Annotated in this window: 41 protein-coding genes and 1 pseudogene; 26 read left to right on the top strand and 16 right to left on the bottom strand. The window is 54.4% G+C overall.

The window, feature by feature from the left end:
• Positions 1-139: 139 nt before the first annotated feature.
• Entirely contained in the window at positions 140-2,212 is a 2,073-nt protein-coding gene (locus ABWP81_RS06075) for a fused MFS/spermidine synthase (RefSeq protein ID WP_353140293.1), read from the bottom strand.
• A gap of 111 nt (positions 2,213-2,323) precedes the next feature.
• Positions 2,324-4,240 (bottom strand): secretin GspD/PilQ domain-containing protein, encoded by a 1,917-nt coding sequence (locus tag ABWP81_RS06070; protein ID WP_353140291.1) that lies wholly within the window; start codon positions 4,238-4,240, stop codon positions 2,324-2,326.
• Positions 4,241-4,500: 260 nt separating this feature from the next.
• Here ABWP81_RS06070 and ABWP81_RS06065 point away from each other — a divergent pair, with 260 nt between their 5' ends.
• Positions 4,501-5,166, top strand: coding sequence for a superantigen-like protein SSL4 (locus tag ABWP81_RS06065; RefSeq protein WP_353140289.1), 666 nt, complete (start codon positions 4,501-4,503; stop codon positions 5,164-5,166).
• Here ABWP81_RS06065 and ABWP81_RS06060 read toward each other — a convergent pair.
• Positions 5,144-5,440: a hypothetical protein gene (locus ABWP81_RS06060; protein ID WP_353131768.1), complete on the bottom strand. Its 297-nt coding sequence runs from the start codon at positions 5,438-5,440 to the stop codon at positions 5,144-5,146. The genes ABWP81_RS06065 and ABWP81_RS06060 overlap by 23 nt on opposite strands.
• Positions 5,441-5,459: 19 nt before the next feature.
• Positions 5,460-6,113, bottom strand: coding sequence for a DsbA family oxidoreductase (locus tag ABWP81_RS06055; RefSeq protein ID WP_353140287.1), 654 nt, complete (start codon positions 6,111-6,113; stop codon positions 5,460-5,462).
• Between the two features lie 69 nt (positions 6,114-6,182).
• Between ABWP81_RS06055 and trxA the strand changes: the two genes are divergently transcribed.
• Positions 6,183-6,515 carry a thioredoxin TrxA gene (trxA, locus tag ABWP81_RS06050; RefSeq protein ID WP_353131772.1) on the top strand — a complete coding sequence of 111 codons (333 nt, stop codon included), beginning with the start codon at positions 6,183-6,185 and terminating at the stop codon, positions 6,513-6,515.
• 233 nt (positions 6,516-6,748) lie between these two features.
• Positions 6,749-8,011, top strand: coding sequence for a transcription termination factor Rho (rho, locus tag ABWP81_RS06045; RefSeq protein WP_310614712.1), 1,263 nt, complete (start codon positions 6,749-6,751; stop codon positions 8,009-8,011).
• A gap of 7 nt (positions 8,012-8,018) precedes the next feature.
• Here the strand turns inward: rho and ABWP81_RS06040 are convergent, their stop codons facing one another.
• Positions 8,019-10,439 (bottom strand): DNA internalization-related competence protein ComEC/Rec2, encoded by a 2,421-nt coding sequence (locus ABWP81_RS06040; RefSeq protein WP_353140285.1) that lies wholly within the window; start codon positions 10,437-10,439, stop codon positions 8,019-8,021.
• Between the two features lie 112 nt (positions 10,440-10,551).
• Positions 10,552-10,980 (bottom strand): surface-adhesin E family protein, encoded by a 429-nt coding sequence (locus tag ABWP81_RS06035; protein ID WP_353140283.1) that lies wholly within the window; start codon positions 10,978-10,980, stop codon positions 10,552-10,554.
• 148 nt (positions 10,981-11,128) lie between these two features.
• Here ABWP81_RS06035 and ABWP81_RS06030 point away from each other — a divergent pair, with 148 nt between their 5' ends.
• On the top strand, positions 11,129-11,584 hold the full coding sequence (locus ABWP81_RS06030; RefSeq protein ID WP_353140281.1) for a RidA family protein: 456 nt from the start codon (positions 11,129-11,131) through the stop codon (positions 11,582-11,584).
• Positions 11,585-11,595: 11 nt separating this feature from the next.
• Here ABWP81_RS06030 and ABWP81_RS06025 read toward each other — a convergent pair whose 3' ends face one another.
• From ABWP81_RS06025 to ABWP81_RS06000, 6 genes are all read right to left on the bottom strand, one after another.
• Positions 11,596-12,231, bottom strand: a complete 636-nt coding sequence (locus tag ABWP81_RS06025; protein WP_353140279.1) for a hypothetical protein — start codon at positions 12,229-12,231, stop codon at positions 11,596-11,598.
• The gene (locus ABWP81_RS06020; RefSeq protein ID WP_353131782.1) at positions 12,231-13,277 is read right to left on the bottom strand and encodes a rod shape-determining protein; all 1,047 of its coding nucleotides are present in this window, start codon (positions 13,275-13,277) and stop codon (positions 12,231-12,233) included. Before ABWP81_RS06020 ends, ABWP81_RS06025 begins: the two co-directional genes overlap by 1 nt.
• A gap of 166 nt (positions 13,278-13,443) precedes the next feature.
• A complete protein-coding gene (locus ABWP81_RS06015) occupies positions 13,444-13,635 on the bottom strand; it encodes a hypothetical protein (RefSeq protein ID WP_353131784.1) in 192 nt (63 codons plus the stop codon).
• A 170-nt stretch (positions 13,636-13,805) separates the two neighbouring features.
• Complete coding sequence (locus ABWP81_RS06010; RefSeq protein ID WP_353140277.1) at positions 13,806-14,948, bottom strand: branched-chain amino acid ABC transporter substrate-binding protein; 1,143 nt, start codon at positions 14,946-14,948, stop codon at positions 13,806-13,808.
• Between the two features lie 65 nt (positions 14,949-15,013).
• On the bottom strand, positions 15,014-15,451 hold the full coding sequence (locus ABWP81_RS06005; RefSeq protein ID WP_353140275.1) for a DNA polymerase III subunit chi: 438 nt from the start codon (positions 15,449-15,451) through the stop codon (positions 15,014-15,016).
• A gap of 8 nt (positions 15,452-15,459) precedes the next feature.
• Entirely contained in the window at positions 15,460-16,983 is a 1,524-nt protein-coding gene (locus ABWP81_RS06000; protein WP_353140273.1) for a leucyl aminopeptidase, read from the bottom strand.
• Between the two features lie 24 nt (positions 16,984-17,007).
• Between ABWP81_RS06000 and lptF the strand changes: the two genes are divergently transcribed.
• Genes lptF through ABWP81_RS05935 form a run of 13 tightly spaced genes read left to right on the top strand, consistent with a single transcriptional unit; the run spans position 17,008 to position 30,634 of the window.
• Positions 17,008-18,096 carry an LPS export ABC transporter permease LptF gene (gene lptF / locus ABWP81_RS05995; protein ID WP_353140271.1) on the top strand — a complete coding sequence of 363 codons (1,089 nt, stop codon included), beginning with the start codon at positions 17,008-17,010 and terminating at the stop codon, positions 18,094-18,096.
• A gap of 13 nt (positions 18,097-18,109) precedes the next feature.
• Complete coding sequence (lptG, locus tag ABWP81_RS05990) at positions 18,110-19,210, top strand: LPS export ABC transporter permease LptG (protein ID WP_353140269.1); 1,101 nt, start codon at positions 18,110-18,112, stop codon at positions 19,208-19,210.
• Positions 19,211-19,217: 7 nt separating this feature from the next.
• Positions 19,218-19,574, top strand: coding sequence for a sirohydrochlorin chelatase (locus tag ABWP81_RS05985; protein ID WP_353140267.1), 357 nt, complete (start codon positions 19,218-19,220; stop codon positions 19,572-19,574).
• A gap of 60 nt (positions 19,575-19,634) precedes the next feature.
• Entirely contained in the window at positions 19,635-20,801 is a 1,167-nt protein-coding gene (locus ABWP81_RS05980) for a nucleotide sugar dehydrogenase (RefSeq protein WP_353131798.1), read from the top strand.
• 26 nt (positions 20,802-20,827) lie between these two features.
• Entirely contained in the window at positions 20,828-21,631 is an 804-nt protein-coding gene (locus tag ABWP81_RS05975) for a phosphatase PAP2 family protein (protein ID WP_353140265.1), read from the top strand.
• Positions 21,628-22,557 carry a lysylphosphatidylglycerol synthase domain-containing protein gene (locus ABWP81_RS05970; protein WP_353131802.1) on the top strand — a complete coding sequence of 310 codons (930 nt, stop codon included), beginning with the start codon at positions 21,628-21,630 and terminating at the stop codon, positions 22,555-22,557. Before ABWP81_RS05975 ends, ABWP81_RS05970 begins: the two co-directional genes overlap by 4 nt.
• A gap of 12 nt (positions 22,558-22,569) precedes the next feature.
• Entirely contained in the window at positions 22,570-23,583 is a 1,014-nt protein-coding gene (locus ABWP81_RS05965) for a glycosyltransferase family 2 protein (protein ID WP_353131804.1), read from the top strand.
• Positions 23,580-25,142 (top strand): ArnT family glycosyltransferase, encoded by a 1,563-nt coding sequence (locus tag ABWP81_RS05960; protein ID WP_353140263.1) that lies wholly within the window; start codon positions 23,580-23,582, stop codon positions 25,140-25,142. Before ABWP81_RS05965 ends, ABWP81_RS05960 begins: the two co-directional genes overlap by 4 nt.
• Positions 25,143-25,164: 22 nt before the next feature.
• Positions 25,165-26,739, top strand: coding sequence for an ArnT family glycosyltransferase (locus ABWP81_RS05955; RefSeq protein ID WP_353140261.1), 1,575 nt, complete (start codon positions 25,165-25,167; stop codon positions 26,737-26,739).
• Positions 26,736-27,422, top strand: a complete 687-nt coding sequence (locus tag ABWP81_RS05950; RefSeq protein ID WP_353140259.1) for a phosphatase PAP2 family protein — start codon at positions 26,736-26,738, stop codon at positions 27,420-27,422. The genes ABWP81_RS05955 and ABWP81_RS05950 overlap by 4 nt, the downstream gene beginning before the upstream one ends.
• Before the next feature lie 32 nt (positions 27,423-27,454).
• Entirely contained in the window at positions 27,455-28,462 is a 1,008-nt protein-coding gene (locus ABWP81_RS05945) for an NAD-dependent epimerase (protein WP_353140257.1), read from the top strand.
• A 58-nt stretch (positions 28,463-28,520) separates the two neighbouring features.
• A complete protein-coding gene (locus tag ABWP81_RS05940; protein ID WP_353140255.1) occupies positions 28,521-29,462 on the top strand; it encodes a CysB family HTH-type transcriptional regulator in 942 nt (313 codons plus the stop codon).
• Positions 29,463-29,470: 8 nt separating this feature from the next.
• Complete coding sequence (locus tag ABWP81_RS05935; RefSeq protein WP_353140253.1) at positions 29,471-30,634, top strand: pyridoxal phosphate-dependent aminotransferase; 1,164 nt, start codon at positions 29,471-29,473, stop codon at positions 30,632-30,634.
• Between the two features lie 10 nt (positions 30,635-30,644).
• Here the strand turns inward: ABWP81_RS05935 and hrpA are convergent, their stop codons facing one another.
• Positions 30,645-34,643 (bottom strand): ATP-dependent RNA helicase HrpA, encoded by a 3,999-nt coding sequence (gene hrpA, locus ABWP81_RS05930; protein ID WP_353140299.1) that lies wholly within the window; start codon positions 34,641-34,643, stop codon positions 30,645-30,647.
• Positions 34,644-34,719: 76 nt separating this feature from the next.
• Here hrpA and argA point away from each other — a divergent pair, with 76 nt between their 5' ends.
• Positions 34,720-36,066, top strand: a complete 1,347-nt coding sequence (gene argA / locus ABWP81_RS05925) for an amino-acid N-acetyltransferase (protein WP_353135158.1) — start codon at positions 34,720-34,722, stop codon at positions 36,064-36,066.
• Here the strand turns inward: argA and ABWP81_RS05920 are convergent.
• Positions 36,063-36,596, bottom strand: coding sequence for a disulfide bond formation protein B (locus tag ABWP81_RS05920; RefSeq protein ID WP_353135155.1), 534 nt, complete (start codon positions 36,594-36,596; stop codon positions 36,063-36,065). The genes argA and ABWP81_RS05920 overlap by 4 nt on opposite strands.
• Positions 36,597-36,681: 85 nt before the next feature.
• On the opposite strand from ABWP81_RS05920, the pseudogene ABWP81_RS05915 reads away from it, so the two are divergent.
• From ABWP81_RS05915 to ABWP81_RS05885, 7 genes and pseudogenes are all read left to right on the top strand, one after another.
• Positions 36,682-37,185 (top strand): annotated as a pseudogene (locus ABWP81_RS05915) (cysteine dioxygenase family protein); the annotation flags it as partial.
• 72 nt (positions 37,186-37,257) lie between these two features.
• Positions 37,258-38,895 (top strand): rhodanese-like domain-containing protein, encoded by a 1,638-nt coding sequence (locus ABWP81_RS05910; RefSeq protein WP_353140297.1) that lies wholly within the window; start codon positions 37,258-37,260, stop codon positions 38,893-38,895.
• 56 nt (positions 38,896-38,951) lie between these two features.
• The gene (locus ABWP81_RS05905; protein ID WP_310614420.1) at positions 38,952-39,224 is read left to right on the top strand and encodes an oxidative damage protection protein; all 273 of its coding nucleotides are present in this window, start codon (positions 38,952-38,954) and stop codon (positions 39,222-39,224) included.
• Between the two features lie 5 nt (positions 39,225-39,229).
• Complete coding sequence (mnmC1, locus tag ABWP81_RS05900; RefSeq protein ID WP_353140251.1) at positions 39,230-40,822, top strand: FAD-dependent 5-carboxymethylaminomethyl-2-thiouridine(34) oxidoreductase MnmC1; 1,593 nt, start codon at positions 39,230-39,232, stop codon at positions 40,820-40,822.
• A gap of 30 nt (positions 40,823-40,852) precedes the next feature.
• Positions 40,853-42,229 (top strand): chromate efflux transporter, encoded by a 1,377-nt coding sequence (gene chrA, locus ABWP81_RS05895; RefSeq protein ID WP_502905515.1) that lies wholly within the window; start codon positions 40,853-40,855, stop codon positions 42,227-42,229.
• Between the two features lie 71 nt (positions 42,230-42,300).
• On the top strand, positions 42,301-43,803 hold the full coding sequence (gene ppx / locus ABWP81_RS05890) for an exopolyphosphatase (RefSeq protein WP_353140249.1): 1,503 nt from the start codon (positions 42,301-42,303) through the stop codon (positions 43,801-43,803).
• A 76-nt stretch (positions 43,804-43,879) separates the two neighbouring features.
• Positions 43,880-44,359: a hypothetical protein gene (locus ABWP81_RS05885; protein ID WP_353140247.1), complete on the top strand. Its 480-nt coding sequence runs from the start codon at positions 43,880-43,882 to the stop codon at positions 44,357-44,359.
• On the opposite strand, the gene ABWP81_RS05880 is transcribed toward ABWP81_RS05885, so the two are convergent.
• Both ABWP81_RS05880 and ppk1 read right to left on the bottom strand, forming a co-directional pair.
• Positions 44,328-44,828, bottom strand: a complete 501-nt coding sequence (locus tag ABWP81_RS05880) for a SixA phosphatase family protein (RefSeq protein WP_353135142.1) — start codon at positions 44,826-44,828, stop codon at positions 44,328-44,330. The genes ABWP81_RS05885 and ABWP81_RS05880 overlap by 32 nt on opposite strands.
• A gap of 20 nt (positions 44,829-44,848) precedes the next feature.
• The gene (gene ppk1 / locus ABWP81_RS05875) at positions 44,849-46,978 is read right to left on the bottom strand and encodes a polyphosphate kinase 1 (protein WP_353140245.1); all 2,130 of its coding nucleotides are present in this window, start codon (positions 46,976-46,978) and stop codon (positions 44,849-44,851) included.
• 111 nt (positions 46,979-47,089) lie between these two features.
• Here ppk1 and ABWP81_RS05870 point away from each other — a divergent pair, with 111 nt between their 5' ends.
• On the top strand, positions 47,090-48,322 hold the full coding sequence (locus ABWP81_RS05870; protein WP_353140243.1) for an MgtC/SapB family protein: 1,233 nt from the start codon (positions 47,090-47,092) through the stop codon (positions 48,320-48,322).
• Positions 48,323-48,404 lie beyond the last annotated feature (82 nt).

Genomic DNA, 48,404 nt, shown 5'->3' with positions numbered 1-48,404 from the left:
GGGAACCAAGCAGCCCTAACTGTGGAGCCAGTGCTGGGGGTCGGGCCCGTCACCTATTTAAAACAATCTGAGTGCTCATAGGCCTTCCTAAAATTTGGAGCCATTGAGAAACTCATTTTGTAGAGCCATAACAAGCTTATCAACGCAAAACATCAAAAAGATTGTTGTAGTTATCAGTCCAAACCTTGAGCTTTGGCAAGGTTTCAATCGGCTTGTAGTCTTGGCCCTTTTTCAATTCAGCGATTAATTTTTTGTTTTGGGTAACCACTACAAAATCCGTGCGGTAAAGGTCTGGCTCTGAAGGCCTATTGGCAATTAAAACGGCTTCCATGCCTTCCTGTTCTGCAATCAACTTGACCATGGGGGCTAGATTGATTAAGCGGTTAGTGACGTTATAAACAATCGCACCGTCATCTCTGATTTGTTTTTTGTAGCTTTGCAAAGCTTCAACTGTCATGAGGTGCATCGGAATCGAGTCTGAAGAAAATGCATCCACACTGAGCATATGAAACTGATTGGATGGTTCTCTTTCCAAACTCAAACGCCCATCACCTACCAAATAATCAATTTTTGATTTAGAAGAGGTTAAATACCAAAAATACTTTTTAGCAATATCAATCACCGCGGGGACCAACTCGTAAATACGGAAACTATCCGCCTCTCGACCATAGGCGGTCAAAATGCCGATCCCCAATCCCAGAATACCAATGCGAATAGAGGGCTCGTCTTTCTGGTAAAAAGTAATTGTTTTAGCGATACCGGTGTCTGGACCAAAATAACTGACAGGCTTAGAGCGCAGTGGCTCATATGTGTGTTCCCAGCCATGGCTGATGACGCCGTGATACAGATCACGCACAGATTCAGGCGTCATGTTTTTGTCAGATTCTGCAACCCGTAAAGTTCCATAGAAATCTCTGTGCTGCAACAGCGTTCCTTCTGACGTTTTGGACTCTTGCCACAACAACCAGCTCATGGAACAAGTTAGAGCAACGGCGCAGCCCATGAAAGCCGTGTTGGCCTTAGCCGTAATGCCAAGCGAAGGCGCTTTCCACATCACAAAGATGGCCAAAAGTCCGCAAGAAATAAGCGCCAATGGAAGTTCAGCAAATGTATTGAACACCAAAGGGGCTAACAGTCCCACCATCAAACCACCCGCAGCGCCGCCAATCGACAAGCAGAGATAAAACTGGGTGATGAACTGGGAATCAGGACGAAGCGCAGCCAACTCACCGTGACAAAACATACAAGCCACAAAGAGCAAAATGCAAAACAATGGCAATGCAAGATAGATATTCATGGTGGAGGCATAACCGTCGTAAATGCCGTACGTGGTGATGACCAGCAAAGCAAATAACAAGGGTATAAAAACTGACCGTGAATACCAACCACTTTTACCCCGAGAACTGCCCACATCAAATACCAAAATAAACGTGACCAAATACAGCACCAGAGGCACGATCCATAAAAACGGAACAGAAGCAATGTTTTGTGTAATGTGATTGGTAAAAGACAGAAGCAAGACTGAGCCCAAGGTCGCTAGCAAAAGCCAAAGCGTGTAATCTTGTTTGGTAGGCGCTTTGACACCTATGCCTGATGGTGTGGCAGATGAATAAGATGGTCCGCCCACAACTTGGTGGCGATTAGAGTGCCATGCAGACACAATGATGAGCAAGGCATAAACAACATAAACACTACTCCACAGCCACGCCTGGCTATGTAAATCAATGTGCGGCTCAATCAAAGGCGGATAGGCTAATAAAGAGAGAAGTGAAGCAAAGTTAGACAGGGCAAACAGCCTATACACCTTGGCTTTCGGATAACAACGCGCAAACCAAGCTTGCACCAATGGCCCCGTGGTCGACAGCAGCAAATAAGGCAAACCTACAGTGACCAAAAGCAGCAACAAAATTCTTGTAGATGGCTCTGTATCAGCGGTAGGTTTCCAAACATCACTTGCAATGATGGGAAGACAAATTAAAGAAATGACGACGATCACCGAATGAAAAATGGCTTGTGTTCGGTTGGACAGTTTGCGCACTACAAAATCTGCATACCAGTAACCCAACAGCAAAATCATCTGGAAGAAAACCATGCAGGTGGTCCAAACAGCGGACGAACCACCAAACCAAGGAAGAATTTGTTTAGCAATGATGGGCTGCACCATAAACAAAAGAAAGGCACTCGTGAAGATGGTGACTGAAAAATAAATCATCAGGTAGATTTTTTAAAAGAGAGGGAGATTTCAACTCAAAAAAAGACCCCAGCAATTTGCCAGGGTCTTTTACTTCATTGAGTCTTATTTAACAAGAATTATGAATAGACATTAAAAATAAGCAAGTTCTTTAAGGTCCATCAAAATTCGTTGGATCACCGATTGGGAGCTGTAGCTCTCTTGAATGACATCACGGTTGCGAAGACGCATATACAAGGTGTTGTCTTTTCTCAGTCCAGTCAACACTTCATCCATCACGGTTTGGTTTGATTGAAGATCCATAAATTCCTGCACTTGAGCCGCCAGTTTATGGCCGTTGATTGTGCCCGATGGATTTTTTGCAAGATAGGCGGAGTCACTGTCATCAACCAACCGGCGAACCGTCACCAGGGTCAAAATTTGACGATTAAAGTCAATCTTCACACTCTTTGAAAACAAATTTTGAATAATAGGAATATCCATCAAAAGTGGCACGCCAGAGTTGACGTTGTCTTTTTCACGTTCAATCATCCCATTCAAAACATAAGTTTGACCAAACTTCACTCTGGCGCTGGCATTGACTGCATTCCTTGATTGAACAAGAGCGATTTTGGCGTCTTCGCTAGGTTCAATGAATGAACGACTGGACCTGATGGATAACAAAACATTTTCATCATCAACGAAAGTAGGCGTGATGGATAAACTGGTACCCACTGACTTGTCTGACAATGTAAAACCAGTATTCACTGTACCGCTTGCAATTGATACAGTACGGCCGCTGAAAAATACAGAAGGCAAGCGGTCAACAGCCGAAAGGCTTGGACGTGCAATCACTTCATTTTTAGCAAACAGGGAATTTGCGATGTTTAATGAGTAGACCAGTGATGCTGCGCTAGTGGCTATAACATCGTCGTTGCCAATGACTCTTCCTCTATCAGCGTACAGAAATGTGTCTTTGATCATTTTCAAACCATCCAACAAATTGATGCCTTGATTTCGGGTCATTGATTCTTCGGTCCGAATCATTGTCACTTCGATCATGGCCATTGGTGGCTTCTCACCCGCACAAGGTTTAGGCAAGGTCAATGTGGTGGCGTTTTCTTCTGTGGTTGGCAATTGAAGTTGTGGCAACCCGTCCTTTTGCAAAGTCAAACCAGGATTAGGATCGCAACGCCACCACAATTGATGCTCCGCGGTTTTAGCCGCTTCAGGAGCCGCTTCTTTAGGCACTTCTTTTGTTTTATTACCCGTATCCGCTTGCGCTAATAAAACGCCGTTCAAATCTGAAGAACCAAAACTTGTTTTCATAGTCAGCAGTTTGTCAACACGAGAATTGACATAGTCTGCATCTTCTTTAAGGCCCTGACCCTTTGCTGCCAGCTCATACTGTCTAGCGAACTCCTTGGCTGCTTGTGGGCTTTGTGCCAATGCTGCTTGTATGGCCTTGAGCCTCAAAAATTCAGGGCTCTTAAAATTCATGGCGTCCAATTGAACCGTTGCCCAATAACCAGATTTCATGTCGCCAGCTAAGATTGATGCTTGCGCCAACCCCATTAATGCTGGCGTTGAATTTGAATTCCTTTGGTAAGCTTCAGAAAAAGCCTGTTGAGCTAGTACATATTTTTTGCCAACAAGATTAAGTTTTCCCAACTGGAGAAGCGCCGGCTCTAAATTTCTATCCAGTGAAAGTGCCGTGTTGTAACCAGCTACAGCCAAGTCATAGCTTGCTTCATCACCCGCTTCATACATCATCTGGTAGGTCAACCCATTGAGAAAATGAAGCCCCGCGTTATTGATGTCAAGTTTTAAAGCGACACTAAACACGCCGTGAGCTTTTTGCAAATCACCTTGTTGCAAGTATTCGGTACCACTTCGCAACAACATTTGAGCATTGGTAGGGTCAGCTTTTTTAGCAAAAGTGGGTTTGACGTAATCGGCGGGCTTCAGGGGCGCAGAGTTAAAAGCACTTTTTGGGTTGTCCATCGTTGAGCAGGCGCTCATTGCCAAGACAATCAACGTAACTGGAAGCAAGCGGAAAGGAACTTTCATGGAAACCTTAATGAAGTTTAAAAAAATCTCCACCCAATGTAGCCGTCTTAGACAAAATAATAGTGACGAAATAAATTACAAAAAGGTCATTTTTTTATACGCCTGATTTATAAATACTAATTAATATTTTTTTAAATTTAGAGTATCTTTTTTTATTAAAAAAAATTCAAACTTAAATAACCCTCAATTTTTTGCGTGTTAGCACATAGGCCTTGGGGACAAATACAACTGCAAAGAGATCGAAGAACTTTCCGATAAAGATGGGGATCGAGCACATCACCTTTAAATTTTCGTGGCGGACTCAAGAAACGCTCAATTCACGCCGATACCGTTTGATGGCCGAAGAAAACCTAAAAGTAACACCAGACCCAACGAGCACCACCGAAGTGCCCGAAGGTTCGGTTCCGCCCGACGAAGCCACGCTTGCTAGCGAAGCACAAGCTGCTCCTGCGGATGCAGAACCAACAGATCCCGCCCCAATAGGCACGTTGCCCGAAACGCCGCTCAGCCAAGACGCTCAAGACACCCAAAACACCTCAACCCCACTCAGCGCGTCAGAAGCTCCCCAAGAACCAGATGCTATTCAGCCCTTTATCGACAAAGCGTTTGAAACCATCCAGCATGAGGTTGAGGACGAAGAGCTAGGCAAGTTTTTGCGTGCCCACATCAAAACATTCCGCGAAGAATGGGATGCGTTGTCAGACAACGCCAAAGACGCTTACGTCCACATGATGACCTCGCAGCTGCTGCAACGCAAAGGCGCAGCAACGCGCATCAAAAATTACGAAGAATACACATTGCCCGTGCCGTCGGCGCAAGCCACTTTGTTCGAGTCGATCAAGCAATCACAGATCAAACCGAAAAAGCGCCAGCCTGTGTTGCTGATGCCGCCTAACTTACGGCCTACTTATTCTTTGAAGAAGTAGTTTTGGCTTTTAAGTAATCGGCCAATCCCGCGTTATTCAGTCGCACACCATCGCTGCTGTCTTTGGCCACCGCGCCACGAATTTGCTTAATCAACAGGCCCTTCACATCGCCTTGCAACGCAAGCGTGCGCAGCGCCACGTAGCGCACTTGCGCTTTGGCGGTGTCCATCTTGGCTTCTGACATGGCTTGCAGCCACAAGCCATCGTCACGCTTGCCTGCTTCTAGCTCGCGCAACACCAAAGCGCGAACCATGTTGGAGGATGAATCAGACATCGGCGTGCTCCGAAAAAAATTAATTCTCAGTGGTGGCGTTCATCGCCTCCACCATGCCTTGCAACAAAGTTTCGCCATCATGTGCGCCAGACAGCCCCACTTGACGGTTAAAGATGAAAAATGGCACACCCGTGATGCCCATTTCACGCGCGGCCTTATCGCTGTCGATGGTTTCGCTGTGCAGGTCTGAATTCTGCAAATGTGCTTGCGCCTCTGCGCGGTCCATACCAGCAGACACAGCAATTTCAATCAGCACAGAAGCTTCGGTCAGATCGCGGCCCTCTAAAAAATACGCTTTGAACAAGGCCTCGACCACGGCGTCTTGCGCCATGCCGGGCTCAGACATGGCAATCAGGCTGTGCGCCACCACGGTGTTGGGTTGTCGGGTGATTTTGTCAAAGGCAAACGAAATGCCCATGTCCTTGCCCACCGAAGCAATGTGTTCGTATTTGGCAATGCCGCCAGCACCAAATTTGTTAAAAACATAGTCAGCGCGTGGCATGCCCTCGGGCGGTATGTCGGGGTTGAGTTGGAAGGTGTGCCACTTTACTTCCGGGTCCACATCGGGGTACTGAACTGCCAAAAGTGCTAAAGCGCGTTCTAAACGTCGTTTACCGATGTAGCACCAAGGACAGACGACATCTGACACAACATCGATGGTGAGAGTTTTCATGGGGTTACTTGCTTTCTGCCACAATGCCTAACTGTAGCTCTATCGCCAACTAAAAGAGGAACAAAAACCATGGCCAGCGATTTGATCAAACACATCACCGACAGCAGCTTTGAAGCAGACGTTCTGCAGGCTGACACACCTGTTTTGGTGGACTATTGGGCCGAATGGTGTGGCCCTTGCAAAATGATTGCCCCTATCTTGGACGAGGTGGCCACTGCCTACGAAGGCAAACTACAAATCGCCAAGATGAACGTGGACGAAAACCGCGACATCCCTGGCAAGCTAGGTATCCGCGGCATCCCTACCTTGATGGTGTTCAAAGGCGGCCAATTGGCTGCTACCAAAGTAGGCGCCATGAGCAAAGCCCAATTGACTGCCTTTATTGACCAACAGTTGGCTTGATCCACTGAGCTAACTTAGTGGTCTGATGTAACAGCCCAAAAGAGTACCCTGAAAGCCTGCAGATTCTTTAATCTGCAGGCTTTTTTCCTGCCATAATCACTTTTGAATTCACCTTGCAGCCTATCCGGCCACTCGGTTCCCCATCAGGGCTTGAATTCCGGTCTAGAGGTGTTTCTCTCCTCGCTACGACCTCCCCCCTATTTTTTTAACGAACTCCCTACTGGAGTCCCAAGATGCATCTGAACGAACTCAAGGCACTGCACGTGTCCGAAGTGCTGAAACAAGCCGAAGAACTCGAAATCGAAAACACAGGTCGCATGCGCAAGCAAGAGCTGATGTTTGCCATCATCAAAAAACGCGCCCGCGCGGGCGAGCAAGTATTTGCAGACGGCGTGCTCGAGATCCTGCCCGACGGCTTTGGCTTTTTGCGTAGCCCAGACACCAGCTATACCGCCAGTACTGACGACATCTACATCAGCCCCAGCCAAGTACGCCGCTTCAACCTGCACACTGGCGACATGATTGAAGGCGAAGTGCGTATTCCCAAAGACGGCGAACGCTACTTTGCACTGACCAAACTCGACAAGGTCAACGACGACCTGCCTGAGAACAACAAGCACAAGGTCATGTTCGAAAACTTGACCCCACTGTTTCCCCGCGAACAGATGAAACTTGAGCGCGAAATCAAAGGTGAAGAAAACATCACCGGTCGCATCATCGACATCATTGCGCCCATCGGCAAAGGCCAACGCGCCCTGGTTGTGGCCCCGCCCAAAAGCGGTAAGACCGTGATGATGCAGCACATTGCGCACGCCATCGCTGCCAACTACCCCGACGCCCACATGATGGTGTTGCTGGTGGACGAGCGCCCTGAAGAAGTGACCGAAATGCAGCGCTCGGTGAAGGCCGAAGTGATTGCATCTACCTTTGACGAGCCCGCCGCCCGCCACGTGCACGTGGCCGAAATGGTGATCGAACGCGCCAAGCGTTTGGTGGAACTGAAAAAAGATGTGGTCATCTTGCTCGACTCCATCACCCGCCTCGCCCGCGCTTACAACAACGTGGTGCCTTCATCGGGCAAAGTGCTGTCTGGCGGCGTGGATTCCAACGCTTTGCAACGCCCCAAGCGCTTCTTTGGTGCAGCCCGCAAAGTAGAAGAAGGCGGCTCACTCACCATCATTGCTACAGCCTTGATCGACACCGGTAGCCGCATGGACGAGGTTATTTTTGAAGAATTTAAGGGAACGGGCAACTGCGAGATTCACCTCGATCGCCGCTTGTACGAAAAGCGCGTGTTCCCAGCCATCCAACTCAACCGCAGCGGCACACGCCGCGAAGAGCTGTTGCTGCCGCCCGAAATCTTGTCTAAAACCCGCATTCTTCGCCAGTTCATGTACAACATGGACGAAATCGAATCCATGGAAATGGTCTTGAAGAGCATGAAGGCGACCAAGTCGAACGTCGAATTCTTCGACATGATGCGTCGCGGCGGTTAACAAGCCCTTAAAAGTTGTGATGCCAGTAACGTGGCCTTTGATTTCGCTCGCACTGCACCATTTGGGGTTGCTCACTGCGCCAAGTCGATGCACCACAACGAGGCGTCTGCACCACTTGCACACCCAAATCGCTGTAACGCTGCAACACATCAGAGCGTGGATGCCCAAAGCGGTTGCGGTAGCCCGCTTGCACAACGGCAACGCTGGGACCAACCGCCTCTAAAAAAGCTTGCGTCGAAGAGGTGGCACTGCCGTGATGGGGCACCAGCAACCAATCGGCTTGCAGCGTTTGGTCGCTTTGCACGAGGTTTTGCTCTTGCGCAGCTTCGATGTCACCTGCCAACACGGCAGAGGCATTGACAGCGCTGATGCGCAACACGCAACTCAGCGCATTGGGTTTGAGTTTGCGCTCGTAGTCAGCCGCGCTCGGATGCAAGACCTCCAACCTCACGCCATCCCACAGCCACGATTGGCCGCGCTCGCATCGCTGCATGCGGCCCAACTGTTGCAGCGGGTGTTCTGCGGGCATGGAAGTCAAAACATCCGCCTGCGGCTGCATGGCCATCACCGCTGGTGCGCCTCCGCTGTGGTCGCTGTCTTGGTGGCTGATGACGATTCGGTCTACCCGCTCGCCCCATGCCCGCAGCAGCGGCACCAGCACGCGTTGGCCTGCATCGGTCTCAGCAGAGTAACGCGGCCCCGTGTCGTAAAGCAAGCTGTGCGTGGCAGTGCGCAACAGCACCGCATGGCCCTGCCCCATATCAGCAGCCACCAGTTCAAACGTGCCGTGCGCGGGCCGCGCCGTTTGCCAACTGAGCACGGGTAAAACAAGAACCACGCCGAACAGCCTCAGCCACATGGGCACACGCATGGCCCACGTGCCCATGCCTATCAGTGCTGCTGCGCCCGCCCACAGCGGTACAGCAGGTGCCGACCATTGCGCCCACGACACAGCTGCGCACGCTTTGAGCACCCACACCAACCCCTGCAAAGCTTCAGCCGCCAGGCTCCAAGCGAATGGCATCACCAGCCCCAACATGCACAGCGGCGTGACCACCAAGGTCACCCACGGGACGGCCAGCAAGTTGGCAAACAAGCCAACGACCGACACTTGGTGAAAGAAAAGCAAACTCAGTGGTGCCAAGCACACACTCATCAGCCATTGCTCTCGCCACATGCGTTGTACAGCGGCCCATAACGAGCTTGTGTGCTCTTGCACGCCAGAGGCAAACAACACGCCCACTGCGACAAAGCTCAACCAAAACCCTACTTGCATCAGCGCCCACGGGTCAAGCGCCAACACTACCGCGCACACGGTTAGCCACACTTGCATCAAAGGCCAACGTAGGCCGTAGCAACGCAACAAAGTAACCACACCCAACATCCACACCGTGCGCTGCGCAGGCACGCCCCAGCCGGTAAAGACGGCGTAAGCCAAAGCCAGCAAAACTGCACACACACTGGCTGCAATGGGCGCAGGCAACCACAAGCTCCAAGGCCTACGGGGCCACAACACATCGCTGCGCCGCCACACCCAGCCCACACACAAAGCTGCTAGCCAAGCAAGGCCTGTAATGTGCAAGCCCGAAATTGCCATGAGGTGAGCTACACCTGTGGCACGAAACACATCCCAGTCGCCTCGCTCTATGGCTGCCTGGTCACCCACCAACAGTGCCGCCACAATGCCCGCCATCGCGGGCTCTGCCACCTGCGCGTCGATGGCGCTGCGCACACGCTGGCGTAAGCGCTCTACGGGGTGCGTCCATGTTTGTCCCAACCATTGCGGCGATACATCTTTGGCCCCGTTGCGCACATAGCCCGTGGCTTGCAAGCCCTGCTCCCACAACCATAGCTCGTAGTCAAAACCATGTGGGTTGATGTGGCCGTGTGGTGTTTTGAGGCGCACGGCCAATTGCCAGCGGTCGCCTGGGCGTAAATCGGCTGGAGGTGGTTGTACTTGATCGTCGCTGCCGTTGTGCCCTCCATGGGCATGGCGTCGATTGCCATACCACCCCAGCAACAACTGTGGTGGCAGGTGCACCTGTGTGCCATCCATCCCACGGGCAGATTCAACCTCAAACTTAAACCGCGCACTGTCCTCGCTGCGCTGCGGCAAGTTGGCCACGATACCCACCACCTGCAAGGTGCGGCCTTCGAGCGCAGGGTTTAAAGCAGTTTGTAGAAAGTGGCCCGCCCTAACTCCAGCAAGGGTGAAAGCCAAGGTACAGGCTAACACGCTCCAAAAAGCGGTTTGCAACCAACTTTCAGCCAACACACGCAAGCGCCATAGATAAAAAAGTGCACAAGCCAAAACAACCACAGCACCCAAACCACAATACATGTCTGCCGGCCACAACTGCACCTGCTGCAACTGCAACGCAGTACCCGCTATCCAGCCCAAGGTAAATGGTGTGATGACAGAAAACATATCCACATGTTCAGTGCAACACTGCGGCATGTGTGAGATGCCCACTCACAAGTTAAAAAGCCCCAACCAATAGGCAGGGGCTTGATACATCCAAGGCGTTGTCGGGTCGGGTTTAGCCCGCTGCTCCCTTGGCCCCGCATACTTCTTTTTTCAAAGCAGCCAAGTAGGTGTTGGGGCGAATCGGAAACTCGCGTGGGCGAAACTCGGCCACATCGTCTGAAGCCACTTCTTTGCCCTTGCCCATTTGTTTGTCAAAGTAGCTCACGGCCAAACGCACCACGGTGTCGTTCTTGCAATACATGCGCACGCGCAACATCATCGACTTGTAGTTTTCCCCGCTGGGCGTTTTGTCGCCCTTGGGTAAATCAGTCAGCACCCAGGCATAGCGCGACACGTGCACCGGCATGACGGTTTCTTTGTCAAAGTAGTACGTGACGTCCTCATCCTTCACCAGCTCGCTCCACTCGGCCGAAGCAGGCGTAGCCCAAGCCAGCAAGCTGGCAACCACGAAAGCAACAACAGAGACATGGCGTAAATGCATGGAAGGCAATAAAGGTAGTTTGACTTGCCTAGGGTATCGGCGGGGCTGCAAAAAACTTGAGCCAACACACTTGCTAGACTAAACCCGATCAAGCCATGACGCACTTCACGAAGTCACCGCGACACCCACTCAAAATAAGGAATCCCACATGAGCGTTTACGACCAACTCCAAGCCCTGAACATCACCCTACCCCCCGTGGCCGCGCCCGCCGCAGCCTATGTGCCGTTTGTGCAAACAGGCAACTTGGTGTTTTTGAGTGGTCACATCGCCAAAATTGACGGCAAAGTGTGGACTGGCCAATTGGGCAAGACCATGCAAACCGCCGAAGGCGCTCTGGCGGCCCGAGCGGTGGCAGTGGATTTATTAGGCACGTTGCACGCTGCCGTGGGCGACTTGAACAAAGTCAAGCGCATCGTCAAAGTGATGAGCTTGGTCAACTCCAGCCCCGACTACACCGAACACCACTTGGTCACCAACGGTTGCAGCGATCTGATTGGTCAAGTGTTTGGTGACAAAGGCGCACACGCACGCAGCGCGTTTGGCGTGGCGCAGCTGCCTTTGGGCGCTTGCGTGGAAATTGAGTTGATTGCTGAGCTGGCCTAAGCCTAGCTAGATCAGCGCAACGCGGCTGTGCAGGTTTTGAACTGCGCCATCGGTGGCTCGGTCTCTTTGCCTGAAGGGCCAAACTTAGACAAGTCAATCACTACCGGGGGTTGCTTGACGACCAGAGGAAACAGCAGGCTTAAGTTTTTCTTCTCGTCGCTCACCCAAGTTTGCAAGTCGTTCTTCTTGGTGTCTTTGTATTCTGCGCAGACATAACCCTTTTTGCACTTTTGCTTGTGCTCTGTGTAGCGTCGAACACTGACATCTGATACGCCTAGCTCAATGCGCGGAATAGGAAACGGTTTAATGTCTTTGCCACCTGGGGTGAGCTGATGATTTTGCCCGACGACCGTCAACACCATGTCTCTGCCTTTTTCACGCTTGGCCACAAGTGAACCAGTGAACGCAAACTGGGTATGTTTTTTATTAAATTTGCTGGTGTAAACATGCATCAGGGTGAGCTGACAGGTGGGCTCTTTTTTGTTCTTGGCGTTTTCTTTGAACACCATGCGCGATGCATCGCCCGCCATATTGGAAGACTGCATATTGCTTGCAGCCTGCGCAGGCATTGCAATCGCAATTACACCAATCGATGCGCAATAAGCAAGCAAAGTCCAAAGACTCTGCGCCTTGAACAACAAACGCATCAGTCTGCTGTAAAGATGCCGCTGACGCTATGCAATTGATCCAGTGCCATTCCGCAGCCACGTGCAACGCACGTGAGCGGGTCTTCGGCAATGAGCACGGGCAAGCCGGTTTCTTCTGAAATCAAACGGTCCAAGTCTCGCAGCAATGCACCGCCGCCCGTCAACATGACGCCCCGCTCTGCAATGTCAGAGCTCAGCTCAGGCGGGGTGCGTTCTAAAGCGATTTTGACGGTAGACACCAAGTTGTTAAGCGTGTCGGTCAAGGCTTCCAAAATCTCGGTTGAGCTGATGGTGAAGCTTTGGGGGATACCTTGGCTCAGGTTACGCCCGGTGATCTCCATCTCCATCACCTCGCCGGTAGGAAATGCGGTGGCAATTTCTTTTTTGATGCGCTCAGCCGTTTGCTCGCCAATCAGCATGCCAAAGTTACGGCGTATGTAGTTCACGATGGCTTCGTCAAACTTGTCACCCCCTATGCGGGCGCTGTTTTTATAAACCATGCCGCCCAAGGACACAATGCCCACCTCGGTGGTGCCTCCGCCAATGTCCACCACCATCGAGCCGCAAGGCTCGGTCACGGGCAAACCCGCACCAATCGCTGCAGCCATGGGCTCTTCAATCAGGTACACCTCAGAAGCGCCCGCACCCAAGGCTGATTCGCGAATGGCACGACGTTCAACTTGGGTGGAGCCGCAAGGCACACAAATCACAATCCGTGGACTGGGCTTGAAAAGCATGTGCGGATGCGCCAGCTTGATGAAGTGTTTGAGCATGACCTCGGTCACGGTGAAGTCGGCAATCACGCCGTCTTTCATGGGACGAATGCATTCAATGCCTGCTGGCACGCGGCCCATCATGGCTTTTGCCTCGTTGCCGACAGCCAAAACGGAAGTTTTGCCGTAAACCTTACCGTCTTTTTTAATGACTACCACCGAAGGTTCGTTGAGCACGATGCCATGTTCTTTGGTGTAGATGAGCGTGTTGGCTGTACCCAAATCAATGGCAATGTCGGTCGAGAAAAATTTGGTAAAACTAGGTAACAACATAACCTCGCGTAATTTAGTTATCGCGGGAAATTATCTTTAATTCGATGCAGTCAGTCTATACACCTCATGGCATATAGAAATCATTGACTTTGATTAAAAATTAACTATTTAGAATACAAATAAAAAGAGCACCTTAAAGGTGCTCTTTTAAAATAACTGAGTTGGATCAGGCTTTGACAGCTCGAAATCCTGAATACATGCGCGAAGCTGGGCGACTGCGCTGCTCGGCTTCTTGAACCAACTGAGCACGAATACGATCAAAGGTTGCTTTGATGCCTGTGTTTTCGCAGGACACGATTTTGAAGCGACGCTCCACAGCAACATTAGGCGATTCGATCTGAACGACTGATTTATCCAATTTAGGCTCCAAAGAACTTAGTCAGAAATCAACGCATCAGACTTTCATTTGGTGGACACAATTTAGAAATAAATGAAGATCAAATTGCAAAATTAATAACAAGCCCTTGATTTATATGGACATAAACTACAAAAAGGGCGAAAAAAAACCACCCGAAGGTGGTGTTCCCGTTACCTGACCACTGCAATTTGGTCGCGCTTACCCGCCTTGAAGGTGTACAGCGTCAAAGCGCCGTTCTTAATATCGCCTTTGGCATCAAAAGAAATCGTACCAGTCACACCTTTGAAGCCTGTGGTTTTGGCTAATTCTGGCAAGTATTTGGCGGGTTCACTGGACTTGGCTCGTTGCATGGCATCAACCATCACAAACACCGCGTCATACACATAGGGCGAATACAACTTCACGTCGTCGTTAAAGCGTTTTTTGAACTTAACGCCAAAGTCTTCCATGCCCTTCTTCAAGGCACCGTCCACACCGCCTGCTTCAGCGCACACCACTTGGCCGTCAGCCATGGCGTCACCGGCGAGTTTGATCATCTCGTTGGTACAAATGCCATCGCCGCCCATAAACTTGGCTTTGATGCCGAGTGATTTCATTTGCTTCATCATCGGGCCGCCCACCGCGTCCATGCCGCCAAAGAAGATGATGTCCGGCTTCTTGCCTTTGAGCGTGGTCAAGATGGGCATGAAGTCGGTGGCTTTATCGGTGGTGAACTCATGGCCCACCAAATTACCGCCCGCGGCTTTGACGGCTTTTTCAAACTCTTCAGCCACACCTTGTCCGTAAGCCGTGCGGTCATCGATCACAGCAATGGACTTGCCTTTAAGTTCTTTCACGGCGTAGCGGCCTAAGGTACCGCCCAAGTGCACATCGTCAGCCACCACGCGGAAGGCGGTTTTGTAGCCTTGGCGTGTGTACTTGGGGTTGGTGGATGAGGGCGAAATTTGGGGAATTCCCGCATCGCTATAAATTTTGGAGGCAGGAATGGTGGTGCCTGAATTAAGGTGGCCAATCACGCCGCTGACTTTGGCGTCCACCAGCTTCTGTGCAGCGGCGGTGCCTTGCTTGGGATCGGCAGCGTCATCTTCAGCCACCAATTCGAGCTTGACCTTTTTGCCGTTGATGCTGACGCCTTTGGCGTTGAGTTCTTCAATGGCCAAACGAGCACCCAACTCGTTGTCTTTGCCCAAGTGCGCGATAGCTCCGCTCACGGGCCCCACATGACCGATTTTCACCACTTGTTCTTGCGCGAGGGCTAAGCTGCCAATAGCGGCCAAAGTTGCAACGGCTGTCAATTTGAAAGAGAGATGCATGCAAGAACTCCTAAGGGTTGGAAAAACGATGAATTCAATCGTAACTCCAAAACAAAGAAAGTTCTTCAGTCCTTCAATTTCAAATCATGCCGCGTGATGGAATACCCTCGATCCGCATAGTGCTTCCAGCGTTGACGGGCCTGCTGACGGTCCTCGTCATCCAGAGTGACAACTTCAATGGTGCGCTCAAAGCGCGCGTAGCCGGCTACAACCTCATGGCCCAAATTCAACAGCACTTGGTAGTGCGGTAACTCGGGGCCCCCTTCAATTTGAGCGGCCAGCACCACGGGCGATGCCATCAACTGCTCAGCCGGACTGCCCGCGCGGCAATGCGCCACAAACTCCAACGGTGAAAAAGTCCACAACAGGGTGTCTAGATCTTGCAAAGATGCAGGCGCCCCCGATACCACCACGCGTGCGCCGCTGGCCACAGCCTTGCGCAGCAAGCGGCAGGCATAGGCCAACTTATCAGGTGCATTAAAGTGAAAAGCAATCTCTGTCATTCGCAGACTTAGGCTTTAACGGCAGACTTTTTAGCAGCTGTCTTTTTAGGTACTGCCATTGGCTTAGCTGCCTTTGACGAAGCTGCAGTTTTAGCTGTACCCAACAAATAATGCAGCAGCAAGCCCACGGGCCGGCCAGTTGAGCCTTTGGCGGCACCGCTCTTCCACGCCGCGCCTGCGATGTCCAAATGCGCCCAAGGGTAGTCTTTGGCAAAACGCTGTAAGAACTTGGCAGCCGTGATAGCGCCGCCATCTCGCCCAGCCACATTGGCCACATCGGCAAAATTGGACTTGAGGCCTTCGGCGTACTCCTCGTCCAAAGGCAAGCGCCAGCAAGGGTCAAGCGCCGTTTCGCCAGCCTCGAACAAGGCATGGGCCAAATCGTCTGAAGGGGAGAACAACCCACTGCGCACATGACCCAAAGAGATCACGCAAGCACCCGTGAGGGTGGCAATGTCAATTACGGCGCTGGGTTTGAATCGTGTCGCGTAGGTGAGCGCATCGCACAAAATCAGGCGGCCTTCGGCATCGGTGTTGAGCACTTCAATAGTTTGACCGCTCATGCTGGTGATCACGTCACCAGGCTTCAAAGCCGTGCCGTCTGGCATGTTTTCGCAAGTGGGGATCAGCCCTACCACGTTGATGGCAGGTTTTAAGTGCGCCAGCGCCTCAAAGGTGCCCAACACACTGGCTGCGCCACACATGTCAAACTTCATTTCGTCCATCGCCGGGCCAGGCTTGAGAGAAATACCGCCTGTGTCAAAGGTGATGCCTTTGCCCACCAAAACAGTGGGCGCGACTGTTTTGGCCGCACCGGTGTACTGCAAGATGATGAAGCGCAAAGGCTCTACCGAGCCACGCGCCACAGCGGCGAACGAGCCCATGCCTAGCTTCTCAATGTCTTTGGGGCCCAGCACTTGGCAATGAATACCAGCCTTCTTGCCCAAGGCTTTGGCCACCTCGGCCAAATGCGTGGGCGTGGCGTGGTTGGCGGGACGGTTGCCCCACTCTTTAGCCAAAGACACACCGGCCACTAGGGCGCAGGCGAGGTCAAAGTCGTGCTGAGCTGCTTTGGTTTGATCGGCCGAAGGCAACGCCATCGTCACCCGCTTTAAGCCAGAGGCTTTGGCCGAAGGCTTGGTGGCGGTGTAAACATAGCTGCTATCGGCCACGGCCTGGGCAGCAGCTTGTAAACGCTGTTCGTTGGCGTCAGCCAAACACACCGTGATGTGAACAGGCTTGGCCGCTTTGAGCGAAGCCACAGCAGCTGTGACGGCTTGGCGAACCAAACGGGCGCTGCCGTCGCCAGAAGACACTAACACCACGCGAAGAGCGCTCACGCCTTGGTGGCGCCACACGCTGAGGAGCTTGGCGGGCGACTCGTCTAAGTCGCCGCTTTTGCGTGCCTCAGAAATAAGTTGCGCCAAAACGCTTTGGGTGGGTTTGTCCTTGGCAGATACCAAGATAATCAACGCATCGGTTTTATGCGTGGCTGCTGCGTGTAAATCTAGGGTCTTGAGCTCGAAGTTCATAATTGCGGTTTTCCTCTGTCGCTGATGTTATTCCATTCCTCCATTCGTAAAGAGCTGGCCCGCAGTTTTGGCGCCACGCTGATCGTGCTGGTCACCATCGTGATGACCATGATGCTGATCCGCACGCTGGGCCAAGCCTCCCTTGGCAGCGTCAACCCCGCCGAAGTCACCTTAATTCTTGGCTTCACCATGCTGGGGCAATTACCCATTTTGCTAACCATGAGCTTGTTCATTGCGTCTGTCGGCACCTTGTCACGCATGTATCTTGAGAGCGAAATGGTGATTTGGCTGGTCAGCGGCAAAGGCCTACGCGCATTGGCAACTCCTATGCTCAATTTTGCTTGGCCCATGTTGCTGAGCGTTTTTGTGCTGATGCTGCTGATCTGGCCTTGGTCTAACCAACAGATTGGCGAATTGAAAAACCGCTACGAACGCAGAGGCGACCTAGAGCGCGTAGCACCTGGCCAATTCCAAGAATCTGCCAGTGGAACACGGGTGTTTTTTATTGATAAAGAAAGCCTCGATAACAAAGAAGGTAAAAACGTTTTCATTTCTTCGACGGATCACAACAAACAATCCATGACATCGTCCAAGACGGGACATATTGAAATCCTTGAGGATGAACAGTATTTGGTACTTGAAAACGGCCAGCGCATTGAACAAAACAATGGCAAGCCCGACTTGAAAATCACCCAATTCAAAAGCTACACCACGCAACTCAACCCGTCCGCCAAGGTGGAGGACAAAACGCCACTCAAAACCGTCTCAAGCTTAGATCTGATACAAAACCCAACCAACGGCAATCTTGGTGAGTTGGGTTGGCGCTTGGGTGTGGCGTTTTCCGCCTTCAATGTCATCATCATTGCCTTGGCCATCACCAGCGCCAACCCGCGCGTGGGACGCGGCGGCAATTTGGCCCAGGCCTTGCTTATCTTTGTGGTGTATTTCAACTTGATCAACTTAGGGCAAAGCTGGGTGGGCTCGGGCAAAGCGCAGCTGCTGCCCTTTTTTATCGCCTTGCATGGTGGGGTTTTCGTGTTGGCTTACACATGGCTCACGGCTCGTCATTACAACTGGAATTGGCGCCAACTCTTGGGACGTGCTGGCGTTTAAGGCCCCTTGACTTATGAAAACTATTCGCAAGCTCATTCACCATGAAATCTGGGTCTCTGTGACGTTTGTCACACTTTGTTTTTTAGCACTGTTCTTTTTCTTTGACTTCATTGACGAGTTGCCCAATGCAGGCGGCAACAACAACCTCTACCAACTCAGACACGTCTTTGGTTTTGTGCTGCTATCCGTTCCCAGCCACTTGTATGAGTTGCTGCCCATCACCGTGTTGATTGGCACCATTTTTGTAATGTCACGGTTGGCCAAAAGTTCAGAGTTCACCATTTTGCGCACCAGCGGACTCACACCGCTCATAGCGCTGCGAAATCTGATGGGTTTGGGCCTTGCTTTTGTGCTCATCACATTTGCTGTTGGCGACTACCTGGCCCCCGTTTGCGATCGATATGCGCAGTTTCTCAAGTCCAAATACTTGGGCACTCAAATCAAGGTAGGCCAGACCGGCGCTTGGCTACGAGAAAGCCAGCCTGAGAAGAAAGTGTTTCTCAACATCAACCGTCTGTCTGCCGATGGTTCACCACAAGAGATTCGGATCTTTGAATTTAACGCAGCAGGTGAATGGGTTTCGCTCAGCAAAGCCGCAGGGGCTCAGATCGAAGACGATGCATGGCTTCTTCGCCAGGCTGAACGGCAAGCACTGCAAGGCACCGCTGGCACCCAGAGGCTGCAAGTCACGCAACAAGATACGCTTCGCTGGCCCAGTGAGATCACGAGCGAAATGCTCGCCGTTGCCATTCTCAAGCCTGGGCGAATGGGCACAGTGGACTTGTTCCATTACATCAAACACTTGAGCGCTAACGGGCAAGCCACACAGCGCTTTGAAATTGAATTTTGGAAAAAAGTCTTTTACCCGCTCAGTTGCTTGGTCATGGTGGTGCTGGCCTTGCCCTTCGCCTACTTGCATTCCCGCAGCAGCAACATTGCAAGCCAAGTGTTTGGCGGCGTGTTGGCCGGCATCAGTTTTTTCTTGCTCAACAACGTCTTCAGCTATTTGGGCAACATCAACAACTGGCTACCTTGGTTTGCCGCTGCTGCCCCCGGTTTGCTCTATACCTTCGCCTCGCTGGCCGCTTTTGGCTGGTTGGTGATTCGTCAATAAGGTTTTTATGCACGCCATTATTTTATTTGCCCACGGCTCGCGTGACCCGCTCTGGCACAAGCCCATACAGGCAGTGGCCGAGCGTATCGTTCAGCGCTCCCCCACCACCGTGGTGCGTTGCGCCTACCTAGAGCTGACCGAACCCGATTTGCCGCATGTCGCCAATGCTTTGGTGGCCGATGGAGCCACTAGCCTAAGTGTGGTTCCCATGTTTTTAGGCGTGGGCCGCCATGCGCGTGAGGACTTGCCTGAGTTAATCAGAGCCTTAAAAGTTGACCATCCCGCAATAGATATCACCTGCCAACCTGCGGTTGGCGAGCAGGGCAAGCTTTTAGATTTACTCGCCGATATCGCGTTGAGTTAGGCCGCTGGCTGAGAGGGGCAAATGTTAGAATCACCGATCCAAACAATTGCGTGATAACTTATGAAAATCGCCATCGCAGGCACAGGTTACGTCGGTCTTTCTAACGCAGTTTTACTTGCACAACGACATGAAGTTGTGGCTCTCGATATCGTCGATGAGCGCGTCAAAGCCATCAATGACCGTCACTCCCCCATCGATGACCGCGACATTGAGGCCTATTTGGCTGAAAAAACGCTAAATTTGCGTGCCACTTTAGATCCTGTCGACGCTTACACGGGCGCTGACTATGTGATCATTGCCACGCCCACCGATTACGACCCGCAAACCAACTACTTCAACACCCGCTCAGTCGAGTCGGTGATCTCCGATGTCAAGCGTATCGCACCCAAGGCGGTGATGGTTATCAAGTCCACCATTCCTGTGGGTTTCACTGAAAAAATTCGTGCTGAGCTAGGCACTGAACAAATTCTCTTCAGCCCAGAATTTTTGCGCGAAGGCAAAGCCTTGCACGACAACCTCTACCCCAGCCGCATCGTGGTGGGTGAAGTGTCTGATCGAGCGCGGGTGTTTGCTGGCTTGCTGCAAGAAGCATCCCTCAAGCCCGAGGTGGAGGTACTCTTCACCGGCAGCACCGAGGCTGAAGCCATCAAACTGTTTGCCAACACTTACCTTGCCCTGCGCGTAGCGTATTTCAACGAGCTTGACAGCTACGCTGCCTCGCACAACCTAGACACCCGCCAAATCATTGACGGCGTTTGCTTAGACCCCCGCATTGGTAACCACTACAACAACCCCAGCTTTGGCTACGGCGGTTATTGCCTACCCAAAGACACCAAGCAGCTGCTGGCCAATTACAACAAGGTGCCGCAAACGCTGATTGGCGCCATCGTGAGCGCCAACAGCACACGCAAAGACTTTATTGCCGACGACATTTTGCGTCGCAAACCCAGCACTGTGGGTATCTTCCGTCTCATCATGAAAGCAGGCAGCGACAACTTTCGCGCCAGCAGCATTCAGGGCGTCATGAAGCGCCTGAAGGCCAAGGGCGTGCGCGTCATCGTGTACGAGCCTTTGTTGGCGCAAGAAGAGTTTTTCAAATCTGAGGTCACGCACGATCTTGCTGCATTCAAGTCGCAATGCGATGTGATCGTGGCCAACCGTCAAACGCCTGAGCTTAACGATGTGGCAGACAAGGTCTACACGCGCGATTTGTTTGGCAGCGACTAATTCAGAACAGCCGCGTCAAACCCCACATGCAGGAAACTGATTCGCAGCCACCTAAAGCACGTTTTTGGTTTGCGGTAGCTGCTCTGCTCATTGGGGCTGGCGTCTTGGCTCATCATTCAGAAAGTCACCCCAGCTGGATGCTTGGGCTCAACCATGCGGCACAGCTGATGTCTGATACGTTTTGGTCTTGCATCACAGTTTCAGGCTTGGGCTGGGCGGTGCTGATCTTGGTCAGCATCATGAGTCGGGGCGACTTGGGCGCGCGTGTGGTGATCACGGGCTTTATCCTCGGCGGCGTCGTGACGCACACGCTCAAACCTTGGCTTGGCCTACCAAGGCCCGGCGCGGCTCTGGATATTGATCTGATCCACTTCATTGGCAATCCAGTCATCAACCACCACTCCATGCCATCGGGCCACGCTCTCGCTGCCCTGTGCATGGGCACGCTTTGGGTCTGCTTGATCCGTGCGCATGCCTACCCACGATGGTTGCAAGGGTTGTCGTGGGCAATTGCCTCAACCATCGCGGCATCGCGCATCGCCGTGGGGGCGCATTGGCCCGCTGATGTTCTGGTGGGCGGAGGTCTAGGTCTGATGGTGGGCTGGCTGGCTTGGCGTTTTCCTTTCCCTTGGCCGCGTAAAAAAGAGTTTGCCTTCCCTTGGCTGCCAGTTTTGTTAGAAAGCCTGGGTGCTTGGGCTGCCTTCACGTTTGACGAAGGCATGCCACTGGCCTTGGTTTGGCAGTGGCTGTTAGGCGGCCTAGCCTTAGCGAGTGTGCTTTGGCGCATTCAAGCGTGGTGGTCGCGCCCAACTTTTAAACCCACCGCATGAAAAAATCTTCTAAAAAACTCTGGGCATCTATTGGCGTCACCCTGATCGCCATCGCCATCATGGCGTGGATGCTGCAAGCCGTCGATTGGCCTGTGGCCATTGAAGCCTGGCAGCGCGTGCCGCTTTATGTTTGGCTAGTCAGCGCGCTAGGCATGGCAGGCAGTCATCTGCTTCGGGCTGGCCGCGTTCGCACGGAATGGCGCGACACCCTGAACATGGGCTGGCGCGAAGCTTGGGGCCTGATGGTGCGTCACAGTGCTTGGGTCGTGCTCGTGCCCATGCGCGGCGGTGAAGCTATTTATGTGTGGGTCCTGCACAGGCAAGGTGGCATTTCTATCCGCGAAGCCAGCATCAGTTTGCTTAGATTGCGCGTGCAAGACATGGCCGTGTTGGGTGGTTTGTCCGTTGCATTGTTTGCCCCGTTTTCACTGGAAATCAGTTTGGCATTGGCGGTGGCCATGATGGCGCTGGCCATCTGGATCTTGCCCTTGAGCTGGACTTGGCTGATGTACCGCATGTCGCGTAAAGAAGGCACCGAGCCCTTCCAAGCACCACCGCCCGCTTGGGAAAGCTGGATTTACGCCATTTCAAATTGGATCGTCAAAGCCTGCGCCATCGCTTGGCCACTTTGGGTCATGCTGCCCATCGATTTCCGCACTGCCTTGCACGGGTCCGTGGGCGGTGAGCTCGCCGCTACACTCCCTTTGCAACCGCCAGCAGGGTTTGGGCCCTACGAAGGCGGTGTTATTTTTGGCATCCAATGGACAGCTTCTTTGCCTTGGCCCGATATCGCCGCCACTGCTTTGGCCGTCCATTTGATGGCCTTGGCCGTCACGGTTGGATCAGCCACATTGGCTCGCATTTTGGGCTGGAGCCAAAAGCCCTTGCATCGCCTGGACGGGGCGCCAGCCACATTTTCTCAATAAGGTTTTTACATCATGTCAGACGCCATCGCCCTCATGCCACAGCACACCTTGTCGGTGGTTGTGCCCATGTACAACGAACAAGAAAACGCACCTTTGCAAATTGATGCGGTACAAGAGGCGCTCAGCCACTACCCCATGCCATGGGAATTGATCTTGGTCGACGATGGCAGTTCAGACAACACCGTGCCCGCCTTGCTCAAGCGCGCCAAAGAAATTGGCCCACACATCCGCGTGGTCGAGCTGCGCCGCAACTTCAAACAAACCGCCGCCATGCAGGCCGGCATTGATGCAGCACGGGGCGACGTGATCGTCACCATGGACGGCGACTTGCAAAACGACCCGCGCGACATCCCCAAGTTGGTGGCCCGTTTGCTGAACGAAGACCTCGACATGGTGGCCGGTTGGCGTCAAAAACGACAAGATGGATTTATTTTGCGCAAGCTCCCCTCCATGATTGCCAACACCCTGATTCGCAAAGTCTCAGGTCTTGACTTCAAAGACCTGGGCTGCAGCCTCAAAGCCTTTCGCGGAGAAGTGCTGCGCAAAGTGCGCCTGTATGGCGAAATGCACCGCTTCATTCCCGCATGGTTGGCCACGGTCACCTCCCCACGTCGCATGGCCGAAGAGCCTGTGCGTCACCACGCACGCATGTTGGGGGAATCCAAATACGGCATTTCACGCACCTTCCGTGTGATCGTTGACTTGCTGGCCATGTACTTCTTCTTGCGCTTTGGCACACGTCCTGGCCATTTCTTTGGCGGCATTGGCCTCGTCTTTTCGGCCATAGGCAGCTTGGTCTTGGCCTATTTGGGACTTTTAAAATTGTTTGGCGAGCAAGTGGGCGGCCGTCCTTTGTTGTGGCTGGGCTTCTTTGCCTTGCTGGCTGGCGTGCAAATGCTAACCACCGGTGTGTTGGCAGAGATTTTGATGCGCAGCTACTTTGACCAAAGCGGCGCCCGCTCATACCACGTGATGCACAACCAAACGCCCGAGCCCACTGAAGGCTGGCATACCGCACACGCATGATCCAATATTGCAACCCCCTTCGCTGGACCCATGCGGCCTGGGTCGCACTCTCGCTCCTGAGTTTGTATTTGGTTCGTCTAGCAGGCGCACCCCTGTTTGATGTGGATGAAGGGGCCTTTGCCGAAGCCTCGCGCGAAATGCTGGCTTCCGGTGATTGGGGCCACACCACCCTCAACGGTACCGACCGTTTTGACAAACCCATCTTCATTTATTGGTGCCAAGCGGCTTTGATGACCGTGCTCGGCCCGCATGACTGGGTGGCTCGCTTGCCATCGGCCTTGGCGGTGCTGGCCGCCACCGCTGGTGTGTGGCGATTTGCTGCACAGCAATGGGGCGAGGCCGCGGGGCAACGCGCCGCGTTCATGCTGGGCTCAAGCTTGGGGCTGTTGGCCATTGGTCGCGCTGCCACCGCCGACGGCATGCTCAACGCCTTGCTGATTGCCACTGGCTTGTGCTTGTGGACCTTCGCCTCAACCGGCTCGCGTTCAGCCTTGCGTTGGGCCTATGTGTGGTGCGGACTGGGCTTGCTCACCAAAGGCCCAGTGGCGCTGCTCATTCCTGGCGTCACATTGCTGATTTGGTCTTTGATCACTGACCGCGGTCGTACCGCCTTGCAAGCACTTTGGGAACCCAAGGGTTGGCTGTTGCTGCTCGCCATAGCCGTACCTTGGTACCTTTACGCCTTGCAACGCCACGAAATGGCGTTTGTACAAGGCTTCTTTTTAAAGCACAACGTCGAGCGCTTCACTGGCACGCTAGAGGGGCACAGTGGCAATCCTCTTTATTACGTGATGGTGTTGCCACTTTTGTTGTTGCCATGGTCGCCTTGGTGCATACGTTTACTAGGCAGTCCGCGCACGCAGTGGGCTGACCCCTTTCAGCGCTTTTTGTGGATTTGGGTGCTGTTCGTGTTGGGCTTTTTCTCGCTCTCGGGGACCAAGTTGCCGCACTACATGTTGTATGGCCTGGCGCCCTTGGTCTTGTTGATCGTGGCTCAGTCTGTCAAGCGTCCAGCCTCTGTAGCTTGGCAAGCCGCACTTTGGATCTGCACTGCGCTGTCTTGCGCGCTTGCTTTCGCCATGCCATTCATTGCGGCTTGGGGCGCCACCACCGTCACAGACACATGGGTGCAACCTTTGTTGGCCAGTGCACCTAGTGGTTTGACGGTTCAAGTGGCTGCCGCTTTCGTGGCCGTGGTGGGTGTGTGGTTGGCCATCAAGCGGCACAGTGACGCTTGGGCTCGGCTTATGGCTTGTGTTTGGTTGGTCAGCATGCTGTGGGTGGGCGTCGTCATTCCTTGGCTGGGCCAAGTGTTGCAAGCGCCATTTCAAGAGGTGGCTACTTGGGCTCGCCAACACCATCCAGACGCGCGCATCGTTCAGTGGCGCATGCACCAACCCAGCTTTGCTTTTTACTATGGTGAACCCACCACGCAGCAGCCACCCGCAACCACTGACTGGGTCATCGTGCGCCAAGACCGGGTGGAGGGCCTGCCCGTGAACCGCTATGAAACAGCACACAGCCACCGCGGCTTGTTGCTGCTTAAGCCTTTGCCATGAGCGACTTTTTAATCGCTGCCCTATGAATCGCCCCTCCTCCCCCTCCTCCTCTACGCTTGTCATCCTCGCGTTACTGTCGTTTGCTTTGCTAGCCTTACGGATGTTTGAGTTCTCGCTCAGCGGCGCGGGCTTGCATGTAGACGAGGCCCAATACTGGCTGTGGTCGCGCGACTTGCAATGGGGCTACTTTTCAAAGCCACCCGTGTTGGTGGCCCTCATCACCGCCTCCACCACCCTGTTTGGCGATTCACTGCTAGGCGTCAAAGCCTTTGCAATGACGTGCTGGATTCTCAGCGCCTGGGTGCTGGGCCGCTTGGCCTATCGCATCAGTGGCATGCGCACCGCCATCTTTGCAGGTGGGCTTTTTTCTGCCACTTTGGTGTCGGGATTGTTGGGTTTGAGTGTCACCACCGATGCGCCACTCACCTTGTTTTGGGCGTTTTGCATGCTCACCTTATGGGAAGCTGCTCACGCATCAGGCTACCGTGCCACCTTGTGGTGGATCGCTTGCGGCCTGAGCTTAGGCTTAGGTGTGTTGTCCAAATACAGTGCCTTGGCACTGGGTATTTCTGCACTGTGGCTGTTGGCAACGGCCCCCGCCAGGCACCGTCGTCAAGTGTTTTTAGGCGGACTGCTCGCCAGCTTGGTAGCAGTGTTGATGCTGCTGCCCCATTTGGCTTGGAACATGGCCAACCACTGGCCCACGGCGCAACACACGCTTGAAATTACCGTGCAAGAAACAGGCTCGACCGTGGCCCAAGGCGCGGGTGGCTGGCGTCGGGTGTTGGCTTCAGGCCTAGAATTTTCATTGGGCCAGTTGTTAATTTTGGGCCCGAGTGTTTGGCTGGTGTGCTTTTGGCTTTGGCGCAAGCAACGCGCCCATGACTTACCCACATTAGCATCGGGTGGCATGGGACAAGCGGCCGAACCCGAGACCATTCAGGCCCGTGTATGGACACCTGGCGCATACGCATTGGCTTTTTCATTTCCCATCTTGGCCTTGGGTTTGGCTCAAGCACTCAACTCCAAAGCCCTCATCAACTGGTCTGTGCCCATGGCCTTGGGCGTGTGCTTGTGGCTGGCATGTTGGGCTACTCAGCGCGCGCTTTCGCTCACACGTTTTGCCTGGGCCTGTGTTGCTGGTTTTGTGCTGAGCGGCTTTATTGCCACCGGAGGCGACATCAAACAATGGGTGGGTGTGCAAACTCAACCCAACCAATCCAAATGGGACATCTGGGGACGCATGCGCGGCTGGAATGCCTCGCTGCAAACCCTCAAGCCCGCACTTGAACCCTACCGAGATATACCTTGGCTCACGGGTGACCGCAGCACCTTGGTGCAAGCCGCCTACAGCCTGCGCGCACTAGAGCCCAAGCTGTATGCCTGGAACACAGACGGTGGGGTGCATCATCACTTTGAGTGGAAACAACCTTGGCCTATCGATGCATCAGACCCCGCGGTGCTGTGGATCAACCCTGGCGAGCCCCACCCCCTGCTGCTGAGCCGTTATCCGAATGCACGCCAACTTGCTGAAGCGCAATCAGGCCGCATCACGCTTCAAGTTTGGTTGCTGCAAACCCAACACGCCAAGCCATGACACGCCCGCAACGCCATGAAATGCAAACATGGTTTGCGCTCAGCCTAATTTGTATCTCGGTGTATCTGTTTCGGCCAGAGTTGGATCTGCAAGTGGCCCGTTGGTTTTACACACCTGGCGTTGGGTTTGATGCGGCGCAATGGCCATGGGTTCATCTTTGGCACATCAGCGTGCCGTGGGTGGGGCGTGGCATGTTGGTGCTGTGTGTGCTCTTGTTAGCCTTTGGCCGGGGTTGGATAACGCCTGCCACGCGCCGTCAAGCACTGGCCTTACTTGTCTGCTTGGTCGTGGGCTTGTGGCTTGTCTTGCATGTAGGCTTTAAAGACAATTGGGGCCGCGCAAGGCCCAGCCAAATCACCGCCTTGGGTGGCACAGAAACCTACACCTCACCCCTCGTACCTAGTTCAGGATGCGACACCAATTGCTCCTTCATGAGTGGCCATGCGGGCACGGGCTTTGTGCTGATTGCCGTTGGCGCACTTGCCACCACACGCACGCGTCGCCGCTGGCTCGCCATTGGCTGGACGGCAGGGTTGGTGCTGGGCTTTGTGCGCATGGCACAAGGCGGTCACTTTTTAGGCGATGTGTTGTTTGGCGGCTTGCTGCTGTGGGCTTGTGCGTGGGCCACACGCTGGTGCTACGTGACGTGGCACGCGCGTCGCAGGCTCAAAACTCAGCCCTGATTTAGCCTCACTTTTTGCGGGACAATGGCCGCATGAAAGTTCTTCTCACTGGTTGCGCCGGCTTTATCGGCATGCATGCGGCCCAACGACTCTTAGCCCGTGGCGACGACGTGGTTGGCATTGACAACTTCACCCCCTATTACGACGTCAAGCTCAAGCACGCGCGCATGCAGCAACTGCTGGGACAACCCAACTTTCGCTTCATCGAAGAAGACTTGGTCCACATGTCCGCTATCGAAGCCGAGTTGGGCAGTTGGCGTCCTGATGTCATCCTGCACCTCGCCGCTCAGCCTGGCGTGCGCTACTCCATCGATCACCCCCATGTGTATGCGCAGTCCAACTTGGTGGCGTTTTTAAACATTCTGGAATGGTCACGTCACTGGCAAGTCAAGCATCTGGCCTACGCCAGCAGCTCCAGCGTTTATGGCGGCAACGAAAAACTACCCTTCAAAGAGTCTGACCCTGTCGACCACCCCGTCAGCCTGTACGCCGCCACCAAGCGTGCCAACGAGCTAATGGCCCACACCTACAGCCATTTGTACGGCACACCCACCACGGGCTTGCGCTTCTTCACGGTCTATGGCCCTTGGGGCCGCCCCGATATGGCCCCCTTCAAATTTGTGGACGCCATCATCAAAGGTCAAACCATAGAGATCTACAACCACGGTCAGCAGATGCGCGACTTCACCTATGTGGACGACATTGTCGAATCCGCCCTGCGTGTGCTCGACCGCCCACCCGTCCCACAAACCTTTGCCAAAGGCCAAGAACCCGGATGCGCGGAAAGCTGGGCGCCCTACCGTGTGTTGAACATTGGCAACTCGGACCCCGTGCAGCTCATGGACTTTGTGCACACCATTGAGCAAGCCGTGGGCGTGGAAGCCACCAAAATCATGAAGCCCGCTCAACCCGGCGACGTGACCGCCACCTTTGCAGACACCACCCAGCTGCAAGCCTGCATCGGCTTTACGCCTGCCACGTCTTTGAGCACAGGCATTGCTAGCTTTGTCGCGTGGTACCGTGACTATTACAAAGCATAAAGAAACGATTGGTTAGATGCTTAAGGCATAATGAAATGGCTACCAACAAAGCCACGCCATGAACCTGCATCAATTCCGTTTCGTCCAAGAAGCCGTTCGCCGCAACCTCAACCTCACTGAGGTGGCCAAATCTCTGCACACCTCGCAGCCAGGTGTGTCCAAAGCCATCATTGAGCTGGAAGAAGAGCTAGGCATCGAGATTTTTTCGCGTCACGGCAAACGACTTAAGCGCGTGACCGAGCCAGGCCAGCATGTGCTGCGCAGCATCGAAGTCATCATGCGCGAAGTGGGCAACTTGAAGCGCATTGGCGAACAGTTCAGTGCCGAAGACAGCGGCACGCTGTCAATTGCCACCACCCACACCCAAGCGCGCTATGTGTTGCCCATGCCCGTTGCCAAATTGCGCGAGGCCTACCCCAAAGTCAACATCAGCCTGCACCAAGGCGCACCTGCCCAAGTCGCGCAAATGGTGATGGACGAAGTGGCCGAAATTGGCATTGCCACCGAGTCGCTGGCCGACTACCCCGAGCTAGTCACGCTGCCTTGTTACGAGTGGGAGCACATGTTGGTCATCCCCAAGTCGCATGCGCTCGCAGGCAAAGTTCGTATCACGCTGGAAGACTTGGCGGCCGAACCCATCATCACCTACCACCCCTCCTTCACCGGCCGCACCCGCATCGACAAAGCCTTTGCTGCCAAAGGCTTGACGCCGCGCATCGCACTTGAGGCGATTGACTCTGACGTCATCAAAACCTATGTCGGCCTTGGACTGGGCATCGGCATCGTGGCTGAAATGGCTGTCAAAGATAGCCTAGACGATAGCCTGGTGGCCCGCCCTGCCTCGCAGCTGTTTGGCAAAAACGTGGCGCGCATCGCTTTTAAACGCAGCGCCTACATCCGCCACTTTGTGTATGACTTTGCCGCTCTGCTGAGTGACCGCCTCGACCGCAACCTGATCATGAAGGCCCTCGATGGCCAACCCACCGACTTCAATATGTGAGCCATGCCATGACCACACCGCACCTAGCCACCAAATACCCCAACATCGGCACTACCATCTTCACGGTGATGTCGGCCCTAGCTGCTGAGAAGAACGCTGTCAACCTCGGCCAAGGCTTCCCCGACTTTGACTGCGACCCCAAGCTGGTTGCCTGCGTTAGCGAAGCCATGAGCCGCGGCCTCAACCAATACCCGCCCATGACTGGCGTGCCCGCCCTGCGCGAAGCCGTGGCCGACAAGATTGAATCGCTCTACCACTACCGCTACGACCCCACCAGCGAGATCACCATCACCGCGGGTGCCACGCAAGCCATCCTCAGCATCATCTTGGCCGTGGTGCGTGCGGGCGATGAAGTGATTGTGTTGGAGCCCTGCTACGACAGCTACATCCCCAACATCGACATGGCCGGCGGCGTGACGGTGCGCGTGCCACTCACCCCCGGCACCTTCCGCCCTGACTTCGACAAAATTGCCGCGGCCATCACCCCCAAGACCCGCGCCATCATCGTCAACAGCCCACACAACCCCAGCGCCACCGTGTGGACACGCGAAGAAATGCTCAAACTGCAAGAGCTGCTCGCCCCAACCAACATCGTGCTCATCAGCGACGAGGTTTACGAGCACATGGTTTACGCCCCGCTGAAGCACCTCAGCGCTTCTAGCTTTCCTGGCTTGGCCGAGCGTGCATTTATCGTGTCGAGCTTTGGCAAAACCTTCCACGTCACCGGCTGGAAGGTGGGCTACGTGGCCGCCCCTGCGGCGTACAGCGCCGAATTCCGCAAAGTGCATCAGTTCAACGTGTTCACCGTCAACACACCCGTGCAACACGGCTTGGCCGCTTACCTCAAAGACCCACAGCCCTACTTGCAACTGCCCGCCTTCTACGCCGCCAAGCGCGACCTGTTTTGCCAAGGCTTGGCCCAAACCAAGTTTGAGCTGCTGCCATCTGAAGGCAGCTACTTTCAATGTGTGCGGATCGACAAACTCAGCGTGCCCGAAAAAGACCTGAGCGAAGCCGACTTCTGCAAATGGCTCACCTCTGAAATTGGCGTCGCCGCTATTCCACTCTCAGCCTTTTACGCCGATGGCTTTGACCAACGCGTGGTGCGCTTTTGTTTCGCCAAACAAGACGAGACTTTGAAGTTGGCGCTGGGGCGGTTGGCGCGGCTTTGATCAATCGAACTCAATAACTCAACTGCTGCCAAGCCTTATCCAACCGCTTCACACTCACCGGCTGGGGCGTGCGCAGCTCTTGTGCGAAGAAGCTCACGCGAAGCTCTTCCAGTAGCCACCGGAACTCTTGCATGCGCGCATCGGTCACGCCTTTGCGCTCGGCCACCAGACGCCAATATTTTTGGTCTAGCGGTTTGAGTTCAGCCAGCTTGGCCGCATCGCGCGCGGCATCGGCGCGCAGTTTTTCTAGGCGCAGCACCACGCCTTTGAGGTAGCGCGCAAAGTGCTGCAGCTGTGTGTAGGGCGTGTCGGCAATGAAGCGTTTGCCCACTAATCGTTGCAATTGCTGCGCGGCGTCAGCCACGCTGTCGGGGCTGGATTTGGTGTCTTTGACTTTGCGGTTGGCGGCTGCAAACTCGGTTAACACGGTGCTGGCCAAGCGAGCAATTTCATTGGCGATCAGCGTCAGCCGTCCTCGGCCCTCTTCTAAGCGGCGTTTGAAATCAGCCTCGCTCGTAGGCAGTGGGTCGAGCAAGAAGGCACGGTCTAGCGCGACATCCAAAATTTGCTGCCTGAGTTCTTCAGCCGTACCCCCACCCGAGCCATCTGGCGACTTGCCCACCATCATGTAGACCACGGACATTTTTTGCAGGTCGGGCAAATTCTTCTCAAGGTACTTGAGCGAGTCTTTGATTTGCATGGCAAACAAGCGGCGCAGGCCCGCACGGTGTTTGGTGGCTGCCACTTCGGGTTCATCAAACACTTCTATGCAAACAGCGTCGCCCATGTCCACCAACGCCGGAAAACCAATGAGGGTTTGCTTGCCTTTGGTGATTTCCATCAGCTCCGGTAGCTCGCCAAAGGTCCAACTGGTGTAGCGCTGCTCGGGGAGAGAAATGGGGGCCCCCATTTCTGACGCCGCCCCACCAAAAGGCGTTGAGCGATGAGGGGCAGCGGGTGACGATTTCTGATAAGCATGGGGAGCCCGCTGCCCCTCATCGCTCAACGTCGCTGCATCGTCAACACCCATACCCACAAGAGTGCCAGAACCCGAAACAGTGCCCACACCTTTCAAAGCAGCCAACGCCTGAAACGCCCCTCGAGCCTGACTCCCCAACTCAGCCTTCAAAGCACCCAAGTTGCGCCCATGCCCCAACTGCCGCCCATGCTCATCCACCACACGGAAGTTCATAAACAAATGCGGCGGCAACATGTCCACCTTAAAGTCTGCACGCTTCACATCCACTTGCGTGGCGTCGCGCACCAGCTTTAGCAAAGCATCCACCAAAGGGCCAGCGCCAAACACCGTGTCTGCCGACACAGCCTCTGTCAAACGTGCTGCGCTCTCGGGCAGCGGCACAAGGCGCGATCGGGGGCGCTGATGCAAGGTTTTGAGCAAGGCATGAACTTTTTGGTTCAGCATGCCGGGCACCAACCACTCGGCACGCTCTTCACTCACTTGGTTCAACACAAACAGCGGCACTGTTACGGTCAAGCCGTCTTTGGTGTCGCCGGGTTCGTGCAAATAGTCAGCCGAGCAGTCCACACCGCCCATGCGCAATGTTTTGGGAAACGCTTGCGTGGTGATGCCTGCGGCTTGGTGGCGCATCAGTTCTTCGCGGCTCAGGCACAAAAGCTTGGGCTGGCGTTTCACCTCTTCGCGATACCAATGCTCTAGCGTGACCAAGCTACACACATCATGGGGCAACTGCTGATCGTAAAACGCAAAGATGAGCGCGTCGTCCACCAACACATCTTGGCGGCGCGATTTGTGTTCCAGCTCTTCCACTTGCGCAATCAGCTTTTGGTTAGCCGCGAGGAATGTCAACTTGGTGTCTAGCTCGCCCGCCACCAAAGCTTCGCGAATGAAAATTTCGCGCGCGCCCACCATGTCTACTTTGCTGTAGCTCACGCGGCGGCCGTTGTAGACAACCAAGCCATACAAGGTGGCGCGCTCTAGCGCTTTGACTTCGCCAGCTTTCTTTTCCCAATGCGGGTCGAGCAATTGTTTTTTCAGCAGATGGCCGCCCACTTGCTCGAGCCACTGCGGCTCCATCGCGGCAATGCCACGCCCAAACAGGCGCGTGGTTTCGACCAGCTCGGCCACCACGATCCAGCGGCCGGGCTTTTTACGCAAGTGCGCGCCGGGGTGGCGGTAAAACTTGATGCCGCGTGCGCCCAGATACGCCTCTTCGTCTTCAAGTTTGTAGCCTACGTTGCCAAGCAAGCCGGCCAACATCGACAGGTGCAATTGCTCGTAGCTGGCGGGCAAGGTGTTGATGCGCCATTTGTGCTCGGTCACCACTGTCAACAGTTGGGTGTGGGTGTCTCGCCACTCGCGCACACGGCGCACGTTGATGAAGTTTTGGCGCAGCAGCGCCTCGTATTGGCGGTTACTCAGTTTGTGTTCGTTATTTTTGCCACCGCGTGAGTTTTCTAGCCACTTCCACAAGTTCAGGTAGCCGCTGAATTCACTTCGGTCGTCGTCAAACTTGGCGTGCGCTTGGTCGGCTGCAGCTTGTGCTTCCATCGGACGGTCGCGCACGTCTTGCACGCTTAAGGCGCTGGCAATGATGAGCACTTCGTCTAAAGCGTTGCGGTCACGCGCTTCCAAAATCATGCGGCCCACACGGGGGTCTAGCGGCAAGCGAGACAGTTCGCGTCCCATAGGGGTTAGCTCGTTGTCGTCATCCACCGCGCCAAGCTCGCTCAGCAGTTGGTAGCCATCGGCAATCGCTTTGGGTCGCGGTGCTTCGAGAAACGGAAACTGCTCCACGTTTCCGAGGTGCAGTGACTTCATGCGCAAAATCACACCGGCCAAAGATGAACGCAAAATTTCGGGATCGGTAAATTTGGCACGACCGTTGAAATCCACCTCGTCGTACAAGCGAATACAAATGCCATCCGCCACACGGCCGCATCGGCCTGCGCGTTGGTTGGCCGCCGCTTGACTGATGGGCTCGACCATCAACTGCTCCACCTTGCTGCGCCAGCTATAACGCTTGACACGGGCATTACCCGCGTCAATCACATAGCGAATGCCAGGCACAGTGAGAGAGGTTTCAGCCACGTTGGTGGCCAGCACAATGCGACGGCCGCCACGGGTGTCAAACACACGGTCTTGCTCGGTGCTGGAGAGGCGTGCAAACAGGGGCAGCACTTCGGCACTGCGCATCACGGGGGAGTGGCTTAGGTGCGCGCGCAAGTGGTCTGCCGCTTCTCGAATTTCACGCTCGCCAGGCAAGAACACCAAAATATCGCCCTGTTGCGATGGTTTGCTCCATAGCTCGTCCACGCCGTCTGCAATGGCATTGTTGAGGTCGTAGTCGCGCTTTTCTTCAAAGGGTCGGTAGCGCATCTCTACAGGGAAGGTGCGGCCCGACACCATCAACACAGGCGCTGGCCCTTTGGCAGACGCGAAATGCCTCGCGAATCGGTCTGCATCAATCGTGGCCGAGGTAACGATGATTTTCAGATCGGGCCTACGCGGCAAAATTTCGCGTAAGTAGCCCAGCAAAAAGTCGATGTTCAGGCTGCGTTCGTGGGCCTCGTCAATGATGATGGTGTCGTAGGCTTTGAGCAGCGGATCGTTTTGCGTCTCGGCCAACAAAATACCATCGGTCATCAGCTTGACCGACGCGTCTTTGCTCAAACGGTCTTGAAAGCGCACCTTAAAACCCACCACCTCGCCAAGCGGGGTTTTGAGTTCTTCAGCTATGCGCTTGGCCACAGAGCTAGCGGCAATGCGGCGCGGCTGCGTGTGGCCGATGATTTGTTTGCGCTGACCAGGCTTGGAGTGTGGGCCCAATTCCCGCCCTTGCCCTCTTCCCAAAGTAAGCGCCATTTTGGGCAACTGGGTAGTTTTGCCAGAGCCGGTTTCACCGCACACGATGATGACCTGATGCGCCTGCATGGCAGCCATGATCTCCTCGCGTCTGGCCGAGACAGGCAACGATTCTGGAAATTCAATCTGGAAGGGAACGGACGTAGACAAAACAGGCGCTGACATGATGGACAATCCGCAATTATCCTCGTCCGGCCCGCCTCAGGCCGCCCACACATTTACCCGTCACCCAACCGCCCACATGTCCGCTGTTTTTGACTTCACCTTTGTGCCTTGGTTCCGTTCGGTCGCACCCTACATTCACATGCATCGCGGCAAGACGTTTGTGGTCGGCATCGCGGGCGAGGCCATTGCCGCTGGCAAGCTGCCAAACTTGGCGCAAGACTTGGCGCTCATCCAAAGCATGGGCGTACGCATTGTGTTGGTGCACGGCTTTCGCCCACAGGTGAACGAGCAACTGCTGGCCAAAGGCCATGTGCCGCAGTACTCGCACGGCATGCGCATCACCGACGGTGTGGCCCTTGACTGCGCACAAGAGGCCGCAGGCCAACTGCGATATGAGATTGAAGCCGCCTTCAGCCAAGCCCTGCCCAACACGCCCATGGCCGGGGCTACCGTGCGCGTGATTTCTGGCAACTTTATTACCGCCCGCCCCGTGGGCATCTTGGACGGTGTGGATTTCCAACACTCAGGCCTGGTGCGCAAGGTGGACGTGGCTGGGATCACGCAAACATTGAGCGCTGGATCGATGGTGCTGCTCTCGCCATTTGGCTTCTCGCCGACTGGCGAAGCGTTTAACTTGACCATGGAAGAAGTGGCCACGTCGGTGGCTACCGCGTTGCAGGCTGATAAGCTCATTTTTGTTACCGAGACACCGGGCATTCGCATCACCCCCGCAGAGCCTGCTAGCGAAGACAACCCCGTCGACACAGAGCTGCCTTTGGACGCCGCCAAAAAACTACTAGCCACCCTGCCGCAGACCAGCAACCCGTCTGACATCGCGTTTTACTTGCAGCATTGCGTCAAGGCCTGCGAGACGGGTGTGGAGCGCAGCCACATCTTGCCGTTTGCGGTGGATGGCTCGTTGCTGCTCGAGGTCTACATGCACGACGGCATTGGCACCATGGTGGTGGACGAAAAACTCGAAGAACTGCGCGAAGCCACCCACGAAGACGTGGGCGGTATCTTGCAACTCATTGAGCCGTTTGAAAACGATGGCTCACTCGTCAAGCGTGATCGCAACGAGATTGAACGAGACATTGGTCAATACACCGTCATCGACCATGACGGCGTGATCTTTGCCTGTGCCGCGCTGTACCCCTACCCCGAAGCCAAAACAGCAGAGATGGCGGCTCTTACCGTGTCTCCCCAATCGCAAGGTCAAGGCGATGGCGAAAAGGTGCTCAAACGCGTCGAACACCGCGCCCGCAACAAGGGGCTGAGCAGCATTTTTGTGCTCACCACACGCGCCAAACATTGGTTTTTGAAACGCGGCTTTGTGCAAGTCGACCCCGACTGGCTTCCCGAAGCCCGCAAGCGCAAATACAACTGGGACCGCAGGAGCTTGGTGCTGGTCAAAAAGCTTTAAGCCTCGCTGCCAGACTGAGCGGCCATCGACTTAGGACGCAAGACGCGCAACGTGGTCACAAGAGCCAGAGTGCCCATCACCAAAAAGGCCACGAAAGACCAGTTGGCAATCGAGCCACCTAAAAACAGCCAATCGACAGTCGTGCAGTCACCGCTGCCTTTGAAAATCATGGGAATGGCTTGCTTGAGCGGGAAGGTTTCAATCATTCCGTAAAAGTCGCGACCACACGACACGGTCTCGGGCGGGTTCCACTGCAACATGCTTTGACGGGCCGCTACATAAGCACCGCCTTCGGCCAGCAACACCACACAACCACCCACCATCAAAGTCGGGGTGCGACTTGATACAAAAGTGCCCAGCAATGCCACAAGCCCCATCAACACCATGGCATAGCGCTGCACAATGCACATGGGGCAAGGAGCTAGGCCCACCACATGTTGCAAATACATGCCAAAGGACAGCAGGCCAAGGCAGGTCAGCGCAATACCAAGCCAAACACGACGGGGGTTATTCAAAAGTTTTACGCTCACAAGTATCTCCAAAGGGACTGAATTCGATTGTCGCTGTGAAACAATGATAGAAATGGCCTGAGCGCCTAAAAACCAGAGATAAGCCATGACACTTCGCACACCTCGGCTCGCAGATACGCCCCGACTTCATAAGTTCGTGACTCAACTCGATGTCCTGCTTAAAAGCACTGTCGATGAAGCCACCATCTTGGCGAGTGGCAAAACCCTGCTGAGCGAATTGGTAGGCCAAGACGATTGGCTGCCCAACGAATACGCCCAGCCCAACCCCGACCGTTACCAACAATTCTTGCTCTACGCCGACCCCGATGACCGTTTTTCAGTCGTGAGCTTTGTGTGGGGTCCTGGTCAAGCAACGCCCATCCACGACCACACGGTGTGGGGTTTGATCGGCATGCTGCGCGGCGCAGAGTTGTGCCAACCCTTCGCCAAAAACGCACAAGGCCACTGGCTGCCCAGCGGCGAACAAAGCAAACTTGAGGCAGGCACCGTAGAAGCCGTGTCGCCCACCATTGGCGATGTGCACCGCGTGTGGAACGCACTGGCCGATCAAGCGTCTATCAGCATCCATGTCTACGGAGCCAACATCGGCAAAGTCAACCGCCATGTATTTCATCAAGACGGCACGGTAAAAGAATTTGTGTCTGGCTACAGCAATCACAAGTTGGAAACGCCGAGTGAGTCTCCCCTCACCTCGGGTGAGTTTCCCCACGCGTCGTACAGCCGCATCCGCGAAACTCTGCTGCAACGCCAAGAAATCGCCATCCTCGACGTGCGCGAGGAAGACCCATTTGCCCAATGCCACCCGCTGTTTGCAGCTAACCTACCGCTGGGCCGCATCGAAGCGGATGCGTGGACGCGCATCCCTCGCTTGGACACCTTCATCGTGGTGTATGGCGCAGCCTTGAACGGCGACGACCTCTCCCTGCCAGCTGCCCGCACCTTGAAGCGCATGGGCTATACAAATGTGCATTTTCTCGCGGGTGGTTTGCAAGGCTGGCAAGACGCGGGCGGAGAAGTATTTCGCGATGTCAACGTACCCAGCAAATCGTTTGGCGAGTTGGTGGAGTCCAAACGCCACACACCGTCTCTGTCGGCGCAAGAAGTTAAAGCTCTGATTGACGCCAAAGCCAATGTGGTGGTGATGGACGCACGCCGCTTTGACGAGTACCAAACCATGAGCATTCCCAGCGGCATCAGCGTGCCAGGGGCCGAACTGGTGTTGCGTGCACGAGCCCTGGCACCCAATGCTGCCACTCGCATCATCGTCAACTGTGCGGGTCGCACGCGCAGCATCATCGGCACACAGTCGCTCATCAACTCGGGTATCCCCAATCCCGTCAGTGCGCTACGCAATGGCACGATTGGTTGGACGCTGGCGGGACAAGAACTGGTCAAAGGCGCAAACGACCGTTTTCCAGAAGTGGACGATGCCATCCGCACCAGAGCAGCAGCCAGCGCCTTTGCCGTGGCGATGCGTTCAGGCGTGAAGCGCGTGCACTTAGACGAGCTGACAACATGGCTGGCCGATTCCACACGCACCACTTATTTCTTTGATGTGCGCACGCCAGAAGAATACGCGGCAGGTCATGTGGCTGGCGCACGCAGCGCCCCAGGTGGCCAACTGGTGCAAGAGACCGACCACCAAGCCGCCGTCCGCGGCGCGCGCTTGGTGCTGTGCGATACCGATGGCACGCGCGCCCACATGAGCGCTTCGTGGTTGGCACAAATGGGCTGGGATGTGTTTGTGCTGACAGGTCTCACCGCTGAAGACTTTTCTCACACCGACCTACCAGCTTTACGCTTGCCCGAACCAGAAGGCAAAGTGACCGCAGTCGAAGTGGCCCAAGTCAAGGCTTGGTTGGCTGATCGCAACAGCCACACCGTGGTGCTTGACTTCAGCACCAGCGCCCAATTTACACAAGGTCACATCCACAGTTCATGGTGGGTAATGAGAACGGAACTGAAGGCTTCACTGTCGGCCGCCCACAAAGGCGCACGTTATGTACTGACCTGCCAAAACGGTAACGTGTCGCGTTATGCGGTCACAGAAGTGCAAGCCGCCGTCAAAAAAGGCGTAGAGGTGGTGTGGCTCGACGGTGGTAATGCCGCTTGGCTGGCCAAGGGCGGCAAGCTGCAAACTGGCGACCACCAAATGGCTGTAGAGCGCGTGGACCGTTACCGCCGCCCGTATGAGGGCACCAACAACCGCGTCGAAGCCATGCAGGGCTATCTTGACTGGGAGTTTGGTTTGGTCGATCAGCTGGCTCGCGATGGCACACATCACTTTAAGGTAATCTAAACATTGCTACAGTCTCGTCTTTCGTTTTTTCATCTTCATCACAGAGAAGCACACACATGTCACGCACCGTTCAATGCATCAAACTCGGCACCGAAGCAGAGGGACTTGATTTACCACCGTACCCAGGCGAGTTGGGCAAGCGCATTTGGGAAAGCGTCAGCAAGCAAGCTTGGGCCGATTGGATCAAGCAACAAACCATGTTGGTGAACGAAAACCGTTTGAATCTGGCTGACCTGCGCGCCCGTGAATACCTGAAGCGCCAAATGGAAAAACACTTCTTTGGCGACGGCGCTGATGCCGTGCAAGGTTACGTGCCGCCAAGCCCTTAAGCTGCGTGGCTCTGACGCCATCCGCACAAACTTGGACCGGCTTCAGCAACTGGTGCCACACCCAAGCCAGCTTTGACGAGCTGGCTTTTCTTCGTCTGTGGCACACGTGGGCGGCAGATGCGCATCGCCCCACGCACCTGCATGTGGTGGCACAGACCGAGCAGCCTTTGCAAGCAGATACGCTGCTTAAGGCCGCAGCATCAGACCCCAAACTTTTGCCGCTCGCCCAACAACTGGCTGAGCAATGCTGGGGTTTGTTGCCTGGCATACACCGATTGCGGTTTGCGCTAAAAAGCGACGAGCCTTATGAAAGCGCGAACGACGACGCACGCTTGATGCTGACGCTGTGTGTAGGCAAGCATGAAGACTGGCCCGAATTTGTCGACGTGCTGTGCGCACACACCACGGGCCCCTGTGCCACACCGATCGACGTACCCGCCTTGAACGCGCGCACCGTCACCATCATTGGCGCAGGCATTGCAGGTGCAGGCACGGCACGCGCTCTAGCCGAGCGTGGTTGGCAAGTCACCGTTTTAGATGCAGGCACTACCCCAGCCGCTGGCGCATCGGGCTTGCCTGTGGGCGTGGTGGCCCCTCACACCTCGCACGACGACAGCGGCGTGTCACGCCTCTCGCGCGCAGGCTTGCGACTGATGGAACAAACCATGCAAGCGCTGCTGACTGAGGGCGTGGACTGGGGCCGCACGGGTGTGCGCGAGCGTCGCTTACCCGGCAAAACCAGACGCGGCGGTGTACCGCTGAGCTGGCTCAACGAACACGCCCACACCGCCAACAACTGGACGCACAAAGCACCAGCGCCCGCGCCTGACGATGCCTTTTGGCATCCACGCGGTGCGTGGCTCAGGCCAGCACAACTGGTGCGTGCGCTGCTTAACCACCCCAATATTCGCTGGCAAGGCCATGCGAAAGTGGATGCACTCCAACGCACAGAGACGCAATGGCAAGCGCTACAAGGCAACACCGTCTTAGCGCAATCCTCGCGCTTGGTGCTGGCCGCAGGCCCTGGCTCTGCGGCGCTAATCGCCACCGCCACAGGTAATGGCAGCGCCCCGCGCATCAACCCGCTGCGCGGACAAATTTCTTGGGGCTTGATGGCCGACCTGCCTGCAGACGCGCACATGCCCGCTACACCTGTGAACGGCAATGGCAGCTTTGTGCACAACATCACCACACCCGATGGCCTAGCCTGGTTCGCAGGTGCCACGTATGACCGCATCCACGGCGACGCCCGTTTGCTTGACAGCGACCATACCGAAAACCTAGAACGCTTGCATGCCTTAGAGCCGCAAACAGCAGCTGCACTTGCCCCCTTGTTTGCCACCGTGGGCACAGACGCGCCACGTGTGCACGGCTGGGCCGGTGTGCGCTGCGGCGTGCATGACCGCTTGCCCATGACGGGCCGCGTACCCAATGCGCCCGAAGGCCTGTATATGAACACGGCCATGGGCTCGCGCGGTTTGACATTGGGCTTGCTCTGCGGCGAATTGCTGGCTGCGCAATGGCATGGCGAGCCGTTACCCGTTGAAGAACGGTTGGCTCAGTTTTTAAATGCCACACGATTCAGGTCAAATGCTTGAGCCACAGACCGCTAACACACACAACCACGCATGACTGACACAACGCCCAACACACCTCGCCAAGAAGATGTCAGCGGGTCCGTAGCTCCGACAGCTGTGAGCATGACCGAAGCATTTTGGTTTTGGCTCAAGCTTGGCTTCATCAGCTTTGGTGGGCCTGCGGGGCAAATTGCCATCTTGCATCAAGAACTGGTGGAGCGACGACGTTGGTTGTCTGAGCGACGTTTTTTGCATGCTCTCAACTACTGCATGGTGCTACCAGGGCCGGAGGCGCAGCAGCTGGTGACCTACATCGGCTGGCTCATGCACAAGCGTTGGGGCGGTGTAGTTGCAGGCGCTTTGTTTGTGTTGCCGTCGCTGGCTATCCTCATCGCGCTGTCGTGGGTGTACATCGCGTTGGGCGATGTGCCTTGGGTGGCGGGCATTTTCTTTGGCATCAAGCCTGCGGTCACGGCCATCGTGGTGCAGGCTGCGCATCGCATCGGCTCGCGCGCCCTAAAGAACAATGTGTTGTGGGCTATCGCTGCTGCATCGTTTGTGGCCATCTTTGCGCTCAATGTGCCCTTCCCGCTGATCGTGGGCATGGCCGCTGCAGTGGGTTATGTAGGGGGGCGCGTGTCACCGCACACCTTTGAAACTGGCGGCGGTCATGGCTCATCCAACGTATCGCATGGCCCGGCCATGATTGACGACCACACACCACCACCAGCGCATGCGCATTTCAGTTTTGCCGGATTGGCGCAAGTTCTGTTCGCAGGCGCAGTGCTGTGGGCAGTGCCCATGGGTGTGTTGTATGCGGTCTTTGGATGGGAGCACAGCTTCACGCAAATGGGGTGGTTTTTTACCAAGGCGGCTTTTCTCACGTTTGGTGGTGCGTATGCCGTGCTGCCTTATGTGTACCAAGGCGCAGTCAGCCAGTTTGGCTGGGTCACGCCGACGCAAATGATGGACGGCTTGGCCTTAGGCGAAACCACACCCGGGCCGCTCATCATGGTGGTGGCGTTTGTGGCGTTCATCGGTGGTTACGTCAAGGCCTTGCTAGGGCCTGAGAGTTTGTTGGCTGCAGGAGCGTTAGCCGCGTGCCTCGTGACGTGGTTCACCTTCTTGCCTTCGTTCATTTTTATCTTAGCGGGCGGCCCCTTGGTCGAGAGCACACACCGCAACCTCAAGTTCACCGCACCGCTCACCGCCATCACCGCAGCCGTGGTGGGCGTGATCTTGAACCTTGCCTTGTTTTTTGGTTATCACCTCTTGTGGCCAGAAGGGTTTGATGGCGCATTTGATGTGCGCTCGGCACTCATTGCTGTGGGTGCAGCCTTGGCGCTTTTTAAATACAAGCGCGGTGTAATGGAAGTGATTGGACTTTGCGCCTTGGTAGGGCTGGCTGTCAAACTGATTCCGATTTGAGTGCTTAAACCTCAAGTTGATGCCAGCGACATGACATATATTTGTCATGAATAAACGGTAATATTATTTACATGAAAAACGGTACTCTCCTCGCAGCCATTGATTTGGGCTCCAACAGCTTTCGTCTCGAAATTGGTCGCTACGACCACGGACAAATTCAACGCGTCGCCTACCTAAAAGAAACAGTTCGACAGGGAAACGGCCTCGATGCCGAACGCAACCTTACCCCTGACGCCATGGAACGCGGCTGGGAGTGTTTGGCACGTTTTGCAGAACGCCTGTCAGGTTTCAAAAAAGCTCAGGTGCGTGCTGTGGCGACGCAAACTTTGCGCGAAGCCAAAAACCGTGAAGAATTTTTAAAGCGCGGTTGCGAAATTTTGGGCTTCCCCATCGAGGTGATTGCTGGCACCGAAGAAGCCCGCTTGATTTACCAAGGCGTGGCCCAGATGCTACCCACCGACAACGAACGTCGGTTGGTGATAGACATTGGCGGACGATCCACCGAGCTGGTGCTTGGCCAAGGGCTGAATGCCTCTGAAACTGCATCGTTTCGTGTTGGCAGCGTCACGTGGTCGATGAAATACTTTCCAGACGGTGTGTTGACCGAGCAAACTTTTTACCGCGCCGACATCGCCGCACAAGCCGTGTTGGAAGAAGGTATTTCTGCCTACCCGCGCAGCCAATGGAACAAAGCTTATGGGGCATCCGGTACGGTGGGTGCCGTGGCTGAAATCTTAGAGTTTGCAGGTTTCCCTCATGGCGAAATCACACTCGATGGTTTGGACTGGTTGGTCAAATGTTTGGTCCGCTCAGGCAGCGCCAGCAAGGTACAACTCGAAGGCTTGCGAGATGACCGACGTGCCGTTATTGGCGGCGGCGTGAGCATCTTGCGGGCATTGATGACCATTCTGCAAGTCGACACTTTGTACGTGGCACAAGGCGCTCTGCGCCATGGCGTGCTGTACGAAATGGTGGAGCGCGAGGACCATGACACCGACATGCGCGACCTATCGGTGCAACGCTTGGCGCTCAAATTTGCGGTGGATGTGCAACAGGGCCAACGCATCAACCAGGTCGCCCAACATTTGCTGCACGACATGTATGCAGCCGATCAAATCGAGTCCTCAAAAATTGACCGTCTGCGCCGTAAGCTCAACTGGGCAGCGCAACTGCATGAGGTGGGCGTTTCCATTTCGCACAGCGATTACCACAAGCACGGCGCTTACATCTTGGATAACGCTGACTTGGTGGGCTTCAGCATGTTCGAGCTGCATCGCTTGGGCTTGCTCGTGTTGGGGCAACGCGGCAAACTTAAAAAACTTGAAAACGAATTAGAAGAAAATGAATTCGCCAAGATGCTGATGGCCTTGCGTTTGAGCCTGATTTTGTGCCACGCACGCAAAGACCCAGACCACCAATCTCTGCACTTGATATGCGACGAAGCCAAACAATGCATCACCCTCACCGCCCCCGATTCATGGGTAGTGGACTACCCGCAATCCACACATTTGCTGAAGCTAGAGATGACTTCATGGCAAAAAGCACCTTGGCTGTTTGAGTTTGTGACAAATTAAAAACTTATATGACATTAGGTTTTTTTAAATAAACGATATAAACTGTTTATTCGATTAATTCTCAAGGAACCAACAAGTGAACACCGCTGCTCAAAAAGAACTCGTCCAAGCTGCTGTAAAAGCACCTATCGTCAAAGCTTCAGTGGCCAAAAAGCCCGCTGCTAAATCACCAGCATCCAAAAAACCAGCCGCTAAGAAGCCGGTCGCCAAAAAAGTCGGCTCCGCAGTCACTACCAAAGCGGTGACAAAAACTGCAGCAAAAAAAGCCCCAGCTAAATCAGCTGTGACCAAGACCGCGCAAGCTGTGAAGACCGTCAAGCTCGCCAAAGTGAAGAAGCCAAAATTGGTGCGTGACAGTTTCACCATTCCTAAAGACGAATACGTTGTCATCGATGCACTCAAGATACGCGCTGGCAAATTGGGTCAAGCTGTGAAGAAAAGCGAATTGCTGCGCGCAGGTGTCAAAGCCCTCGCCGCCATGAGCGACATTCAGTTCAAAGCTGCCCTGAGCAATGTGCCGACCATTAAGACCGGTCGTCCCAAGGGTTCGAAATAAGCTCAGGACAAGCGACGGTCAGCAACACTGTTTGTAGCTGGCCGTCGCGTAAACGTGTGCGCAGCCACCACACGCCGCCCTTACGCACAGGGCACATGGCTTCTTTCATCTCTAGCAGTTGCGCCAGCAACTGCCCCAAGTAAGGCTGATGCCCCACCAGCAACACAGGCCCTTTCAATTGGGGTCCTGTTTCTGGATGCCACTTGAGCAAAGCCAACACATCGGCCACCGATGTTTCGGGCACCAATTCATCGCGTAATTTAAATTTTCGTTCTAAAGGTGCCACGGTTTGTTGTGTACGAACCGATGGGCTGACCAACACCCGCGTGCCCTCAGGCAAATGCATGTCTAACCACGAGGCCATTCTGGCCGCTTGTTTCTCGCCTTTTTTAGTCAACGGACGAGACAAGTCATCCCCACCTTCGGGGGCAACCTCGGCTTCGGCATGACGCCACAAAATCAAGTCCATCTTGACTCCTTCATGAAGCATTACGTCTTAGAAGCATAAAGCGCCATCAACACGGATTGCGCACCATGCGTTTTCACTGGCTTAGGTGCTTGCGTGGTTGAGCTTGTTGAGCGTCTTGGCTTAGCAGGCTGCACGCGGGTGTAGTGCCCATGGGCATCCATATTCCAAGCGTCTACGTTGTCGTGCAAATAGGCCGACAAGCATTCATCCATCAAACGCCTGCGCATGGCGGCATCTTCCACCGGCCAAGCCAGCTCGACACGGCGCAACATGTTGCGACTCATCCAATCGGCACTAGATAAATACATAGACTCGTCATTGCCTGCGCAGAAATAAAAAACGCGCGAATGTTCTAAGAATCGACCAATGATGGATCGCACACGAATGTTATCGGTCACGCCCGGGCGTTGCGCAGGCAACATACACGCGCCGCGAATGATCAAATCAATTTGCACACCCGATTGGCCCGCATGTACCAACGCTTCCATGAGCTTCTCATCGGTGAGTGTGTTCATCTTCAAGATGATGCGACTGGCCACACCTTTGGCTGCGGCCAAAGCTATTTTCTCAACCTTGTCGATCAAGCTGCGTTGCAAATGAAAAGGCGCAATCATTAGCTTGTTCAATCGTGGAATCTTGCTTTGGTTGGCCAGCAGGCTGAACACACTTTCCACATCTTGGGTGATCTTGGGGTCACAGGTGATGTGACTTAAATCGGTATAGAGCTTGGCCGTCCGAGGGTTGTAGTTGCCCGTAGACAAATGCGCGTAGCGTCGAATGGTGCGGCCTTCGCGGCGTGACACCAACAGCATCTTGGCATGAGTTTTCAAACCCACCACGCCGTACACCACCTGAGCGCCAATGTATTCAAGCTTCTCAGCCCAATTGATGTTGGCCTCTTCGTCAAAGCGGGCCTTGAGCTCCACCACCACTGTCACTTCTTTGCCTCGCTGCACTCCTTCTCGCAGCAACTCCATCAGTACCGAGTCAGCACCTGTGCGGTAAATGGTTTGCTTGATGGCCAACACATTGGGGTCACGCACAGCTTCGCGCAAGAAGGACAGCACACCGTCAAAACTTTCATAGGGTTGGTGAATCATCACGTCGCCTGTTTGCAAGCGATCAAAAATGGAGCCATTTGAGACCAACTGTTCGGGGTAACTGGCGATATAACTTGGAAACAACCACTTGGGGTTGTTCACCAAATCAATCAGCTGGTTCAAGCGCACCAAATTAACTGGGCCATGGACGCGGTAAAGGGCCGAAGGTGGCAATTCAAACTGCTCTAATAAAAAGTCAGACAAATAGTCAGAACAACCCGACGACACCTCTAGGCGCAAAGCTTGTCCGTAGTTGCGATGCACCAAACCTTGACGCAATGCCGTGCGCAAGTTCTTTACATCTTCTTCGTCCACCGACAAGTCCGAATGACGCGTCACCCGGAATTGAGAAAATTCACCCACGTCGCGCCCAGGGAAAAGGTTGATCAAGTGGGCGCGGATCACGCTGGAAATAGACACAAAGAGCTGGCGTTTGCCACACAGCTTTTCTGGCAAGGCAATCAAGCGAGGCAAGCTACGTGGCACTTTGACAATGGCAATTTCGTTGTCGCGGCCAAACGCGTCTTTGCCCGACAACCGCACGATGAAATTAAGCGACTTGTTGGCCACTTGCGGAAACGGGTGTGCAGGGTCTAAGCCAACTGGCAACAACAAGGGGCGCACTTCGCGCTCAAAGAATGACTTGACCCATTGATGCTGCGCCAAGGTGCGCTCGTTGAAAGACAAAATGCGCACGCCTTCTTTGGCAAAAGCTGGCAGCAAAACATCGTTGTACAAGGCGTATTGCTCGTCCACCAATTCATGCGCCACTTTGCTGAGAGAGTTTTGCGCCTCCACACCAATAGCGTCGAGTGGGGCCAATGGACGGCTTAAGCTGGCGTAAAGCGCCGCACGGACCTCAAAAAATTCATCGAGGTTGGAGGACACGATACATAAATAGCGCAAGCGCTCCAGCAATGGCACTTCCGGTCGCTTGGCCCAATCCAACACACGCTTATTAAATGCCAACAAGCTTTGGTCGCGATCTAGCCACTGCACCTTGACGCTCTTTGACGTTTGTGCCTCGGTAACCTTTGTTCCAGTTGTCATTGCTTTACCTGCTTATGTAGAGGGCTAGTGTCACAAATTAAACTGACGAAAATGTGACATTTATGATAAAAAATCAACATCTCAACTCGCGACAGTCATTAAGATGTCTTAATGAATTCCCAGACATCTTATATTGGGCTAATCACGGCTATAAGCACAGGCCTGCTCATTGGCACAGTCCGTGAAAGGTTACATAAACCCGGCCCCATGAAAGCGGGTGTGCGCACGCATGCCATCGTGGCACTGCTGGGTGCAATCACTTTTTCCTTAGGGCCAAATTTTTTCATCGCCGCCTTGCTGGTGACTGGCCTCCTGATTGCAGTAGGTTATGGCCAATCTGCACGAGAAGACCCAGGCATGACAGGCGAATTCACGCTGCTGCTGACTATAGTTTTGTCGGGGCTAGCCATGCATGACCCATCGCTTGCGGCGGCCATGGGTGTGGTGGTGGCTGTACTGTTGTTTGTGAAAAAAACTTTACGCCGCTTCAGCCAAGAAGTATTGACCGAGCTAGAACTTAAAGACGCCTTGATGCTTTGTGCGGCGGCTTTGGTCGCCCTGCCACTTCTTCCTAAAGAGGCGATAGATCCGTGGAATGCAATCAAACCCTATGTGATGTGGAAGATTGTGGTGCTGATCATGGGCGTGGGCATGCTGGGGCACATCGCGATGCGCGCCTCTGGCGTGACTTGGGGCTTGCCACTCGCGGGCTTCTTTTCGGGTTTCATTTCTTCTACGGCTGCAGCGGCTGAATTTGGGCGCAAAGCGCTTGTCAAACCTGAGCTCTCATCCATCGCCAGTGCTGCCGCGTTGCTTGCTACGCTGTCGTCGCTGACGCTCTTTGCCATGGTGCTGAGTGCCTTGGCTCCTGCATTGATGATGTCACTGGTTATCCCTCTGGCCGTAACAGGACTCACCTTGTTACTGGTAGCCATGTTCCTCATTCGCGGAGCAAACAATACCCATCCCTTTGAGCTGCCCGCTAACCAGGGCGCCTTTCAAATTTCGCATGCTTTATTAATTGCCGCGGCCATCAGTGCGGTCAGTTTTTGTTCGGCATGGCTCAGAACCATGTATGGCGACCCTGGCGCCCTAGCTACCACCATCGTGGTCGGCTTGGTTGAAATACATGCTGCAGCGGTGGGTATCGCGCAACTTAGCCCAGAACACACAGAACCTTCTGCCACAGCTCGCTGGGGCGTGATTGGAATTTTGGGCGCAAGCTTCAGCTCAAAAATATTGCTAGCCTTTATAAGCGGTGGCAAAACCTACGGCATAAAAATATCTCTAGGTTTGGGGCTTGGTATAACAGCGGCTATTGCGGGCATGCTGATCATGGACTGACATAAAAAAGGGAAGACTTCTTTCGGTGTCTTCCCTTGCACTCACGCTCTGATACGTGTGTCGTTGTTAGCCACCCAATATC

The sequence above is a fragment of the Limnohabitans sp. genome, from assembly GCF_040401135.1.
In the GTDB taxonomy this organism is placed as follows: domain Bacteria; phylum Pseudomonadota; class Gammaproteobacteria; order Burkholderiales; family Burkholderiaceae_C; genus Limnohabitans.
Note: the sequence above shows the minus strand (reverse complement) of the source record. Positions and strands in the feature narration are given on the sequence as shown.

Excerpts from the sequence above, each read along its gene's own strand:
- ABWP81_RS06070 (WP_353140291.1), bottom strand. The coding sequence starts at position 4,240 with ATGAAAGTTCCTTTCCGCTTGCTTCCAGTTACGTTGATTGTCTTGGCA.
- ABWP81_RS05970 (WP_353131802.1), top strand. The coding sequence starts at position 21,628 with ATGAAAAAATCTTCTAAAAAACTCTGGGCATCTATTGGCGTCACCCTG.
- argA (WP_353135158.1), top strand. The coding sequence starts at position 34,720 with ATGTCCGCTGTTTTTGACTTCACCTTTGTGCCTTGGTTCCGTTCGGTC.
- ABWP81_RS06040 (WP_353140285.1), bottom strand. The coding sequence starts at position 10,439 with ATGTTTTCTGTCATCACACCATTTACCTTGGGCTGGATAGCGGGTACT.
- ABWP81_RS05965 (WP_353131804.1), top strand. The coding sequence starts at position 22,570 with ATGTCAGACGCCATCGCCCTCATGCCACAGCACACCTTGTCGGTGGTT.
- ABWP81_RS06035 (WP_353140283.1), bottom strand. The coding sequence starts at position 10,980 with ATGCATTTACGCCATGTCTCTGTTGTTGCTTTCGTGGTTGCCAGCTTG.
- lptF (WP_353140271.1), top strand. The coding sequence starts at position 17,008 with ATGTTATTCCATTCCTCCATTCGTAAAGAGCTGGCCCGCAGTTTTGGC.
- ABWP81_RS06000 (WP_353140273.1), bottom strand. The coding sequence starts at position 16,983 with ATGAACTTCGAGCTCAAGACCCTAGATTTACACGCAGCAGCCACGCAT.
- ABWP81_RS06005 (WP_353140275.1), bottom strand. The coding sequence starts at position 15,451 with ATGACAGAGATTGCTTTTCACTTTAATGCACCTGATAAGTTGGCCTAT.
- ABWP81_RS06010 (WP_353140277.1), bottom strand. The coding sequence starts at position 14,948 with ATGCATCTCTCTTTCAAATTGACAGCCGTTGCAACTTTGGCCGCTATT.
- ABWP81_RS06020 (WP_353131782.1), bottom strand. The coding sequence starts at position 13,277 with ATGTTGTTACCTAGTTTTACCAAATTTTTCTCGACCGACATTGCCATT.
- hrpA (WP_353140299.1), bottom strand. The coding sequence starts at position 34,643 with ATGTCAGCGCCTGTTTTGTCTACGTCCGTTCCCTTCCAGATTGAATTT.
- trxA (WP_353131772.1), top strand. The coding sequence starts at position 6,183 with ATGGCCAGCGATTTGATCAAACACATCACCGACAGCAGCTTTGAAGCA.
- ABWP81_RS06025 (WP_353140279.1), bottom strand. The coding sequence starts at position 12,231 with ATGCGTTTGTTGTTCAAGGCGCAGAGTCTTTGGACTTTGCTTGCTTAT.
- ABWP81_RS06055 (WP_353140287.1), bottom strand. The coding sequence starts at position 6,113 with ATGAAAACTCTCACCATCGATGTTGTGTCAGATGTCGTCTGTCCTTGG.
- ABWP81_RS06065 (WP_353140289.1), top strand. The coding sequence starts at position 4,501 with ATGGGGATCGAGCACATCACCTTTAAATTTTCGTGGCGGACTCAAGAA.
- rho (WP_310614712.1), top strand. The coding sequence starts at position 6,749 with ATGCATCTGAACGAACTCAAGGCACTGCACGTGTCCGAAGTGCTGAAA.
- lptG (WP_353140269.1), top strand. The coding sequence starts at position 18,110 with ATGAAAACTATTCGCAAGCTCATTCACCATGAAATCTGGGTCTCTGTG.
- ABWP81_RS05940 (WP_353140255.1), top strand. The coding sequence starts at position 28,521 with ATGAACCTGCATCAATTCCGTTTCGTCCAAGAAGCCGTTCGCCGCAAC.
- ABWP81_RS05975 (WP_353140265.1), top strand. The coding sequence starts at position 20,828 with ATGCAGGAAACTGATTCGCAGCCACCTAAAGCACGTTTTTGGTTTGCG.
- ABWP81_RS06060 (WP_353131768.1), bottom strand. The coding sequence starts at position 5,440 with ATGTCTGATTCATCCTCCAACATGGTTCGCGCTTTGGTGTTGCGCGAG.
- ABWP81_RS06075 (WP_353140293.1), bottom strand. The coding sequence starts at position 2,212 with ATGATTTATTTTTCAGTCACCATCTTCACGAGTGCCTTTCTTTTGTTT.
- ABWP81_RS05905 (WP_310614420.1), top strand. The coding sequence starts at position 38,952 with ATGTCACGCACCGTTCAATGCATCAAACTCGGCACCGAAGCAGAGGGA.
- ABWP81_RS06030 (WP_353140281.1), top strand. The coding sequence starts at position 11,129 with ATGAGCGTTTACGACCAACTCCAAGCCCTGAACATCACCCTACCCCCC.
- ppk1 (WP_353140245.1), bottom strand. The coding sequence starts at position 46,978 with ATGACAACTGGAACAAAGGTTACCGAGGCACAAACGTCAAAGAGCGTC.
- ABWP81_RS05955 (WP_353140261.1), top strand. The coding sequence starts at position 25,165 with ATGAATCGCCCCTCCTCCCCCTCCTCCTCTACGCTTGTCATCCTCGCG.
- ABWP81_RS05935 (WP_353140253.1), top strand. The coding sequence starts at position 29,471 with ATGACCACACCGCACCTAGCCACCAAATACCCCAACATCGGCACTACC.
- ABWP81_RS05880 (WP_353135142.1), bottom strand. The coding sequence starts at position 44,828 with ATGGACTTGATTTTGTGGCGTCATGCCGAAGCCGAGGTTGCCCCCGAA.
- ABWP81_RS05870 (WP_353140243.1), top strand. The coding sequence starts at position 47,090 with ATGAATTCCCAGACATCTTATATTGGGCTAATCACGGCTATAAGCACA.
- ABWP81_RS05950 (WP_353140259.1), top strand. The coding sequence starts at position 26,736 with ATGACACGCCCGCAACGCCATGAAATGCAAACATGGTTTGCGCTCAGC.
- chrA (WP_502905515.1), top strand. The coding sequence starts at position 40,853 with ATGACTGACACAACGCCCAACACACCTCGCCAAGAAGATGTCAGCGGG.
- ABWP81_RS05960 (WP_353140263.1), top strand. The coding sequence starts at position 23,580 with ATGATCCAATATTGCAACCCCCTTCGCTGGACCCATGCGGCCTGGGTC.
- ppx (WP_353140249.1), top strand. The coding sequence starts at position 42,301 with ATGAAAAACGGTACTCTCCTCGCAGCCATTGATTTGGGCTCCAACAGC.
- ABWP81_RS05985 (WP_353140267.1), top strand. The coding sequence starts at position 19,218 with ATGCACGCCATTATTTTATTTGCCCACGGCTCGCGTGACCCGCTCTGG.
- ABWP81_RS05980 (WP_353131798.1), top strand. The coding sequence starts at position 19,635 with ATGAAAATCGCCATCGCAGGCACAGGTTACGTCGGTCTTTCTAACGCA.
- ABWP81_RS05945 (WP_353140257.1), top strand. The coding sequence starts at position 27,455 with ATGAAAGTTCTTCTCACTGGTTGCGCCGGCTTTATCGGCATGCATGCG.